This is a genomic window from Streptomyces sp. NPDC017246 (genome assembly GCF_044331325.1).
Taxonomy (GTDB): domain Bacteria; phylum Actinomycetota; class Actinomycetes; order Streptomycetales; family Streptomycetaceae; genus Streptomyces.
In genome coordinates this window covers 279,676-334,173 of record NZ_JBIRMW010000001.1, presented here as the reverse complement: position 1 = coordinate 334,173, position 54,498 = coordinate 279,676, and the positions used below count along the sequence as shown (strand labels likewise).

Genomic DNA, 54,498 nt, shown 5'->3' with positions numbered 1-54,498 from the left:
GGTTCTACCTGCACGTGCCGTACTGCGCGACCCGCTGCGGCTACTGCGACTTCAACACCTACACGGCCAGTGAGCTGCGGGGGACCGGCGGCGTGCTCGCCTCCCGGGACAACTACGCCGAGCAGGTCGTCCAGGAGATCCGGCTCGCCCGGAAGGTGCTCGGGGACGACCCCAGGCCGGTGCGGACCGTCTTCGTCGGCGGCGGCACGCCCACGCTGCTCGCCGCCGGTGATCTCGTACGGATGCTGGCGGCCGTCCGCGAGGAGTTCGGGCTCGCCGACGACGCCGAGGTGACGACCGAGGCCAACCCCGACTCCGTGGACCCGGCCTACCTGGCGGAGCTGCGGGCCGGTGGCTTCAACCGGATCTCCTTCGGCATGCAGAGCGCCAAGCAGCACGTCCTGAAGATCCTCGACCGGACGCACACCCCGGGCCGCCCCGAGGCCTGCGTCGGGGAGGCGCGGGCCGCCGGCTTCGAGCACGTCAACCTCGACCTGATCTACGGCACCCCCGGCGAGACCGACGACGACTGGCGGGCCTCGCTCGACGCGGCCATCGGCGCCGGACCCGACCACGTCAGCGCCTACGCCCTGATCGTCGAGGAGGGGACGCAGCTCGCCCGTCGCATCCGGCGCGGCGAGGTGCCCATGACCGACGACGACGTGCACGCCGACCGGTACCTGATCGCGGAGGAGGCCTTCGAGAAGGCGGGCTTCTCCTGGTACGAGGTCTCCAACTGGGCCACATCGGACGCCGGGCGCTGCCTCCACAACGAGCTGTACTGGCGCGGCGCGGACTGGTGGGGCGCGGGCCCCGGCGCCCACAGCCACGTCGGCGGCGTCCGCTGGTGGAACGTGAAGCACCCGGGGGCGTACGCGGCGGCCCTCGCCGGCGGGAGGTCGCCGGGCGCCGGGCGGGAGATCCTCCCGGAGGAGGACCGCCGGGTGGAGCGGATCCTGCTGGAGCTGCGGCTCCGGGACGGCGTCGAGCTGTCGATCCTCAAGCCGGCGGGACTGGCCGCCGCCGGGCGCGCCCTGTCGGACGGGCTCCTCGACCCCACCGCCCACGCGTCCGGCCGCGCGGTCCTGACCCTGCGCGGCCGCCTGCTCGCGGACGCGGTGGTGCGGGACCTGGTGGACTAGAGCCTGTCGACAGGACCGGGCGTGCGCCCCCGGGTGGGGGCGCGGACCCGGGTGGGTCAGTGGCTCGGCAGGTACTTGTAGCAGTAGTTCGCCGTCACCGGGTTGTACTCCCACAGGGTCTCCAGCATCTTGTCGCCGGTGTTGGGCCCGACGATGCCGTCCGCCTGGAGGTCACCCAGCTTCCAGCGCTGGAAGGCGACCACACCCCACTGCGTCTGCTCGCCCCAGATGCCGTCCTCGGCCAGGTCGACGGGGAAGGCGTTGGCCCAGTTGACGGCGATCTGGACGCACTTCGCGCCCTCGCCCTGGCTGCCGTACGAGAGGTACGGGGCGCCGGGGCGGGCACTGGCGGTGCCCGCCAGACCGGTCACGGCGACGGCGGTGGCGGACACGAGCAGTGCGGCCCTCGTGAACACGGGGTGGGAGAACACGGATTCCTCCAGAGCATGCGACGGTGGCGGCGCCGCGGAAGGGCGGCGCCGGTGAAGGCTCCGTCACGCTCGCACGGGCCTGTCCGCCGCGGTACGGGTCCTGAGTCCCGGGACACCGGGACTCGCCCGTCCCGGGACGCGGGAGGGGCCCTGGACGCGGGTGGAGCCCCGGAGGCAGGAGGAGCCCCGGAGACGAGAGGGCCGGGGAGGGGCTCCCCGGGGACGGCGCACCGCCGGACCCCCTACGGCGCCGTCACGAAGTCGATCAGTTCCTCGACCCTGCCCAGCAGCTCCGGCTCCAGGTCCTTGTAGGACTCCACGCGCCTGAGGATCGCCTGCCACACCGCGCCCGTGTTGTCCGAGGGCCAGCCCAGGGCACGGCACACGCCCGTCTTCCAGTCCTGGCCGCGCGGGACCGCCGGCCAGGCCGGAATGCCGACCGCGGAGGGCTTCACGGCCTCCCAGACGTCGATGTAGGGGTGGCCGACGACGAGGACGTCCGGGGAGGTGACCCGGGCGGCGATCCTGGACTCCTTCGAGCCCGGGACGAGGTGGTCGACGAGGACGCCCAGGCGGGCGTCGGGGCCCGGGGCGAAGTCCGCGACGATCGCCGGGAGGTCGTCGACGCCCTCCAGGTACTCCACGACCACGCCCTCGATACGGAGGTCGTCGCCCCAGACCCGTTCGACGAGCTCCGCGTCGTGACGGCCCTCCACGTAGATCCGGCCCGCTCGCGCCACCCGTGCCCGCGCTCCGGGGACCGCGACCGAACCCGAGGCCGTGCGGGCGGGGCGCGCCGGAGCGGCGGACGGGCGGACCAGGGTCACCACCCGGCCCTCCAGGAGGAAGCCGCGCGGGTCCATCGGGAACACCCGATGCTTGCCGAAGCGGTCCTCCAGGGTCACCGTGCCCGCCTCGCAGCCGATCACCGCCCCGCAGAAGCCCGTCGTGACCTCCTCGACGACGAGGTCGCGGTCGGCCGGGACCTCGGGAACGGGCGCCGAGCGCTTCCAAGGGGGCGTCAGGTCCGGGTTGTAGCTGCGCATTCGGGCGACGTTATGCGACCGGGAAGCGCGTTGCCAGTTCCTCCCGCTGGAGTCGTACGAACGTGGCGTCCACCACCGCCCCGTGGCCCGGCACGTACACCGCCTCCTCGCCGCCGAGCCGCAGCAGCCGGTCCAGCGCGTCCGGCCAGCGGGCGGGGATCGCGTCCGGGCCCGCCTGCGGCTCGCCCGACTCCTCGACCAGATCGCCGCAGAAGACGACCTCGCGGGAGCCGGGGACCAGGAGCACCAGGTCGTGGCCCGTGTGGCCGGGGCCGACGTTCGCCAGGAGGACCTGCCGGTCGCCCAGGTCGAGCGTCCACTCCCCGGAGACCACGTGCCCGGGGGCCACCAGGACGTCCGCCGCCTCCTCGGCCGCCGTCGCGTCCAGACCCTGCTTCACGGCGTCCCAGCGCAGCGCCTCCCGCTCCCGCTCCCGGCCGAGCAGCTCGTCCGACCCCACCGCGCCGAAGACCTCCGCTCCCGCGAACGCCGCCGTGCCGAGCACATGGTCGAAATGCGGATGGCTCAGTGCGATGTGCGTCACTCTCCGGCCGCCCGTGAGTCCCGCGATCTGCGTCCGCAGCTCGGCGCCCTCCGCGAGCGAGGAGCCGGTGTCGTACAGCAGCACGGCCCGTTCCCCCAGTACCAGTCCGACCGTGGCGTCCCATCGGGGCAGCCGCCGCCGGCCCACCCCGTCCGCGAGCCGCTCCCATCCGTACGCTTCCCAATCCACGTCCATGCCGCGACGCTAGCCGATGGGGGCGCCGCCTCCTTGCCAGGAGCGACGCCCGCCGCCGTACACTGGCCGGGGGATCGCTGGCACTCGGGCAGGGTGAGTGCCAAAAGCGGAGCAACCGGAACGACGACGACAGCTGGAGGTGCGCACGATGCTCAGCGAACGCAGACTCGAAGTCCTGCGCGCCATCGTCCAGGACTATGTCGGGACGGAGGAGCCGGTCGGCTCCAAGGCGCTCACCGAGCGCCACAAGCTCGGAGTCTCGCCCGCCACCGTGCGCAACGACATGGCCGTGCTGGAGGAGGAGGGGTTCATCGCCCAGCCCCACACCAGTGCCGGCCGCATCCCGACCGACAAGGGCTACCGCCTCTTCGTCGACCGGCTCGCCGGCGTCAAGCCGCTGTCGACGCCCGAGCGCCGGGCCATCCACAACTTCCTCGACGGCGCCGTGGACCTGGACGACGTCGTCGGCCGTACGGTCCGGCTGCTCGCGCAGCTGACCCGCCAGGTCGCCGTCGTCCAGTACCCCTCGCTGACCCGCTCGACCGTCCGGCACGTGGAGCTGCTCTCGCTGGCCCCCGCGCGTCTGATGCTGGTGCTCATCACGGACACCGGCCGTGTGGAGCAGCGGCTCGTCGACTGCCCCGCGCCCTTCGGCGAGACCTCGCTCGCCGATCTGCGGGCCCGGCTCAACAGCCGGGTCGTCGGCCGCCGGTTCGCCGACGTGCCGCAGCTGGTGCAGGACCTCCCCGAGTCCTTCGAGGAGGTCGAGGACCGCGCCACGGTCTCGACCGTGCTCGCGACCCTTCTCGAGAGCCTCGTCGAGGAGCACGAGGAGCGGCTGATGATCGGCGGCACCGCCAATCTCACCCGCTTCGGACACGACTTCCCCCTGATGATCAGGCCCGTCCTTGAAGCTCTGGAGGAGCAGGTCGTGCTCCTCAAGCTGCTCGGCGAGGCCAAGGAATCGGGCATGACCGTACGGATCGGGCACGAGAACGCCCACGAGGGGCTGAGCTCCACGTCCGTCGTCTCGGTCGGCTACGGTTCGGGCGGCGAAGCAGTCGCCAAACTCGGCGTGGTCGGACCGACCCGCATGGACTACCCCGGAACGATGGGAGCGGTACGCGCAGTGGCACGTTACGTCGGACAGATCCTGGCGGAGTCGTAAGTGGCCACGGACTACTACGCCGTACTCGGCGTGCGCCGCGACGCGTCCCAGGACGAGATCAAGAAGGCCTTCCGGAGGCTCGCGCGCGAGCTGCACCCGGATGTGAATCCCGATCCGAAGACGCAGGAACGCTTCAAGGAGATCAACGCCGCCTACGAGGTCCTCTCGGACCCGCAGAAGAAGCAGGTCTACGACCTGGGTGGCGACCCGCTCTCGGCCTCCGGCGGAGGCGGCGCGGGCGGCTTCGGAGCCGGTGGCTTCGGCAACTTCTCCGACATCATGGACGCCTTCTTCGGCACGGCCTCGCAGCGCGGACCGCGCTCGCGGACCCGCCGAGGCCAGGACGCCATGATCCGTCTGGAGATCGACCTCAACGAGGCGGCCTTCGGCACCACCAAGGACATCCAGGTCGACACGGCGGTCGTCTGTACGACCTGCTCGGGCGAGGGCGCCGCACCCGGCACCTCCGCGCAGACCTGTGACATGTGCCGCGGCCGCGGCGAGGTCTCGCAGGTCACCCGGTCGTTCCTCGGCCAGGTCATGACCTCCCGCCCCTGCCCGCAGTGCCAGGGCTTCGGCACCGTCGTCCCGACCCCGTGCCCCGAGTGCGCGGGCGACGGCCGGGTCCGGTCCCGCCGCACCCTCACCGTCAAGATCCCGGCCGGTGTCGACAACGGCACCCGGATCCAGCTCGCGGGCGAGGGCGAGGTCGGCCCCGGCGGCGGCCCCGCCGGCGACCTGTACGTCGAGATCCACGAGACGCCGCACGACACGTTCCAGCGGCGCGGCGACGACCTGCACTGCACGGTCACCATCCCGATGACGGCGGGCTCGCTCGGCACCAAGGTGCCGCTGCAGACCCTCGACGGCATCGAGGAGATCGACATCCGTCCGGGCACCCAGTCCGGTCAGTCGATCCCGCTGCACGGCCGTGGCGTCACCCATCTGCGGGGCAACGGCCGGGGCGACCTGATCGTGCACGTCGAGGTGCAGACGCCGAGCAAGCTCGACGCGGAGCAGGAGCGGCTGCTGCGCGAACTGGCCAAGCTGCGTGGCGAGGAGCGGCCCACCGGGCAGTTCCAGCCGGGGCAGCAGGGGCTGTTCTCGCGCCTCAAGGACGCGTTCAACGGGCGGTAGGGCCCGGACAGGCCGTACGGAAGGGGCGGCATCCGCGCAGGCGGGTGCCGCCCCTTCCGCCGTCCTCTCGGCAGCCCTGCCATGACCTGACGTACGGATTCGGCCCCGAAGCAGGGGCATGACACGATGCCCATATGTCCACCACCGCGCTGAACGATCTCTCTCGGTTTCCGATCGTGCAGGCCCCCATGGCGGGTGGCGCCTCCTGTCCCGAGCTGGTCGGAGCCGTGTGCGCGGCCGGGGGGCTCGGCTTCCTGGCCGGCGGCTACAAGACGGCCGGAGGCCTGTACCAGGAGATCAAGCAGGTGCGCGGGCTCACCGGGCGCCCCTTCGGCGTCAACCTCTTCCTGCCGGAGACCGGGCGGCCCGCCGACCCCGCCGCCGTCGAGGTCTACCGCCATCAGCTCGCGGGGGAGGCCACCTGGTACGACACCCCGCTCGGCGAGTCCGACGACTGCCGTGACGACGCCTACGACGCCAAGCTGGCGATCCTCCTGGAGGACCCGGTCCGCGTCGTCTCGTTCACCTTCGGCTGCCCCGCGCCCGAGGTCCTCGCCTCCTTCGCCCGCGTCGGTACGTTCACGATCGTGACGGTCACCTCCGTCGACGAGGCCCTGGCCGCCCAGCACGCGGGCGCCGGCGCCGTCTGCGTCCAGGGCGTCGAGGCCGGCGGTCACCAGGGCACCTTCCGTGACGAACCGGCCGACGACGGCGCCCCGGGCACCGGACTGCTCGCCCTGCTCACCCAGGTCCGGGAGAGCGTCGCCCTGCCGGTCGTCGCCGCGGGCGGGATCATGCGCGGCGCGCAGATCGCCGCCGTGCTGGCCGCCGGCGCGGACGCCGCCCAGCTCGGCACGGCGTTCCTCTGCTGCCCCGAGTCGGGCGCCCATCCGCTGCACAAGCGGGCCCTGACCGACCCGCTGTTCACCCGGACCGCCTTCACCCGGGCCTTCTCCGGGCGTCCGGCGCGCGGCCTCGTCAACCGCTTCATGCGGGAGCACGGCCCGTACGCCCCCGCCGCCTATCCCGAGATCCACCACCTCACCGCCCCGATCCGCAAGGCCGCCGCCACGGCGGGCGACGCCCAGGGCATGGCCCTGTGGGCCGGCCAGGGCCACCGGCTCGCCCGCGAACTCCCCGCGGGGCAGCTGGTCGAGGTGCTGGCCGCCGAACTCGACACCGCTCTCTCCGAGCTCGCCCCCAGGAGCGCCTCATGACCGCACCCGTCTTCGTCGTCGACGCCGTCCCGGGTCCCGGGAGTTTCCTCCTGGACGGCCCCGAGGGCCGGCACGCCGTCTCCGTGAAGCGGCTGCGGGAGGGTGAGGAGCTCGTCCTCGCCGACGGCCTGGGCCGCTGGGCGGCGTGCGTGGTGCTCGCCGCCGAGGGCAAGGACCAGCTGACCGTGCGGGTCGACGAGGTCCACGAGGACCCCGCGGAGGAGCCCCGGATCACCGTCGTCCAGGCGCTGCCCAAGGGCGACCGGGGCGAACTCGCCGTGGAGACCATGACCGAGACCGGTGTGGACGCCGTCGTGCCGTGGGCGGCCTGCCGCTGCATCACCCAGTGGAAGGGCGACCGGGGCCTCAAGGCGCTCGCCAAGTGGCGGTCCACCGCGCGCGAGGCCGGCAAGCAGTCGCGCCGCTCGCGGTTCCCCGAGGTCGCGGACCTGATGACGACCAAGCAGGTCGCAGCGCTGCTCGCGGGGGCGGACTTCGCGGCCGTCCTGCACGAGGACCGTGACCACCCGAGCGGGGCGCTGGCCACCGCCGAACTGCCCGGGAAGGGGTCGATCGTGCTGGTCGTCGGCCCCGAGGGCGGGGTCTCGCCGGAGGAGCTCGCGGCGTTCGAGGCGGCCGGGGCGAAGCCGTACCGGCTGGGCCGCAGCGTGCTGCGCACCTCGACGGCGGGCACGGCGGCGACGGCCCTCGTCCTGGGACGTACGGGGCGCTGGAGCTAGGGGCTTCCTGCCGATCCCCGGCCCGACCGCTGTTCCGGTGGGGCGGTGTCCGGACGCGCACGGTTCGCGCCGCGGGGCGTACGGACGGGCACGGCGGACCGAACCCGGTGGACAGCGGTCCCCGGGCGCTCCTTAGGCTGAGCCGCATGGCCGACGAGTCCCCCCTGATCCGCAGTCTGCGCGCCGCCGTCGCCGCCGCGCCCGACGACGTGCCCCTCCGTCTCCACTTCGCGGAACTCCTCCTCGCCGAGGGACGGAACGACGAGGCCGTCGCGGAGGCGGCGGTCGCCCTCCAGCACGCGCCGGGCGACGCGGACGCCCGCGCGCTGATGATGCGGGCGATGGGGATGCCGCCCGCCGGGAGTCCGGCGCCCGAAGCCGCCCCCGCGTCCGTGCCCGCCCCCGTCCCCGCGGAGGGCGCGACCGAGCCGCCGGCGGGCCGTGCCCCCGGCTTCGACTGGGACGCGGCCGAGCAGCAGGTCCAGGACCTCGTCGGGCCCCGATTCCTGGAGGACCCGCAGGCCGCCGACGGCGAGGGCGCCGCCGGGGACACCGCCGCCTGGGACGTCGACGCCCCCGGCTCCGTACGCCTCGCCGACGTCGGCGGCATGGAAGAGGTCAAGGACCGGCTCGAAGCGGCCTTCCTCGCGCCCATGCGCAATCCCGAACTGCGCAGGCTGTACGGCAAGTCGCTGCGCGGCGGCCTGCTCCTCTACGGCCCGCCCGGCTGCGGCAAGACGTTCATCGCACGGGCCGTCGCGGGCGAGCTCGGCGCGAACTTCCTCACCGTCTCGCTCTCCGACGTCCTCGACATGTGGATCGGGGCCTCCGAGAAGAACATCCACGACATCTTCGAGACCGCCCGCCGCCAGGCCCCCTGCGTCGTCTTCCTCGACGAGCTCGACGCCCTCGGCGCCAAGCGTTCCCGCACGCACCACAGCGGTCTGCGCAATGTCGTCAACCAGCTCCTCACCGAGCTCGACGGCATCGCCAGCGGCGCCGGCAACGAGGGCGTCTTCGTGCTCGCGGCCACCAACGTGCCCTGGGACGTGGACATCGCGCTGCGCCGTCCCGGCCGCCTCGACCGCACCCTGCTCGTGCTGCCGCCGGACGCCACCGCCCGGGAGGCGATCCTCCGCTACCACCTGCGCGAGCGCCCCATCGAGGCCGTCGACCTCGGCAAGCTCGTCAAGGCCACCGAGGACTTCTCCGGCGCCGACCTCGCCCATGTCTGCGAGACGGCCGCCGAGGCCGCGCTCCTCGACTCCGCCCGCAGCGGCTCCGTACGCCTGATCAGTACGAAGGACCTGCTCGGCGCGGCCAAGCAGATCAAGCCGTCGACGGAGCCGTGGTTCGCCGCCGCCCGGAACGTCGCCATGTTCGCCAACGAGGGCGGGCTGTACGACGACCTCCTCGCCCACCTCAAGCGGAAGCGCAAGCTGTGACCACACCGACCGCGCTCCTGCGCGCGGAGGCGCTCTACGACACCGGGCGCTACGCGCAGGCCGGCGAGCTCGTCGCCCAGCACCTGGCGACCGAGCCGGAGGACGCCGAGGCGCTCGTCCTGCTCGCCCGCTGCCACCACCGCGCCGAGGACCACCCGGCCGCCCTCGCCGCCGTGGACCGGGCCCTGAGCGCCGAACCCGAACTGCTCATGGCCTGGCTGATGCGTGTCCAGATCCTGCTGGGCCTGCGACGGTTCCAGGAGGCGGAGACCTCCGCCCGGTACGCCGTCCGACTCGCCCCGCAGTACTGGGGCACCCACTACGCCCTCGGCACCGCCCTCGCCCAGTTCGGGGAGCAGACGCGCACGCCCGCGCGCACCGTCGAGGCGTACGAGGCGGCGCGGGCCGCCGTCAGCCTCGCCCCCGAGGAGGACGCGGCCCACTTCCTGGTCGGACTCACCGCCCAGCGCCGGGGCGACCACGTCACCGCGCAGCGGGCCTACGAGGCGACGCTGCGGCTCAACCCGCAGAGCAGCGAGGCCCACAACAACCTGTCGCTGCTGCGGCTGCGCCGCCGCTGGTTCCGGCGCGGGGCCTGGACCCAGGCCGCCGAGGGCTTCGTCGCCTCCGCCGCGCTCGACCTCCAGGACCGCAAGGCCCGCTACAACCTGGAGGCCATGGCCTGGAACACCGTCGCCGGGGCCCGCTGGGTGGCACTGCTCGGCTTCATCGCCTCGACGTTCGGCTCCGCCTCGCTCCGCGGTGGCGCCACCGGCGCCGACGCGGTCGTGCCCTTCGTGATCGGCGCCGCCGTACTCGTCGGCGCCTGGGGCGGCTGGGTGCTGTGGATGGGCCGCCGTGTGCCGCCCCGGCTGCGCCGTCCGATGTTCCTGGTGGCCCGCTCCTGCCGGCCGGTGATCGCGATGGCCACCGCCGTGGGGCTCCTCGGTCTCTACTCGGTGGTGTCGATGGCCCTCTGGTCCTTCGACACGAGCGTCGTCGGCGGGCTGGGGACGCCGCTGTTCTGGGCGGTGATCATCACGTACTGGGTGAGCCGCTCGGCCCTCAACCGGCGCGCGCCCAAGGACTGACCTGCGACACGGCGACGCCCGGTGCGGCGGATAGCATGCGCGTGTACCGACCGACGAGGCGAGGAGGCCCAGGGCCATGGCCGGAGAGCCGCAGAGCGACTGCCTGTTCTGCAAGATCGTGGCGGGGGACGTGCCCGCGACGATCGTGCGTGAGACGGAGACGACGGTCGCGTTCCGCGACATCAACCCGCAGGCGCCCACCCACGTCCTCGTCATCCCGCGCCTCCACTACCCGGACGCCGCCTCCCTCGCCGCCGCCGCGCCGGCCGTCGCCGCCGACATACTGCGCGAGGCCGGCGAGGTCGCCTCGCAGGAGAAGGTCGACGGCAGCGGATTCCGCATCGTCCTCAACACCGGCGCGGGCGCGGGCCAGACCGTTTTCCACGCCCACGCGCACGTGCTGGGCGGCCGCGGCCTCAACTGGCCGCCCGGCTGAGCCGGATCGGACATGTCCGTACGAGAACTCGTCGTGCTCGGGACCGCGAGCCAGGTCCCCACCCGACACCGCAACCACAACGGGTACCTGCTGCGCTGGGACGGGCAGGGCCTCCTCTTCGATCCGGGTGAGGGCACGCAGCGGCAGATGCTGCGGGCCGGCGTCGCCGCGCACGACATCGACCGGATCTGCGTGACGCACTTCCACGGCGACCACTCGCTCGGCCTGGCCGGAGTGATCCAGCGGATCAACCTCGACCAGGTCCCGCACCCGGTCACCGCGCACTACCCGGCGAGCGGACAGCACTTCTTCGAGCGGCTGCGGTACGCCACCGCCTACCGCGAGACCGTGCAGCTGACAGAGGCCCCGGTGGCCGCCGACGGGACGCTCGCCGTCACCGACACGTACACCCTGGACGCGTACAGGCTCTCCCACCCCGTCGAGTCGTACGGCTACCGGCTCACCGAGCCCGACGGGCGCCGCATCCTGCCCGAGCGGCTCGCCGCGCACGGCATCAAGGGCCCCGACGTGGGCCGGATCCAGCGCGAGGGCGCCCTGAACGGCGTGACCCTCGACGAGGTCAGCGAGGTCCGGCGCGGGCAGCGCTTCGCCTTCGTCATGGACACCCGGCTCTGCGAGGGCGTGCACGCCCTCGCCGAGGGCACCGACATGCTCGTCATCGAGTCGACCTTCCTCGACGAGGACGTCCGCCTCGCCACCGACCACGGCCACCTGACGGCAGGACAGGCCGCGGCCGTCGCCCGGGACGCGGGCGTACGGCACCTCGTCCTGACCCACTTCTCGCAGCGCTACTCCGAACCGGCCGAGTTCGAGCGGCAGGCGCGGGCGGCCGGGTTCGACGGCGAACTGAGTATTGCCCAGGACCTCATGAGGGTCCCCGTACCGAAGAGATAGACACCCCGCCATGCCCCTCCCCACCGGCCTTCCCAAGGCCGAACTGCACCTCCACATCGAAGGCACCCTCGAACCCGAGCTGGCCTTCGCCCTCGCCGAGCGCAACGGCGTCACCCTGCCGTACGCGGACACCGCCGCCCTGCGCGAGGCGTACCGCTTCAGCGACCTCCAGTCCTTCCTGGACCTCTACTACGGCCTGATGGCGGTCCTGCGCACCGCGGAGGACTTCACCGAACTCGCCGACGCCTATCTGGAACGGGCCGCCGCCCAGGGCGTCCGGCACGCCGAGATCTTCTTCGACCCGCAGGCGCACACCGCCCGCGGGGTGCCCCTGGGCACCGTCGTCGAGGGGCTCGGCGCCTCCCTCGAACGCTCCGAGGAGCGGTACGGGATCTCCACCCGGCTCATCATGTGCTTCCTGCGCGACGAGTCGGCGGAGTCGGCGCTCGCCACCCTGGACGCCGCGAAGCCCCACCTCGACCGGATCACCGGCGTCGGGCTCGACTCGGCGGAGGTCGGCCACCCGCCGGCCAAGTTCCGTGAGGTGTACGAGGCCGCCGGGGCGCTCGGGCTCCGTCGCGTCGCCCACGCCGGCGAGGAGGGGCCGGCCGCGTACATCCGCGAGGCCCTGGACGTCCTCGGCGTCGAGCGGATCGACCACGGTCTGCGCTGCATGGAGGACCCGGAGCTCGTCGAGCGGCTCGTGCGGGAGCGGGTGCCGCTCACGCTCTGCCCGCTGTCGAACGTGCGGCTGCGGGCGATCGACGTGCTCGGCGACCACCCGCTGCGGGCGATGATGACGGCGGGGCTGCTCGTCACCGTGAACTCCGACGACCCGGCGTACTTCGGGGGGTACGTGGGGGACAATTTCGACGCGGTGCGGGACGCGCTGGGGCTGACGTCGGAGCAGCTCCGCGAGCTGGCGCGGAACTCCTTCGAGGCGTCCTTCCTGGAGGACGACGAACCCCGTCGGGCGCGGTACCTGGCCGAGGTCGCGGCGTACGAGTTCGACGGGGAGTAGCCGGGCGGACTACCCCCGGTCGCTCGGCCTCGCCAGGCGGTACGCCGACTTCACGAGGCGGCGGCGGGCCGCCGGGACCGGGATCGGGGTGACCTCCTGTTCCGGGGCGCCCATCTGGGGGACGGTCGGCGGGGTCGCCGCGGCCGTGCCCGCCAGGACCGCCCCGGCAGCACCGCCCCTGCGCCGCACCGACCCCGGCACCAGCGGCCGGCCGGAGACATGGCGGGCGACCGCCGTCATCGGGATCGCGACCAGCAGCAGCAGGACGCACAGGGTCGTGCCCATGCCCGGGTAGCCGACCCCCTCCGACAGCAGGCTGCCGGTCACCGGGCCGCACGCCACGCCCAGGGAGGACGCCGAGCCGACCAGGACGGCCCAGCGGCCGCGCGGGTCGAGCGAGGCGGCCAGGCCCAGGAGGTAGGAGAGGACCACCGGGTAGAGGGCGTTCCACAGGATCTCGCCGGTCGCGAACGAGGCCAGGTTCCCGGCCGACGAGCTGAGCAGCACACAGCCCGCGATGAGGGCCGTGCCCACGCCGATCGGTACCGCCCGGCCCAGGCGCGATCCCAGCGCCCCGGCCGCCGTGACCCCGGCGAGCCCCGCGCCGAGCGCCGTCGCGAAGACCGCGCCGACGGTGACCTCGGAGAGTCCGGCCTGGGTGAGCCCGATGCGGCCGCTCACGCCCCACAGCGCGTTCTGCGCGAGGGACCAGCAGAGGATCCCGCCCGCGAGCACCGCTCCGGCCCGGCGGTAGGGGAGCGTGCCGGTCGGTACGGCCTCCCTGGTCTCCCGGGCCGCGCCCGGCAGCCGGCTCGTGAGCGGCCACACCAGGGCCGCCGCGCAGGCGATCGCGAGGAGCGGCGGCGCGTGGCCGCCGGCCAGGTGCGGGAGGGTCAGGTAGAGGGCGCCCGCGGTGGCCGAGACGGAGAGCAGGCCGAGGGTGGAGGCCCGGTGCGGGTCCCGCTGTCCGGCGATCCCGGCGGCGGCCACCGCCGTCGCGGTGCCCGAGCCGAGGCCGCCGAGGACGGCGCCCGCGACCACCAGGGGCACGATGCCGGTCGCGGCGGCGGAGCCGTATCCGACGGCCATCGCGAGGAGGCCCGCGCGGGCCGCTGCGCGTGGCCCGATCCGTTCCCCGCGGGCGGCGAGGGTGAAGCCGGCGGTGGAGGAGCCGAGCAGGAGGACGGAGCCGACGAGGCCCGCCTGCGAGGGGGTGAGGCCGAGCCCGGCGGAGAGCCGGCCGACGACGGTCGGCAGCAGATACGGGGCGAGGTAACCGGCCGTGAAGAGGGCGACGAGGGCGACGAGGGCCCCCGGGACGCGCGGGCGCGACGACATGGGCGTTCCAGGAACTGAACAGGGAAATGAGATGGGCGCCCGGTGATCCACGGGTCGCGGCACCATGTGTATCAAGCATCCGAGTGAGCGGAGAAGGTGGTATCCCCCGATTCGGCCTGTGAGACGGGTCACAATCGGTTTGGGCCCGGGTCGAAGGGGAACGCGCGAAGACCGCGTTGCGTCACCCCCGTCTCTCCAGCCCCATCGGGCACACTGTCCAGATCGGCACCGCGGTGCCGATCCGCCGCACCACGACCGGGGAGTCCGCCGTGACCACAGCAAGGGGAGACCAGCCGCAACAGGACGCCGGGGTCGACCCGTTGGTGTGTCTGCGCGAGCCCACCGACCCCGCCTGCGACGTCTTCCTGACCGGCACGGTCTTCCTCGACATCATCTTCACCGGCCTCGACAGCGCCCCCGTCCGCGGCACCGAGTCCTGGGCCCGGGGCATGGGCTCAAGCCCCGGCGGCGTCGCCAACATGGCCACCGCCCTCGCCCGCCTCGGCCTGCGCACCTCCCTCGCCGCCGCCTTCGGCGACGACCACTACGGCGAGTACTGCTGGGACGCCCTGGAGCAGGGCGAGGGCATCGACCTGTCGCTCTCCCGGACCGTGCCCGGCTGGCACTCCCCGGTCACCGTCTCCATGGCCTACGAGGGCGAGCGCACGATGGTCTCCCACGGCCACGCCGCCCCTCCGCTCGACGGCGCCCTGCCCGCCTACCCGCCGCACGCGCGCGCCGCCGTCGCCTCCCTCGTCCCCGGCCGCAGCGAGGACTGGGTCGCCCGGGCCGCCCGCGGCGGAGCCAAGGTCTTCGCCGACGTCGGCTGGGACGACACCGGCCGCTGGGACCTGGCCGGCCTCACCGACCTCGCGCACTGCGAGGCCTTCCTGCCCAACGCCGCCGAGGCGATGCGCTACACCCGCACCGACTGCCCCCGGGCCGCCGCCCGCGCCCTCGCCGACAAGGTCCGCTACGCCGTCGTCACCCTGGGTTCCGAAGGCGCCTACGCCGTCGACGGCGCCACCGGCGAGACCGCCGAGGTCCCCGCCATCCAGGTCTCCGCCCTCGACCCGACCGGCGCCGGGGACGTCTTCGTCGCCGGATTCGTCACCGGCACCCTCGCCGACTGGCCCCTCGCCGACCGGCTCGCCTTCGCCGGGCTCACCGCCGCCCTCTCCGTCCAGGAGTTCGGCGGCTCCCTGTCCGCCCCCACCTGGGGCGAGATCGCCGCCTGGTGGCAGCAGGTCCAGGGCCACGCCATGCAGGACCCGGAGGCGCTGCGCGACCGCTACGCCTTCCTGGAGCGGCTCCTGCCGGCCCCCGCCCGCCCCTGGCCGCTGCGCAGGGCGGTGCCCACGATCGGCTTCCGTGCGGCCGCCTCGTAAATCCCTTCGGCCTGTCACCGCCAGGTCGTAGGCTTGGGATCCGAGAGGCCGTCGAGCGGCGACAGCCCTTCAGCGGGAGGTATGCGCAGGCCTCAGTGCCGGCCCATGACTCAGACACCCACAGCCCAGAACGGATCGCCCCAGGACGGGACGCCCGGCCAGGCCCGCGCCCAGTTCAGCGTCCCCGCCAAGCACCCGATGGTCAGCCTGCTCGGCTCCGGCGACGCCCTGCTCCGCGTGATCGAGCGGTCGTTCCCGCAGGTCGACATCCATGTCCGGGGCAATCAGGTCAGCGCGGTCGGCCACGCGACGGACGTCGCACTGATCCAGCGCCTGTTCGACGAGATGATGCTGGTGCTCCGCACCGGTCAGCCGATGACGGAGGACGCGGTGGAACGTTCGATCGCCATGCTCAGGGCCAGCGAGAACGGTTCGGAGGGCGGCGACGAGACCCCCGCCGAGGTGCTCACGCAGAACATCCTCTCCAACCGCGGTCGCACGATCCGTCCCAAGACGCTCAACCAGAAGCGGTACGTCGACGCGATCGACAAGCACACGATCGTCTTCGGCATCGGTCCCGCGGGCACCGGAAAGACCTATCTGGCCATGGCCAAGGCGGTCCAGGCCCTGCAGTCCAAGCAGGTCACCCGGATCATCCTCACCCGACCGGCCGTCGAGGCCGGCGAGCGCCTCGGCTTCCTGCCCGGCACGCTCTACGAGAAGATCGACCCCTACCTGCGCCCGCTCTACGACGCCCTGCACGACATGCTCGACCCCGACTCGATCCCGAAGCTGATGGCCTCGGGCACGATCGAGGTCGCGCCGCTGGCGTACATGAGGGGTCGCACCCTCAATGACGCGTTCATCATTCTGGACGAGGCGCAGAACACGAACCCCGAGCAGATGAAGATGTTCCTCACCCGCCTCGGCTTCGACTCGAAGATCGTCATCACCGGTGACGTCACCCAGGTCGACCTGCCGAACGGCACGAAGAGCGGTCTGCGACAGGTCCGCGACATCCTGGACGGGGTCCAGGACGTCCACTTCTCGACGCTCACGTCGCAGGATGTCGTCCGGCACAAGCTCGTCGGCCGTATCGTCGACGCGTACGAGCAGTACGAAATCCGCAACGAGGGCCGCGACGACAGTCGCGGTGAGCATCGCCGCGGCCGCAACGGGAAGTAGAACGCAGAACACATGTCGATCGACGTCAACAACGAGTCCGGTACCGAGGTCGACGAGCAGGCGATCCTCGACGTCGCCCGCTACGCGCTCGCGCGCATGCGCATCCACCCGCTCTCCGAGCTCTCGGTGATCGTCGTGGACGCGGAGGCGATGGAGCAGCTCCACATCCAGTGGATGGACCTGCCGGGCCCGACGGACGTCATGTCCTTCCCGATGGACGAGCTGCGCCCGCCGGCGAAGGACGACGCGGAGCCCCCACAGGGGCTCCTCGGCGACATCGTGCTCTGCCCCGAGGTCGCCACCCAGCAGGGCAAGGACGCGCCGACGGAGCACTCCATGGACGAGGAGCTCCAGCTGCTCACCGTCCACGGGGTGCTGCACCTCCTCGGGTACGACCACGAGGAGCCCGACGAGAAGGCCGAGATGTTCGGCCTCCAGGCGGCGATCGTCGACGGCTGGCGCGAGGAGAAGGGCCTGACCGGCCCGTCTCCCGCGCCGACCGTCTCCTGACCCCGATGGACGTTTCACTGATCCTCGGCGCGGTGGCCCTGGTCGTCGTGGCCTGGCTCGCCGCCTGCGCCGAGGCCGGGCTCGCGCGGGTCACCAGCTTCCGCGCCGCCGAGGCCGTACGGTCCGGCCGGCGCGGGGCCGAGAAGCTCGCCCAGATCGCCTCGGACCCGACCCGCTATCTCAACGTGGCGCTGCTGGTGCGCGTCGCCTGCGAGATGGCCGCCGGCGTCCTCGTCACCTACGCCTGCCTGGAGGCCTTCCCGGAGACCTGGGAGGCGCTGCTCGTCGCCATCGCCGTCATGGTCCTCGTCTCGTACGTGGCCGTCGGCGTCTCGCCGCGCACCATCGGCCGCCAGCATCCGCTGAACACGGCGACGGCCGCCGCGTACGTCCTGCTGCCGCTGGCCCGGATCATGGGGCCGATCCCGCAGCTGCTCATCCTCATCGGCAACGCGCTGACGCCCGGCAAGGGCTTCCGCAAGGGCCCCTTCGCCTCCGAGGCCGAGCTGCGGGCGATGGTGGACCTCGCGGAGCAGGAGTCGCTGATCGAGGACGAGGAGCGCCGGATGGTGCACTCCGTCTTCGAGCTGGGCGACACCCTGGTCCGTGAGGTGATGGTGCCGCGGACCGACCTCGTCTCCATCGAGCGGTACAAGACGATCCGCCAGGCCCTCACCCTCGCGCTGCGCTCCGGTTTCTCCCGGATCCCGGTCACCGGGGAGAACGAGGACGACGTCGTCGGCATCGTGTATCTGAAGGACCTGGTCCGCAAGACGCACATCAACCGGGACTCCGAGTCGGACGTGCTGTCCACGGCGATGCGGCCCGCCGCCTTCGTGCCCGACACCAAGAACGCCGGTGACCTGCTGCGGGAGATGCAGCAGGAGCGCAATCACGTCGCCGTCGTCATCGACGAGTACGGCGGCACGGCGGGCATCGTCACCATCGAGGACATCCTGGAGGAGATCGTCGGTGAGATCACCGACGAGTACGACCGGGAGCTGCCGCCGGTCGAGGACCTCGGCGAGGGCCGCCACCGGGTCACCGCGCGCCTCGACATCGGCGACCTCGGCGAGCTGTACGGCTTCGGTCCCGACGAGTACGACGACGAGGACGTGGAGACCGTCGGCGGACTGCTCGCCAAGGCGCTCGGCCGGGTGCCGATCGCGGGCGCGAAGGCGGTCGTGGTGCTGCCGGACGGGCGTTCCCTGCGGCTGACGGCCGAGTCACCGGCCGGCCGGCGGAACAAGATCGTCACCGTTCTCGTGGAACCGCTGGAACCGGAGGAGAACCCGGCATGACCCCCGACGAGCTGCGCGCCCTCTGCCTGGACTTCAACGACGCGACGGAGGAGTTCCCGTTCGGACCGGACGTCTCCGTCTTCAAGGTCGCCGGGAAGCTGTTCGCGCTCTCGTGGCTGGAGGGTGAGCCGCTGCGGGTCAACCTCAAGTGCGATCCGGACGAGGCGGTACGGCTCCGCGAGGAGTATCCGGCGGTCGCGCCCGGCTATCACATGAACAAGCGGCACTGGAACACGGTGACCGTGGGAGAGCTCCCGGACCGGATGGTCCGGGAGCTCGTCGAGGACTCGTACGACCTGGTGGTCGCGGGACTGCCGAAGGCCGTACGGCTCCGCCTCGACCGGCCGTAGCTCTCCCCGGGGGCGCGGTTCAGGACCGGCGCCGCAGGCCGATGCCGACGACGAGCGCGGTGCCGAGCACGATCGCCGCGTCCAGGGCGACGACCGTGCGGACGCCCCCGTACAGGTCCCCGCCCGTGGTGGCGAGCACGCCGAGCAGCGGGATGCCGAGGGTGAGGCCGACCTGCTGGGTCGTGGTGACCAGACCGGTCGCCAGGCCCTGCTCCTCGTCCGGGACGCCGGAGGTGACGGTCAGTCCGTACGAGATGATCGCGCCGAGGTGGAACATGCACGCGAGCGAGGCCGCGACCGTCGCCAGGATCACACCCGAGTCCCGGCCCACACCGAGGACCGCGGCCGTCAGGACGCCCTGTCCCGCGAGCGAGCCGACCAGGACGCGACGGGCGCCGAGCCTGCCGATCACCTTCGGGGCGAGCATGCCGGCCAGGACCGCGCACAGACCCTGCACACCGAAGACGAGACCGGTGGCGAAGGCCGAGAGCTCCAGCGTCTCCTGCAGATACAGGGTGAGCACGAAGATGACGGTCGACATCATCGAGAAGGTGATCAGACCGCCCAGGTTGCCGAAGGCGACCGTGCCGCGCCTCAGCATCGGCAGCGAGACCAGCGGGGCCGGGTGCCGGGACTCGACCCGGACGAAGACCGCCAGCAGCACGATGCCCGCCACCAGGGTGACCCGGACGTCCGTGCCGCCGAAGCCGCGCTCGGCCGCCGTCGACAGGGCGTAGATCAGGGCGAGCAGACCACCGGTGACGGTCACCGCGCCGGGCACGTCGAGCCGGGGCCGCTCGGGGGTGCGGGACTCGGGGAGCAGGCCGGGGGCCAGCGGCAGCACGATCACGCTGAAGAGGGTGAGCAGGCCCATGGTGGAGCGCCAGCCGAGGGTGTCGGTCATGACACCGCCGAGGACCATGCCGACGGTGAAGCCGAGCGAGAGCAGCGTGCCGGAGATGCCGAGCGCCCGGTCGCGCAGCGGGCCTTCGGGGAAGGTGGTGGTCAGCAGGGACATGCCGGTGGGCACGATCGCGGCGGCGCCGATGCCCTGGAGGGCGCGTCCGGTGAGGAAGGCGGCCGGGTTCCAGGCGAAGGTGGCGAGCAGCGAGGCCAGGCCGAAGAGGGCGAGTCCGGCGAGGAAGAGCTTCTTGCGTCCGTAGAGGTCGCCGATGCGGCCGAAGAGCAGCAGGAAGCCGCCGGAGGGCAGGGCGAACGCGGTGACGGCCCACTGGAGGGCGGACTGGCCGAGGCCGAGGTCGGCGCCGAGGACGGGCAGCGCCACGTTCAGCACGGAGAAGTCGAGCGCCACCATGAACTGGGCGGCGCACAGCACGAAGAGGATGAGCCGGGTGCGGCCGGTGAGGGCCGGGGGAGCGGCCGGGGCGGCGGTCTCGGCGGGGGGAGAGGTCAGGGTTGCCATGGCCCCACCCTCGGCGTTCGGGAACAAGGGTGGGGAGCGGGTACTTATCCTGTTGGTCGTACCACCAGGCATCCAGGGGGAGGAAGCACACGTGGCCACCGCTCTCGAGAGCACCACGATGAAGCAGCACCGACTGGGCGAGCTGCGCGAATTCCTGATGAGCCGTCGGGCCCGGGTGAGTCCGGCCGAGGCGGGACTTCCGGACGGCGGCGCGCGGCGCCGTACGCCGGGGCTGCGCCGGGAGGAGGTCGCGGTCCTCGCGGGCGTCGGGGTCTCCTGGTACCAGTGGCTGGAGCAGGGCCGGGACATCACGGTCTCGCCGCAGGTGCTCGACTCGGTGGCGCGGGTGCTGCGGCTGAGTCCGGCGGAGCGGCGTCATCTGTACGTCCTGGCGGCGCTGAACCCGCCGGCCCCGGAGACGGCCCCGGAGGACCGTGACATGTGCGACGGGCTGCGGAGGCTCATCGACGCGTGGATGCCGTTCCCCGCGCACATCATGGACTCCTACTGGAACACGGTCCTCTACAACGACGCGGCGGCGATCGTGCTCGGGATGGGTCCCGACATCCCGCAGAACTGCCTGGTCACCTTCTTCACCGAGCCGCTGTACCGCGATCGGATCGCCCACTGGGAGGAGCTCGCGCCGAGGATCGTCGCGCAGTTCCGTTCGGCGTGCTCGGAGAGCCCGGAGGACGAGGGCTTCCGGGCGGTGATCGAGGAGGCCAAGGAGCTGAGCCCGGAGTTCCTGGAGCTGTGGGAGCGGCGGGACATCCTGCCCGGCGGCCAGAACCGCAAGGAGCTGGCGCATCCGCTGGTCGGCACGCTGGTGGTCGAGGCGACGCAGCTGCGGGTCCCGGCCCGCCCGGACCTGGTGATCGTGCTCCACACGCCGCTGGCGGAGGCCGGTACGGCGGAGAAGCTGGAGTGGCTGGTGTCGCCGGAGGGGCGCCGCGGGGCGATGTACCCGGTCGCGGGCTGATCTCCGGGGCGGACCTATGCTCAGGGGCATGACACTCAGCAGCGAGCACGGCGACCTCGGCGCCGAGGACCTCAAGATCATCACTCTGGCGCGCAGCGCCCGCGCCCGTAACGGTGTGCCCGAGGGGGCCGCGGTGCGGGACGAGACCGGCCGTACGTACGTGGCGGGGACCGTGGAGCTGGAGTCGCTCAGGCTGAGCGCGCTGCGGACCGCGGTCGCGATGGCGGTGGCGAGCGGTGCCCAGTCCCTGGAGGCGGCGGCCGTCGTGTCGAACGCCGACGCGGCCACGGACGAGGACCGCGCGGCGGTACGGGACCTCGGCGGCCCGGAGACCCCGGTCCTGCTCGCGGGTCCGGACGGGCGGCTGCGCGCGGCGGTCACGGCCGGCTGAGGCCGGGCGGGGAGACGCCGGGCGGCGGTGGGCCGTGCGGTGGGAACAGGACATCGAGGGCCCGGCCGTGCGCCGGGCCCTCGCGCGTCGCCGGGTTTGTGTGTTTGTGAAGGATCACCGCATCTTCTCTTGCCTTCCCATGCGGTCTGCGTCTCAATGAACAGCGGTTCGCCCGACGGACCGTCAGATCTCCACCATTCACGCAGTGTCCGCACCCCTGCGTTCGCCATCGGAAGGGGTTCGAACTCGCCATGAGAAGCAGAAGCGCCTTAGGAACCGTCGCAGTACTCGCCGGAGGACTCGCCGCCGCCTCGCTCGCCTTCGCGCCGACGGCCGCCGCCGTCTCGCCGGGGTCGGCCACGGCGACGTACGACTGCGGCACATGGGGCGGCGGCGGTGCCACCCTCGTCGCGACGCAGAGCGGCACGGCCGCGACCGTCACCGTCACCTCCGCCGTCACGACGCCGATCGCGGTGGGCGTCGACCAGATCAACGCCACGCTGACGATGGCCAAGGCCGGCGGCGGTACGCGGGTCTTCAGCGGCAAGAAGAACCCGGCGCTCGGTGCCGGGCAGTCCGTGGTCATCGGCCCCCTGAGCGGGACGGTGGCCTCGGGTGACAGCCTCAACTCGTACTTCGCGGGTGTCGCCCTCAAGATGGTGATCTTCGGGATCACGGTGAACTGTGACGCCGTGACCTCGCAGTCGCCCGGCCCGTTCGTGTTCAGCTGAGCCCCGCACCACCCGGACCGGTGTCGCCCCTGGCGGCACCGGTCTCTGTCGTGACCTGCGGAAACGTCTCCGGGGTGAGGATCTTGACAGTATCTGATGGGTCATCAGTCGATGTCTTTCGCTTGCATTGACTTCTCTCCGCCCGAGGCCGTCAATGGCGCCCACTCATCCCTAGGAGGGGGCACACCCATGGCACTCACCCGATCCCGGGCGGCGGCCCGAAGACGGCGCTGGACCGCCGTCCTCGGCGCCACCGCCCTCGCCGTCACGGGCGGCGCGCTCGCGGCCCCGGCCGGCGCGACCACCACCTCGCAGCCGGTGGAATTCCAGACCCGCTGCGTCCCGCCGCCGATCGCCGGCATCCCGCCCATCACGGGCACCACCACCGCCGAGATCACGGTCGACAAGAGCAGCCCCAAGGTCGGCGACACCGTGACCGTGACCTACACGATCACCAAGCCCGCCGCGTCCAACCCGGTCGACCTCGCACTCCCGGCCGACATCATGACGCCCAGCGGCAAGGTCGTCCTCGGCGGCGCCCAGAGCGGCACGGTCACCGTCACCGGACCCAAGAAGAACCCGCCGGTCCCCGGCAAGGGCTCCTTCCCGGCCTTCTCGATGACCGGCACCTTCACGGTCGGCCAGGCCGGATCGATCACCCTCTCGCCCGGCGACTACAACATCCACACCAGCTACCTCATGGAGCTGGACACCCCCTGTACGGTCCTCAACCCGCCCGCCCCGGTCTCCGAGACGGTCGTCGCGAGCCCCGTGACCAGCCCCAACACCCGCGCGCTCCAGCTCGACACGGCCTCCGGTGCCCCCGGCGTCCGGGTGACCGTCAACGGCTCCAGGTTCACCCCGCTCACCGAGGTCACCGTCGTCGGCCGGGCCGGAGCGGCGGAGACCGCCGACCGGATGACCGTCACCACCGACAGCGACGGCGCCTTCGCGGCCCGCCTCAAGGTCAACGACAAGGCGACCACCGGGATCGTGGCGTACGAGGGTGCCGCCTGGGACGCCGCCAAGGGCGCCGGGCCCGCCGCGTACACCGTCGTCGACGACACCCCGCAGCCGCCCGGCAGCCAGAAGATCACCGCGGCCGTCACCGCGGGCGAACTGTCCATGACCCAGGCCGGGGACGCCGTCCAGCTCTCCTCCGTCGACTTCGGCCAGGGCGGCGCGGCCACCGGCGACCTCAAGACGGTGACGGTCAAGGACTTCCGCGGCGGCCCCGCGGGCTGGTCCCTCACCGGCAAGGTCACCGACTTCACCGGCCCCGGCGGCTCCATCGGCGCCGGGAACCTGAGCTGGACCCCGGCCTGCACCGCCAAGGCCGGCAGCCCCAGCACCTGCGCGGCCGGCTCCTCCGGCCCGGTCGGCAGCGGCGGCGCGACCCTCGCCTCCACGCCGAACGGCGCCCTCACGGGCGGCGAGTTCACCGTCGACGCCGGGCTCTCCCTCGACGTCCCGGCCTTCACGGCGCCGGGCTCGTACGCGGGCGTGCTGACGCTGACCCTGTCCTGACCACCGTGCGGGCCGGGCGCGCACCCGGCCGGCCCGCTCCGCACCCCGGGGGTTTCCGACTCGTGCGCACGCTGTACGTACTCCGCCTGAGCGTCCTGAGCGTCCTGAGCGCCCTTCTCGTCACGCTGGGGCCCGCGCCGGGCGCGGAGGCCGCCGAGAACGGCGAGTGGGCCGTCTATCCGGCCTCCGCGAAGCTGGGCAGCCGTCCCTACTTCTTCCTCACGGCCGACCCGGGCAGCACGGTCACCGACCGGGTCACCGTCGCCAACAGGACCGCCGCCCCGCTCACCTTCCGGCTCTACGGCGCCGACGCCTACAACACCGACCGCGACGGCGGCTTCGCCGTCCGCACCCAGCAGGAGAAGCAGACCGGCGCCGGTGCCTGGATCAGGCCCGAGCGGACCCGGATCACCGTCCCGGCCCGCTCCGCCGTCACCGTCCCTTACACGCTGACCGTCCCCGCCGACGCCGACCCCGGCGACCATCCGGGGGCCCTCGTCGCCCTCGACGAGCGGATCACCCCCGGCACCGGGGGCCCCGTCGCCGTCGGAGTCCGGCGCGCGGTCGCCGCCCGCCTCTATCTCAGGGTGAGCGGGCCGACCGTCCCCGCCCTCGCCGTCGAGGACGTCACCCTCGACCAGGACCGGCCGCTGGTCCCCGGCACCCGGACGAGCAGCGCCGTCGTCTCGTACACCCTGCACAACCGCGGCAACGTCACCCTCAACCCCAAGGTCGCCCTCCGGGCCGAGGGGCTCTTCGGCCGCACCCTCCTCGACCGCGACCTGGCGAAGGTGCCGTCCGAGCTGCTGCCCCGGCAGAAGATCCGGCTCACCGAGCGATGGACCGGATCCCCGCAGCTCGACTGGGGCGACGTCACCCTCACCGCCACCGCCAAGGACGTGCGGGAGAGCGGCCGGGTCTCCTTCCTCGCCCTGCCCTGGATCGCCGCCGCGACCGTGGTCGCGGGGGGTGCGGCGGGCCTCTTCGGCCTGCGGATACGGCGGTACCGGGCGGCCCGTACGGGGCCGGACGCGCACGTGGGTACGTGAGGTGGGCGCTCATCGGGGACAATGGCCCCCATGAGCGCTCGCAACCAAGAAACCGAAGCCGTCCACCGGGCCGGCTTCGCCTGCTTCGTCGGCCGCCCCAACGCGGGCAAGTCCACCCTCACGAACGCTCTGGTCGGTCAGAAGGTGGCCATCACCTCGAACCGGCCGCAGACCACCAGGCACACCGTCCGGGGCATCGTGCACCGCCCGGAGGCGCAGCTGATCCTGGTGGACACCCCCGGCCTCCACAAGCCGCGCACCCTCCTCGGCGAGCGGCTCAACGACGTCGTGCGCACCACCTGGGCCGAGGTCGACGTCATCGGCTTCTGCCTGCCCGCCGACCAGAAGCTCGGCCCCGGCGACAAGTTCATCGCCAAGGAGCTCGCCGGGATCAAGAAGACCCCGAAGGTCGCGATCATCACCAAGACCGACCTGGTCGACTCCAAGACCCTCGCCGAGCAGCTCATCGCGGTCGACCAGCTCGGCAAGGAGCTGGGCTTCGAGTGGGCGCAGATCGTCCCGGTCTCGGCCGTGGGCAACAAGCAGGTCCAGCTCGTCGCCGATCTGCTGATCCCGCTGCTCCCGGAGTCCCCGCCGCTCTACCCGGAGGGCGACCTCACGGACGAGCCGGAGCAGGTCATGGTCGCGGAGCTGATCCGCGAGGCGGCGCTCGAAGGCGTACGGGACGAGCTGCCGCACTCGATCGCGGTGGTCGTCGAGGAGATGATCCCGCGCGAGAACCGCCCGGCGGACCGGCCGCTGCTCGACATCCACGCCAACGTGTACATCGAGCGCCCCAGCCAGAAGGGCATCATCATCGGCCCGAAGGGCAGCCGTCTCAAGGAGGTCGGCATGAAGTCCCGCAAGCACATCGAGGCGCTGCTCGGCACCCCGGTCTTCCTCGACCTGCACGTGAAGGTCGCGAAGGACTGGCAGCGGGACCCCAAGCAGCTCCGGAAGCTCGGCTTCTGATCCGGACGGACACCGGGCCTCCGGGCCCGGCGTCCGTCCGACCTCCGGGCCCGGCGGGTCAGGCGCCTTCCTTGAGGACCCTCGTGATGAGGGTCCTCTGCGCTTCCGTCAGACGGGGGTCGCCGCAGCGGACCGTGCGCTCGTCGACGGTGATCTCGTAGCGGAAGCCGTCCGGCACACCCCGGCTGTCGTCGTCACCGTCCGCGAGGACCGTGACGGCCAGGGTGTGCCATTCGCCGGCGTCCGGCCGGCCGGAGGTGTCCACCTCCGCCGACCGCTCGATGCCCGCGAAACCGCCCGTGCGCCGCACTCGAATCCGCATGGGACCTGTGTACCAGCCGGATCAGTCGGTCGGTACGCCCACCGCCGACCAGGCCTTCAGGACGGCCTGGATCTCCTCCCCGTCGCCGTACCGCGCCCGCGCCGCCGCCACCGTGGCCGCCGCGAACTCGGAGAAGCGGGCCTCGGGGGTGAGCGTCCCGCCGGTCATCACGTCGTACCAGATCTGCCCGGCCCGCTCCCAGGCGTTGCCGCCGAGCTCGGTCGCGGCCAGGTAGAAGGCGTGGTTGGGGATGCCGGAGTTGATGTGCACCCCGCCGTTGTCGCGGCCGGTGCGGACGTAGTCGTCCATGTGGCCGGGCTGCGGGTCCTTGCCGAGGACGTCGTCGTCGTACGCGGTGCCCGGGGCCTTCATGGAGCGCAGCGCCGTCCCCTGGACGTTCGGGTGGAAGAGGCCCTCGCCGATGAGCCAGTCGGCCTGCTCGGCGCTCTGTCCGTGCGCGTACTGCTTGACCAGCGAGCCGAAGACGTCGGAGACGGACTCGTTGAGGGCGCCGGACTGGCTGAAGTACTCCAGGTTCGCCGTGTACTGGGTGAAGCCGTGGGCCAGCTCGTGGCCGATGACGTCCACGGGCAGGGTGAAGTCGAGGAAGATCTCGTCGTCACCGTCGCCGAACACCATCTGCTCGCCGTTCCAGAAGGCGTTGCCGTAGTTCTCGTCGTAGTGGACGGAGGCGAGGAGCGGCAGTCCGGAGCCGTCCATCGAGTCGTGTCCGAAGGCGTTCAGGAAGAGGTCGAAGGTGGCGCCGAGGCCGGCGTACGCCCGGTTGACGGTCGCGTCCCCGGTGGCCTCGTCGCCCTCGCCGCGGACCTTGGTGCCGGGCAGATCGGTGCCGCGCGCGCAGTCGTAGACGGTGCGGTGCGGGTGTCCGGCCTCGGAGGGGGCGAGCGTGGGCGCGGTGCCGGGCAGCGGCAGCACCCGGAACGTACGGGCCGAGGCGTCCGCGATCAGGGTGCGGCGGGCGGCGGCGGCGACGGCCGGGTTGTCGGAGTGCGCCAGGTGCTCCAGGAGGTGCGGGGGGACGATCGAGCAGAAGGCAGGCGGGTGGGGAGTCATGCTCGCAATGTGGCACTGAGTGAGCCCCCTGTCACGGGATGAGACGAGGATTGGCGAAATGGAGTGATGCGTCACTGTTCGGCCTTGACGCGAGCGCCGTCCCGCATACTGATACGGGGCGTCCGTCTCCGGCGCCCCTGGGCTAAGCTGCGGCACATCATGCGTTTCGGGCTGCTTCTCCTTAGCTGCCGCGGCGAGGGCCTGTAGTCGTAGGCCGACCCCCTCCCCGCGGGACCTGGTGTTGCGTTCGACAGTCGGCCGTCCCTCCCGCAGGACCCGAGGAGCTCAACGCAATGACCCAGTCCCCGTTCATCGGCCGCCCCACGCCCGTCACCAACGCGACGCGGCTGCAGAAGCCGTCCGGGATGCCGATCCACAAGTACGGCCGCTACGAGTCGGTGGACATTCCCGATCGCACCTGGCCCGAGCAGCGGGTCACCGAGGCCCCGCGCTGGCTGTCCACCGACCTGCGCGACGGCAACCAGGCACTGATCGACCCGATGTCGCCGGCCCGCAAGCGCGAGATGTTCGACCTGCTGGTCCGCATGGGCTACAAGGAGATCGAGGTCGGCTTCCCGTCCTCCGGCGAGACCGACTTCAACTTCGTGCGCTCCATCATCGAAGAGGGCGCGATCCCGGACGACGTCACCATCTCCGTCCTGACACAGGCCCGTGAGGACCTGATCGAGCGGACCGTGGAGTCCCTGGTCGGCGCGAAGCGCGCCACCGTCCACCTGTACAACGCGACCGCGCCCACCTTCCGCCGGGTCGTCTTCCGCGGCTCGAAGGAGCAGATCAAGCAGATCGCCGTGGACGGCACCCGTCTGGTGATGGAGTACGCGGAGAAGCTGCTCGACGAGCGCACGGTCTTCGGCTACCAGTACAGCCCCGAGATCTTCACCGACACCGAGCTGGACTTCGCCCTGGAGGTCTGCGAGGCGGTCTGTGACGTGTGGCAGCCCGGCCCGGAGCGCGAGATCATCCTGAACCTGCCCGCCACCGTGGAGCGTTCGACGCCGTCCACGCACGCGGACCGGTTCGAGTGGATGTCCCGGAACCTGACCCGCCGCGAGTACGTCTGCCTGTCGGTCCACCCGCACAACGACCGCGGTACGGCCGTGGCGGCGGCCGAGCTGGCGATCATGGCCGGCGCCGACCGCATCGAGGGCTGCCTGTTCGGCCAGGGCGAGCGCACCGGCAACGTCGACCTGGTCACCCTGGGCATGAACCTGTTCTCCCAGGGCGTCGACCCGCAGATCGACTTCTCGCAGATCGACGAGATCCGCCGGACGTCCGAGTACTGCAACCAGATGGAGGTCCACCCGCGCCACCCCTACGCGGGCGACCTGGTCTACACCTCCTTCTCCGGCTCCCACCAGGACGCCATCAAGAAGGGCTTCGACGCGATGGAGGCCGACGCGGCCGCCCAGGGCGTCACCGTCGACGACATCGAGTGGGCCGTCCCGTACCTGCCGATCGACCCGAAGGACGTCGGCCGCTCGTACGAGGCCGTCATCCGGGTCAACTCGCAGTCCGGCAAGGGCGGTATCGCGTACGTCCTGAAGAACGACCACAAGCTGGACCTGCCCCGTCGGATGCAGATCGAGTTCTCGAAGATCATCCAGCAGAAGACGGACTCCGAGGGCGGCGAGGTCACGCCGGCCGCGATCTGGGCCGTCTTCCAGGACGAGTACCTGCCCAACCCGGAGAACGCCTGGGGCCGTATCCAGCTGCGCTCCGGCCAGACGACGTCGGACACCGACGGCACGGACACGCTGACCGTCGAGGCGGTCGTGGACGGCGCCGAGACCGTGCTGTCCGGCTCCGGCAACGGCCCGATCTCGGCCTTCTTCGCCGCGCTGCAGTCGATCGGCGTGGACGCCCGTCTGCTGGACTACCAGGAGCACACGATGAGCGAGGGCGCCTCCGCGCAGGCCGCCTCGTACATCGAGTGCGCCATCGACGGCCAGGTCCTGTGGGGCATCGGCATCGACGCCAACACGACCCGCGCCTCCCTGAAGGCCGTCATCTCGGCGGTCAACCGCTCGGCCCGCTGACCCGGCCCGACCCGTCTCCACCGGACCGCCCCGCCCCTTTCCGAAGGGGCGGGGCGGTCCTGTGTGTGAGCCCGGGGACCCGGAGCTTCGGAGCCCCGCGTGTGAGCTGCGTCACCGCTTCAGGTTCGCTTAAGGAAGATCGTCCCGCCATGTCGGAAAGGGCGTCATATCGGATGAGTTGACGGCACATCGGGGAATGACGGATGGTCGGCGCGTCCCCTCGGACACCACCCCCCACGCGCCCCCTTCGTACCTCCCTGACCTGGAGTTTCGCATGCGCACGACCGCTGCCGTGGCCGCCGTTCTCGCGGTGACCGGTGCCGCCCTCAGCTGGGTTCCCGCCGCCTCCGCCGCCGACTCCGCGACCACCACGGAGTGCGTGACGCATCCGCTCGGCACGGCCGGTCTCTACGCCGAGTTCGTCGAGAAGGACTCCACCCGCCACTCGGACTCCGAGGGCGCGGTCGCGGTCGGCGGCGACGCCACCTTCGGCGACCCGAAGCAGCCCTCCGGCTTCTCCATCGGCCACAAGCTCACCGCCGCCGACCTCGCCGAGCTGCCCGGCGGTCACAGCCTCGTCGTCGGCGGCACGCTGTACGCGAACCAGGTCGTCCTCGACAACGGCGACGGCGTCGCCGGCAAGGTCGTCGACCGCTCCACCCCGGGTCAGGGCTTCGGCGTCGACGGCGACAAGGTCAAGGAGGGCGCCTCCCCGGTCGACTTCGGCAAGGAGTTCACCGAGTTGCGCGCGCTCTCCACCGGCTGGGCGGGCACGAAGCCCAACGGCACGGTGGCCAAGGACTCCCAGGGGCTCTTCCTCACCGGCACGGACGCGAAGCTCAACGTCTTCGCCGTGGACGCCGCCGACCTGGAGAAGGCCCGTGCGATCACCTTCAAGGTCCCGGCCGGCTCCTCCACCCTCGTGAACGTGCTCGGCGAGGCGTACGACATGAACGCCCACGCCACCTACGGCGTCTACTACCAGGGCGCGGACGGCACCGCCCCCGTCATCGACGACTACGCCCTGGCGTCCGAGGACTTCCGGCAGATCCGCTCCAAGCTGCTGTGGAACTTCCCGCAGGCCGAGAGCGTGAAGAAGAACTACACCTCCTGGCCGGGCACCATCCTCGCGCCGAAGGCCACCGTCGAGATGGGCGGAAAGAACGTCGGCCCCGGGCACGTCAACGGCTCCGTGATCGCCGAGTCGCTCGTCACCGTCCCCGGCGCCGAGACCCACCAGATGAACTTCACCGGCTGCCTGCCCAAGGAGACGAAGCCGGGCCCGGTCGTCACCCCGAAGCCCCCGACGCCCACCGAGACGTCCGTCCCCACCCCGCCGCCCACCCCCGAGACCACCCCTCCGGCCACCCCTGGTGAGGGCGGCTCCACCCCGGGTGCCTCCGAGACCCCCTCCGCCTCCCCGTCCACGCCCGCCACTCCGGGCGAGACCGCCACCGTCCCGGCCGGGACGCCGACCCCGGCTCCGTCCACCACCCCGGAGGGTGATCTCGCGACGACCGGTTCGGCCATCGGTCCCGGCACGATCGGTGCCGCCGCGGCCGCCGTCCTCGTCGGCGGAGGCTTCCTGGCCTTCGCAAAGCGCCGCCGTCGCACCTCCTGAACGGTGACGTGTCTCGGCCATCTCCACAGCGAAGTCCTGACGGGGTGCTGACGCCACATCAAGGATGTGGCTAACATCACGCCAACGCCGGCAGTGCAGCCGGGCCGTTGAGGAGGTGCGTGTGCGGTCTGCCCGGAATTCACGTGGTGGGAAAGTGGGCGTCTGCGGAATCCGCACCTCCTGGAACACGGTCGGAGACGGCGAGTTCTTCTGCGAGGAGTGCGGGGGCGACCGCAACTACCGGCGGCGCACCGGCCGCCGCAGGTTCGCCGTCCTGGGCGTCCCGGTCCTGCCCCGGGGCTGTACGGGCCCCGTCGTCGAGTGCGCGGCCTGTCACACGCACTTCGGCACGGAGGTGCTCGACCACCCGACGACGAGCCGGTTCTCCGCGATGCTGCGGGACGCCGTGCACACCGTCGCCCTGGCCGTGCTCGCGGCCGGCGGCACCGATTCCCGCGAGGTCCTGGACCGGGCCGTGAGCGCGGTCCGGTCCGCCGGCTTCGCCGAGTGCACGGCCGTCCAGCTCGTCGACCTCGTCGAGGCCCTGGAGGCGGACACCGGGCGCTTCATGCCCGAGGTGAACCCCGAGGGGGCGCTCCTCGCGATCGAGCTGCACGAGGCCCTGGAGCCGCTCACCCCGCACCTGGCGCCCTCCGGGCGGGAGTCGATCCTGCTCCAGGCCGCCCGGATCGCCCTCGCCGACGGGGTGTACAGCCCGGCCGAGCGGGAGGTCCTCGGAACCGTCGGGAACGCGCTGGCGCTCGCTCCCGACGACACCGTGCGGCTGCTGGCCTCGGCCCGGACCGTCCCGTAGCGGGCCCGTTCGAGGGCGTGGGGCACGGGACGCGGGCGCGGGGCACAGCGCTCAGGGCTCGACGTTCTGGTTGAGCCGGAACACGTTGCCGGGGTCGTACCGGCGCTTGACCGTCCGCAGCCGGTCGTAGTTCTGCCGGTAGTTGACCCGCACCCGGTCCTGGTCGTCGGCGTCCATGAAGTTGACGTACCCGCCCTCCTGGGTGTGCGGGCGCAGCGCCTGGTCGTAGGCGCGGGTCCAGGCGATGTCGCGCTCCGAGTCCGCCGGGTCGGTCCAGGTGCCGCCGAAGGAGTGCGAGAAGACGGCGTCGCGGTAGGCGAACGAGGTCTCCTCCGGGCCCACCCGGTGGCAGGCGCCGTCGATCGGGAAGATCGCCGTGTCCGTCTCCAGCGACGGCATCGTCGCGCCGTACTCCATGTGGACGCCGATCGCGCCGTCCGAGAGCTCGCGGCTGAAGTTGCCCTTCCAGTAGTGGTGGAGCCCCGGCGGCAGCTGCTCGTCGAAGAGGGTGTTGATCACCGGGTACGGCATCCGCTCCATGAACCGGCCGATGACCGGGCCGAGACCGTCCAGGCGGGCGAGCACCTTCTCGTCCTCCGCCCGCGGGCCGCTGAAGCACGTGAAGGCGGCGCAGATCGGGCGCCCGTGCCAGCGTTCGGGGAGGAAGGGCTCCTCGGGGCCGAGGGCCAGGACGAGGATCGAGTTCAGCTCCTCGGGGGAGTCCGCGATCATCTCCTGCCAGGCGCGGGCCACACCCCCGTCGAGCGGGTAGCAGCTCAGCCCGCCGAAGACGTCCGCGACCGGGTGCAGCCGGTACGCGAGCGAGACGGCGACGCCGAAGTTGCCGCCGCCGCCCCGCAGCGCCCAGAACAGGTCGGCGTTCCGCTCGGCGTCACAGGACACGAGCGTGCCCTCGGCGGTCACCACGTCCGCCGCGACCAGGTTGTCGCAGCTCAGACCGTAGCGGCGGGCCAGGTGGCCCATGCCGCCGCCGAGCGTCAGGCCGCCGATGCCGGTGGTGGAGACGACCCCGCCGGTGGTGGCGAGCCCGAAGGCGTGGGTGGCGTGGTTGAAGTCGCCCCAGGTGGCGCCGCCCTCGGCCCGCGCCGTACGGGTCTCGGGGTCGACCCGGACGCCGCGCATCCGGGACAGGTCGACGACGAGACCGTCGTCCACGGTGCCGAAGCCGGCGACGGAGTGGGAGCCGCCGCGCACGGCCAGCGGGAGAGCGTGCTCCCGGGCGTGGAGCACCGCCGCGATCACGTCGGCGGCGTCCACGGCCCGGACGACGGCGGCGGGGCGGCGGTCGTGGAGGGCGTTGTAGACCCGGCGGGACTCGTCGTACGAAGGGTCGCCGGGGGTCACGACGGTGCCGCGCACAGCACCGCGAAGAGTGTCGGCAGTGGTCTGGGGGCCGGTCGTGGTGGTCATGCCTCCGGTCTAGCCCGTCGTGCCCGGCACCCGCATCGCCCGAACCGCCCATGTCCGGCGACCGCTCCGGATGGGCTGTTCGGACCATGCCGGGACGGCCGCCCCGCCCCGGCCCGGGGCGCCGTGGGCCGGGGCGGGCCCGGCCGGGGGCGGGTCAGAGCAGGGAGTGCGCGTACGCGTAGGCCGTGGCGGAGGCACGGGCGCCGACGCCCAGCTTGGCGAAGATGTTGTTCAGATGCCGGGCGACCGTGTGCTCGCTGATCACCAGGGTCCGGGCGATGTCCTTGTTCGTCCCGCCCGAGGCGACGAGCCGCAGCACCTCCGCCTCCCGCGCGGTCAGCCCGCCCGGCAGCCGCCGCCGTGACCCGCCGGAGAGCAGCGCCGCCGCGCGCCGGGCGTCCGGTACGGCCCCGAGCCGCTCGAAGGCCGCCCGCGCCGTGCCCAGCTCCAGCCGGGCCGCCTCCTCGTCGCCCGCGGCCCGGTCGGCCGCCGCGAGCAGCATCCGTACCTGCGCGGCCTCGTACGGCACCCGCAGCTCCAGCCACCCGGCGAGGGCCCGGCGCAGCGGGAGCAGCGCGTCGGGGCCCTTCTCGGCGAGCGCCACCGACCCGAGGGCCGTGTCGGCGAGGGCACGCAGCAGCGGTACGTCCCCGGCGAGCGCGTCGAGCCGCGCCGCCGCGTCCGCCGCCCCGGCCGTGTCACGGACGGCGAGGGCCACCTCCGTACGGGCGGCGAGGAGGCGGGCCCGGCCCAGGACGTCGTGGTCGGGGTCGCTCCGGCAGGCCAGGGCCAGGTCGATGCCCGCCACCGCGGCGGCGGCCCGGCCCTGGGCGAGGCGCAGCAGCGCGAGGCCCGGCTGTGGGATGCGGCCCAGTTCGTGGGCGTGTCCGTACGAGACGGCGGCCGCGTCGAGGCGGCCCTGGCGCCGCTGGACGTCCCCGGCGGCGTAGTACGCGGCCGCGGCCGACTCCAGACAGTCGACCGGCACCTCGCGGCAGGCCTGCCGGGCCTCGGCCTCGGCGAGCGCCCAGGCCCCGAGGAGGTCGAGGACCTCGACGCGATGGGCCCGGCAGACGCCCCGGAAGGGGTTCTCGCCGGAGGGGACGGTCATGGGGAGGGGGGCGGCACCGGCGCGGACGGCCTCCCCGCCCGGCGCCGTCTCCCGGGGCGGGCGGCCCGACCAGGGCGGGGCGCACCATTCCATCGCCGCGTTCGTCCACTCCACCGCCCGGGCGAAGTCGGCGGCCTCCATGCACTGGGTGAGGGCCAGGCAGTACAGCCAGCCCGTGAACATGCCGCTCAGTTCGCCGGCCACCACCGCGCACATCGCGTCGTCGAGGTGGGCGAGGGCCTCGGTCCTGCGGCCGGCCGCGAGCAGGACGTGGGACTCGGCCTGACGGCTGAGGGCGAGGAGGTCGGGGCTGCCGGAGGCGAGGGCGAGGGCCGTCATGCGACGGGCGGCGGCGAGGGCGGCCTCGTGGTCGCCGTGCGCCTCGGCCTCCTCGGCCGTCGTCCAGGCGAGGAAGCACTGTTCCGGGCAGTCGGGCAGGTCCTCCAGGTGGTGCCGGGCCCGGTGGAGCCAGCCGGCCGCCGCGGCGGGCCGCCCGAGGCTCGCGTACTCGTAGGACAGCCACCAGGAGGTGAGTCCGGCGCCGCGGTGGTCGTCGGCCGCGAGATAGGCGGCGTGTGCCCGGAGCCGGGCGGTGACGGACTCGTCGACGTGCCCGGACCACCAGGCGGAGTCGGCGAGGACGGCGAGGTCGTCGGCGGTCAGGCCGCGCTCGGGGTGCCGGTCGTGGTCGTGCAGCAGCTCGTACGCCTCGGCCCAGGACTCGCGGGCCGCGGCGTCCCTGGCACGCTCGACCGCGTCGGCCGTGCCTGCGGGGGCGGCCCCGGTGGCCGTGCGGGTGGGGATCGTGGGTACGGACATGGCTCTCGCCTCTTCCCGGTCCTTTCAGGGTAGGACCGGGAAGAGGCGAGAGCCCGCGAGGACGAGGTCCTGCGAAGGTCCTACTCGATCGCGCCGCTGGCGCGCAGCATGTCGTCGCGCTCGACGATCTTCACGCGCTCGCGGCCCTGCGGCTCGCCGAGCGCCTTCTCGGCGGCGTCCAGGGCGTACCAGCCCTCCCACGTGGTGTACGTGAGGCCCTTGCCCTCCAGGAAGGACACGACCGCGTCCGTCTCCGGGGTGTCGGGGGTGAGCAGGCGCCCGTTCGCGAAGTCGTCCAGGAGGTTCGCCACGGTCTCGTTGGCGTCGCCCTTGGTGTGGCCGATGAGGCCGACGGGGCCACGGCGGATCCAGCCGGTGCAGTACGTGGAGGCCATGTGCTCGCCGGTCTCCTCGACGACCCGGCCGCCCTCGTCCGGGACGGTGCCGGTGGCGGTGTCCCAGGGAAGCTTGGGCAGCTCGTCGGAGAGGTAGCCGACCGCGCGGTAGACGGCCTGGACGTCCCAGTCGGTGGTCTTGCCGGTGCCCGTGACGTTCCCGGTGCCGTCCAGCTCGGTGCGCTCGGTGCGCAGGCCCACGACCTGGCCGTCCTCGCCGAGGATCTCGACGGGCGACTCGAAGAAGTGCAGGAAGAGCTTGTGCGGGCGGTCGCCGATGTCGCGGATCGCCCAGTTCTCCAGGGTCTTGGCGACCATGTCGGTCTGCTTGTTCTTGCGCCGCTCGGCGATCGAGCCGTCGTCGTAGTCGATGTCCTCGGGGTTGACGATGACCTCGATGTTCGGCGAGTGGTCCAGCTCGCGCAGCTCCATGGGGCTGAACTTGGCCTGGGCCGGGCCGCGGCGCCCGAAGACGTGGATCTCGACGGCCTTGTTGACCTTGAGACCGTCGTAGACGTTCGCCGGGATCTCGGTCGGCAGCAGCTCGTCGCCGGTCTTGGCGAGGATGCGGGCGATGTCGAGGGCCACGTTGCCGACGCCGAGGACGGCGACCTTCTCCGCTTCGAGCGGCCAGGTGCGCGGGACGTCCGGGTGGCCGTCGTACCAGGAGGCGAAGTCGGCGGCGCCGTACGAACCCTCGAGCTCGACGCCCGGTATGCGCAGCGCGCGGTCGGCCATGGCGCCGGTCGAGAAGATCACGGCGTCGTAGAAGGCGCGCAGGTCGTCGAGGTGGATGTCGGTGCCGTAGTCGATGTTGCCGAAGAGACGGACCTGCGGCTTGTCGAGGACCTGGTGGAGGGCCTTGATGATGCCCTTGATGCGCGGGTGGTCGGGGGCGACGCCGTAGCGGATGAGGCCGAAGGGGGCGGGCATCCGCTCGAAGAGGTCGATGGACACACCCGGCTCGGCGGCGGCCTCGGACTTCAGCAGCGCATCGGCGGCGTAGATTCCGGCGGGGCCGGCGCCGACGATCGCGACCCGGAGGGGGCGGGGCATGACGGGGTTCCCTTCGCAAGCGACGTGGCGGCGAGGCCGCCGACACTTAGGTCACCCTAAATAATGCAGGGCGTGGAGTGGTACCCGCCCCCGGTCTATGGGCCCATAAGCCGGACTTATGACTTCCATAAGTGAAGCTGTCGACCTCGGAAGCCGCCGGCACCGAGGAGCGCGAGGACCACTGTGGTGATCGCCCCGGCCGCACCGAGCAGCCCGATGACGAGGCCGCTCCCCGTCAGGGCCAGGTCCATCGCCCGCGGGCCCCGGGCGCGGAGGACGACCACGCGCCCCGGGTCCTGTGGATCGTAGGCGACATCGACGGTCCACGTGTGGGCGAACTTCCGCACGGTGCGGTGCAGCCCGTCGGGGTCCGTGTAGACGTAGGTGGACTGCTCGCCCGGGACCCGCTCGGCGGCGACGGTGACGCCGTGCCTGCGCAGATACCGCTCCTCGCGCGACGGCTGCGAGGACGCCCAGCCGAGCACGAGGAAGAACAGCCCCAGGAAGCCGCCGCGAACCGCTGGACGTACGGCGTGGCACCGGCCGGCGCGGTCAGCTCGACGACGACGGTCCGCCCCTCGGCATGGACGCGCGCTATGGCCTTCAGCGGGATGTGCAACTCCTCGCGGGCCCGGCGGAGCAGCAGCGCCTGCCCCTCCGCGCGCAGACCGGTGCCTTCGGGGCCTCGCAGGGCGGGAATGGGGGGCAAGATCGACATGGCGTGATCGTAGGGGCGGGCCGACCGTCGGTGAAGGGCCTGTCCGCGGTGCGTACGCGCATCCGCTGGACGCGGCGCCTGCCGCCCGGTCAGCCGGTGAACGTCTCGGCGACCGGTCGGCCGATCCCGTCCGGGGCCGTCATCTCTTGACGCCGGCGACGAACGCGGTCCAGGCGGCGGCGGGGACGACGAGGGCGGGGCCGGCGGGGTTCTTGCTGTCGCGGACGGGGACGACCCCGGTGACACCGTCGAGGACTTCGAGGCAGTTGCCGCCGTCGCCGTTGCTGTAGGAGCTCTTGCGCCAACGGGTGTTGCTCAGGTCGTACTCACGCATCGTCTGTAGTCCTCCGCTGCCGACTCGATCAGGACCAGGGACGCCTCCGGCGGCAGCGTGGCGACCCTGAGCGGATCGTAGGCGCGCTGTGCCTGCTTCACCACCGTCGGATCGTCGAGGAGAGTCCCCGAAAACCCCGTCTCCGCATAGGCGGTTGGCGGCTGGTCTGCGAACTCCATGAGCCGGAGCGAGCCCTCCATGACGGAGTGCGCGCCGACCGAGCGGGGCAGGACGGTCACCAGTGCGCGCCGCGCGCGGGTCAGTGCGGCGATGTGGTCCAGTGTCGCCGCCATCACGGCGGGGCCGCCCACGGGGGTGAGCACCGCGTTCTCGTGCGGAACGGCCCAATACTCCGGCTTTGTAGGGCCCCCGAGGATCTCTGCTCTGCCGATGCGCGCGGTGACCTTCTCCTCGATGAACTCCTCCGTGGCGAACGGGTGCGTCGCCACGGTCACCGCCCGCGCGTACTCCGCCGTCTGCATCAGGCCGGGCACCACCGCCGGTGCGAACTCGCAGATCCTCGTCGCCACCGTCTCCAGCTCCGCCACCTCGTGGAAATAAGAGGCGTACGGCGACCTGTTGATAAGTTTGCGACACGTCCGTTCGAAAATACCGCCGGTTTGTAGGATCTCGTCGATTCGCATCGCCACATCCAGCTGTGGCTTTCGAATTCCCTGCTCGAACAGGCCGATGTACGCACCCGAGACGAACACCAGTCCGCCCAGTTCCTCCTGGGTAAGGCCCGCAGCCTCCCGGCACTCCTTCAGCAGCTCGCCGAAGAACTCCCACACGTCCTGCTGCTTGCCTCTGGCCATGGCTTAACTCCCCACCCCTACGCCGCAGTTGTACGACCTGCGCGTCTGCCGATTCTACGGATCCGGCCCCACCCTGGTGAGGCGAAGCAGGAAATGGATTCAGAAAGGCATACGTTGGTGAAGGAAGACATCATGAAGACGACCACGGGGGCGATCGAAGTCGCACAAGAGGCAGTGACGGAATTGCGTGAGGCGCTCGCGAGGGCCGGAATCCGGCTTCCCTCGCTCGGGCTCGACGTCGTCACCCTCGCCGCCGATCCTCCGAGGCCGCTCGTCGAATTGGGATGCTGCACGGTGGAAACGGCCCGGCTCCTCGCCGCCGCCCTTCCACCGGGGGAGGAGAGCCGGTCATGACACTGCCCATCGGGTCGTACGTCGTGGAGATCCGCACCGGGCGGGTCGGGAGGGTCATGGGGCACGAAGGGCCCTATGTCCAGATCCGGCCGCTGGGCGGCGGACGCGAATGGGACGTGGAGCCCGACGGGGTACGGGAGGCCACCTCGGCCGAGCGGCTGAGCGCTGCCACGGCGCACGTGAACGCGCGGAGCCGCGGCGAGGTGCCCTGACTCCGCCGGACGCGGTACGCGGAACGCCCGGCCGGGAGGGGATCTCCGGCCGGGCGTTCGTCGTGCGGGGGGTTACGGCAGGGGGTGGAGCGGGACGGCGATGTACGACGGGGCGTCCTGCGAGGAGGTGAGCTCGATGGTCGACGGCGCGCGGTTGCCGTCGGCGAAGAACTGGTCGCGGGTGTCGATGATCAGCTGGAGCCGGCGGCCCTTGTCCAGGACGTAGTGGGCGGGCTGGAGGGGGAAGGTCACGGTGGTGGCCCGGCCGGGCTCCTCGTGGGTGACCGTGCAGGGGGCGTGGGTGATGATCGCCGCCTTGCCGGTCGCCGGATCGCAGTCCATCAGATGGGCCACGATCGTGGCGGACGGCGCCTGCGGCTTCAGTGTCACCCGGAGTTCCAGCTCGCCCTGGACGCGCATCGCCTGCTCCAGCGGCTCCGTGGTCCAGATCGCGGCGAGGCCGCGGTCGATGTCGGCGGTCTCGTAGACGTGGGGGAAGCCCGCGCGCTCGGCCAGGCCGGTCTTGACGAGCTGCGGGGCGACGACGGCTTCGGTGTCGTGGACGGCGACCTTCACGGGGCGCGTCCAGGCCTGCTGCGGAGGCTCCTCGGTCAGTCGCCCGTCGCGCTCGTCGGCGACCGCGTCGGCGAGGTGGAACCGCTTCGGGGCAGGGCGTAGCTCTCCCAGTCGGGGTGGTGGAGGTCGAACAGCAGGTTGTGCATGTACTCCGAGCGGACACCGTACGAGGGCTCGGCTCCGTCGCCGGCCTTGCCACCGAGGTGGTGGTCCAGCCAGCGGTAGGCCATCGCGGTGGGCTTGGAGACGAGGCCGGCCGGGCCGGGCAGCTCGCCGTTGCCGTGGTCGCCGACCTGGACGAGCAGCGACTTGGGCCCGGTGAGCTGGTTGAACAGGTCCACGACGGCCGGCACCGAGAAGATCGTCTCGTGCCAGGCGGTGGTCATCAGGATCGGGACCTGGTGGTCGTTGTACGCCCGGAGCTGGTTCTTGGGCGACCGGACCTCGGCGAACTCCCTGACCTGGTCGTCGATGACGTTGCCACGGATCTTCTGGATGACGTCCCGGAACTCCTCCGAGCACCGGTCCTCCTTGAACAGCTTCACGAGCGCCTCGAAGGCCGCCAGGTGCCGGGTGCCGTTCTCGTACAGGGAGGCGAACAGGTCGCCCCAGGCGCTGGTGCCGGCCATGGCCTTGATCCGGCGGTCGTTCCCGGCGAGCAGCAGGCTCGTCCCGGCGCCGTAGGAGGAGCCGAAGCAGCCGATCCGGTCCGGGTCGACGCCCTCGATTCCGGACAGCGCCGTGACGAGCTCGATGGCGTCCTCCACGTCCTGCGGTCCGGCGACGTGGATCTCGCCCTCGGACCCGGCCAGGCCCCGCTGGCTGTAGGCCAGGACGGCGTAGCCGCCGAGGGCCCAGCGCGGGACATGCCGAGGTAGGCCCGGTGGCCGAAGTCGATCAGCGGGGCGGGCATGAGGATCGCGGGACAGGTCTCTCCGGGCGCGAGGTTGCGCGGGACGCTCAGCGACGCGTCGAGCAACGCCTCGCGGATCGCGTCCAGCCGCGCGGTGTCGTCGGTGCTGAGCGCGGAGGGGTTCACGGAGTCGTCGTAGCCGTCAACGGGCATGCCTGTTGCCGCCTTCCATGGCAGGGGTGTGGTGTCGAAGTGACAGCGTCACGATCTCGGCGCGGCGGTCGGTTCGAGGGAGGACGCGGCCCCGGCCGCTCGTTCGAGTGGCCGCGGCGTTTCAAACGTCGGGGACCCCGTGCCGGGGACTCTGTCCGAAAGCCGTCTCCCGTACGCGAGAATGGGCGCATGAGTCTGTTCCGCGACGACGGCATCGTGCTGCGCACCCAGAAGCTGGGTGAAGCGGACCGCATCATCACGCTCCTCACGCGCGGTCACGGGCGCGTACGCGCCGTCGCGCGCGGCGTCCGGCGGACGAAGTCCAAGTTCGGCGCGCGGCTCGAACCGTTCTCGCACGTGGACGTGCAGTTCTTCGCCCGGGGGAGTGAGCTGGTCGGACGGGGGCTGCCGCTCTGCACCCAGAGCGAGACCATCGCCGCGTACGGCAGCGGGATCGTCACCGACTACGCCCGCTACACCGCCGGCACCGCCATGCTGGAGACGGCGGAACGGTTCACGGACCACGAGGGCGAGCCCGCCGTGCAGCAGTACCTGCTGCTCGTGGGCGGCCTGCGGACCCTCTCCCGGGGCGAACACGCCCCCCATCTGATCCTGGACGCCTTCCTGCTCCGCTCGCTCGCCGTGAACGGCTACGCGCCGAGCTTCGACGACTGTGCCAAATGCGGAATGCCCGGCCCCAACCGGTTCTTCTCGGTCGCGGCCGGCGGTGTCATATGCGGCGACTGCCGGGTGCCCGGAAGCGTCGTACCCTCGGCGGAGGCCGTGGGCCTGCTCAGCGCGCTGCTCACCGGCGACTGGGCCACGGCGGACGCGTGCGAGCCGCGTCACGTCAGGGAGGGCAGCGGACTCGTGTCCGCCTATCTGCACTGGCATCTGGAGCGCGGCCTGCGCTCCCTGCGGTACGTAGAGAAAAGCTAGGTAGGAGAGACCACGTCATGGCCATCGCACGACTGCTCGGTCGCCAGCGCCGGGAGTACAGCACCCCCGAGCCGCACCCCTCCGGTGCCCGCCCGCCGAAGCTCCAGTCCGAGCTGATCCCGGAGCACGTCGCGATCGTCATGGACGGCAACGGGCGCTGGGCCAAGGAGCGCGGCCTGCCCCGCACCGAGGGGCACAAGGTCGGTGCCGAGCAGGTGCTGGACGTGCTCCAGGGCGCGATCGAGATGGGCGTGGGGTCGATCTCGCTGTACGCCTTCTCCACCGAGAACTGGAAGCGCTCGCCCGAGGAGGTGCGCTTCCTCATGAACTTCAACCGCGACTTCATCCGCAAGTCCCGCGACCAGCTCGACTCGCTCGGCGTGCGGGTCCGCTGGGTCGGCCGGATGCCGAAGCTGTGGAAGTCGGTGGCCAAGGAGCTCCAGGTCGCGCAGGAGCAGACCAAGGACAACACCAGGCTCACGCTGTACTTCTGCATGAACTACGGCGGCCGCGCGGAGCTCACGGACGCGGCGCAGGCGATGGGCGAGGACGTGAAGGCGGGCCGGCTCGACCCGGCGAAGATCACCGAGAAGACCATCCAGAAGTACCTCTACTACCCGGACATGCCGGACGTGGACCTGTTCCTGCGGCCCAGCGGCGAGCAGCGCACCTCCAACTACCTGATCTGGCAGAGCGCGTACGCCGAGATGGTCTTCCAGGACGTGCTGTGGCCCGACTTCGACCGCCGCGACCTGTGGCGGGCCTGTGTCGAGTACGCCCAGCGGGACCGTCGCTTCGGCGGCGTCGACCCGGCCGACATGGCCGTCCTCGAAAAGGGCTGAGCACGCCGACGCGCAGGAAGAGGCGCCCGCCGTCCCCCCGGACGGCGGGCGCCTCTTCATGGGGCGAGCGAAAACCGGTACGGGGACCGGCTGTTCGTACGGCTACGCTCTGCGCCGTGAACGAAGCGACCGAGAGCGGCACCCGGGACGGGCTCGAACTCCTCTACCCACCGGTCTTCGCCGATGTGAGCGAGGCCGTACGGGCCGCGCTGAAGGCCACCCGCTGGTGGCGGGCGTTCCGGTGGACGGCCCGGGGCGGCTGCGCGCTCGCCCTCGTCGCCGCGGTCCTGGCGCTGCTGCCCCTGCCGGAGCGGGAGCCGGGGACGGCGGCCCTGATGACCGCCCTCGGCCTCGTGGCCGTGGGCGCCGCGGAGCTGATCCCCTGGGCGACCGCCCGCGGCTTCTTCCCGCTGGTCCGCGGCCAGGGTGAGGCGCGGGCCGTCGTCGACGAGGACGGCGGACGGTGGAGCACCCGGGACTCCGAGACCACGATCCGGTGGGCCATGCTTCCCCGGTACGTCGAGACGCCCCGGCTCTTCGTCCTGCTCACCGGCCGGCGGGCCGGTACCGGCTTCGCCTATCTGCCCAAGAGCGGGCTCGGCGACCCGGCCGACGTCGACCGGCTGCGGGAGGTCCTGGACCGGAACAGCCGCCGGGTCTGAGCGGCCGCGCGAGAAAGGCCCGTACCGGCGCGGTACGGGCCTTCTCGTATGTCAGGTCACTTGCCGGCGCACTCCGCGCACGTGCCGAAGATCTCCACGGTGTGCGCCACGTTCACGAAGCCGTGCTCCGAGGCGATCGTCTCGGCCCACTGCTCCACCATCGGGCCCTCCACCTCCACGGCCTTGCCGCAGAGCCGGCAGACCAGATGGTGATGGTGGTCGCCGGTCGAGCAGCGGCGGTACACCGTCTCGCCCTCGCTCGTGCGCAGCGCGTCGACCTCGCCCGCGTCCGCGAGGGACTGGAGGGTGCGGTAGACGGTGGTGAGGCCGACCGAGTCGCCGCGGTGCTTGAGCATGTCGTGCAGCTCCTGAGCGCTGCGGAACTCGTCCACCTCGTTCAGCGCCGCCGACACGGCGGCGCGCTGCTTGGTCGAGCGGCCTCGTACGGGGGGTCCTGCCGTCACCACGGGGGCCTCCTTGAATCTTGTCTGCCCCCGCCATTCTGCCAGCCCCCCGGGCCGCCGGGCCCGGGCCGGATCAGACCTTCACGTCGTCCGTCGGCCGCCGGGTCGCCGGAACCGGCGCGTCACAGCTCTCCGCGCCCGCCTCGGCCGCCCGCGCCCGGCGTTTGGCGAGCGGCGTGGCGAGCAGGGTGAGCAGGACGAAGACACCGATCGCGTACAGCACGATCGTCGCGCCGGGCGGTACGTCCTGGTAGTACGAGGTGACCGTGCCCGCCAGGGTGACCATGATCCCGGTCACCACCGCGAGGACGAACGTCGCGCGGAAGGACTTCGACAGCTGCTGGGCCGCCGCCACCGGCACCACCATGAGCGCGCTGACCAGCAGCAGGCCCACGACCCGCATGGCGACCGTGACGGTCACCGCGGCCGTGACCGCGATCAGCAGGTTCAGGGCGCGCACCGGGAGGCCGGTGACCCGGGCGAACTCCTCGTCCTGGCTGACCGCGAAGAGCTGGCGGCGCAGGCCGACCGTGACCAGCACCACGAAGGCGGCCAGGATGCCGATCGCGGTGATGTCCTCGGTCGAGACCGTGGAGAGCGAGCCGAAGAGGTACGAGCTCAGATTGGCGTTGGAACCGGTCGGCGAGAGGTTGATCAGCAGGACGCCGCCGGCCATGCCGCCGTAGAAGAGCAGCGCGAGGGCGAGGTCGCCGCGGGTCTTCCCGTACGCCCTGATCAGCTCCATCGCGACCGAGCCGACGACGGCGACCGCGGTCGCCATCCAGACCGGGCTGGAGTTCAGCAGGAAGCCGAGGCCGACACCGGTCATGGCGACATGGCCGATGCCGTCGCCCATCAGCGCCTGACGGCGCTGGACCAGGTAGATGCCGACGGCGGGCGCGGTGATGCCGACGAGCACGGCCGCGAGGAGCGCGCGCTGCATGAAGGCGAGCTGGAGGATTTCCATGATCAGGTCAGCTTCCTCAGGTCAGCAGACCCGTACGGAGCGGCTCCCCGGCCGCGTGCGGATGGACGTGGTCGTGGCCCGGCAGCGCGTGCTGGCCGAGGGCCTCGGGCGGCGGGCCGTCGTGGACGACACAGCCGTCGCGGAGCACGACCGCGCGGTCGATCAGGGGTTCGAGGGGGCCCAGCTCGTGGAGCACGAGCAGGACGGAGGTGCCGCCCGCGACCTGCTCGCGCAGGGTCGAGGCCAGGATCTCCTGGCTCGCGAGGTCGACCCCGGCCATCGGCTCGTCCATGATCAGCAGCTCGGGCTCGGAGGCGAGCGCGCGGGCGATCAGGACCCGCTGGTGCTGGCCGCCGGAGAGGGCGGAGACGGAGTCCTTGGCGCGGTCGGAGAGACCGACGAGGTCGATGGCCCGCTCGACGGCGGCCTTGTCGACCCTGGTCAGCCAGCCGAACCTGCGGTGGGAGAGCCGGCCGGAGGAGACGACCTCGCGGATGGTGGCGGGGACGCCGCTCGCGGCGGTGGTGCGCTGCGGTACGTAACCGACCCGGGCCCAGTCGCGGAACCGCTTCCGCTCCGTGCCGAACAGCCGGATCGCGCCGCCGGTCAGCGGGACCTGGCCGATGACGGCGCGGACCGCGGTGGACTTGCCGGAGCCGTTGGCGCCGAGCAGGGCGACGACCTCACCGCGGTGGACGGTGAGGTCGACGCCGCGGAGGACGGGCCGGGCGCCGAGTGCCGCCGTGGCTCCGCGGACGGAGATGACGGGTTCCTGTTCCGGGGCTGCCATGGCTCGTACCTCCTGCTGTGCTGTGATCACTTGGCGCCGAGGGCCTTCTGCAGCGCGGTGAGGTTGGAACGCATGACCTCGAGGTAGTCATCGCCCTTGGAGGTGTCCGTGATTCCCTCCAGCGGGTCGAGCACGTCGGTCTTCAGACCGGTGTCGCCGGCGAGGGTCTTCGCGGTCTTGTCGCTCGCGAGGGTCTCGAAGAAGACGGTGGTGACCTTGTCCTTCTTCGCGACGTCCTGGAGTTCCTTGATCCTGGCGGGGCTCGGCTCGGACTCGGGGTCGATGCCGGAGATGCCCTCCTGGTCCAGGCCGTAGCGCTCGGCGAGGTACCCGAAGGCGGAGTGGGTGGTGATGAAGGTCTTCGTCGCGGTGTTCTTCAGCCCGGTCGCGAAGTCGGTGTTCAGCACGCCGAGCTTCTTCACCAGGGCGTCGGTGTTCTTCTTGTAGTCGGCGGCGTGGGCCGGGTCCGCCTTCTCCAGGGCGGTGCCGACGCCCTTGGCGACCTCGGCGTACTTCACGGGGTCGAGCCAGATGTGCGGGTCGGCGCCGGCCTCGGAGCCGTGGTCGTGCCCGGCCTCCTCCTCCGCGTGCTCCCCGGCGCCGTGGTCGTGGCCCTCGTGGCCGACCTCGGTGCCGTGCTTCTCCAGCGTCGTGAGGGTGGCGGCGTCGACGGTGTTCTCGACGCCGGCCTGGGCGATCGCGTCGTCGACGGCGGGCTGGACGCCCTTGAGGTAGAGGACGACGTCGGCCTCGCCGAGCCGGCCGATCTGCTTCGGCTTGAGCTCCAGGTCGTGGGGTTCGACGCCGGGCTTGGTGAGCGTGTCGACGGCGACGTGGTCGCCGCCTATCTCCTCGGCCAGGTACTGCATGGGGTAGAACGACGCGACCACGTCCAGCTTGCCGCCGCTTCCCTTGTCGGCCGCGTCGGAGGTTCCGGCGCAGGCGGAGAGGGAGACGACGCCGAGCGCGACGGCTCCGGCGACGGCGGTGGCGGGTATGAGGCGACGTACGTTCATGACACTCATTTTCAACAAAACTGGAAACGATTGTCAATTGTCGTACGTGTGGCACCGCCCACGCGCCCCCTCGGACGATCCGTGTGCCGAACCGATTTGATACGGGGGGTGCGGGCGCCGGTAACCTGAGGCATTCGCACTTCGTCGTCGTAATGAAGAGAGCACCGTGGCCGCCGACAAGATCGACACCATCGTCAGCCTGAGCAAGCGCCGTGGCTTCGTCTACCCGTGCAGTGAGATCTACGGTGGCCAGAAGGCCGCCTGGGACTACGGACCGCTGGGTGTCGAACTCAAGGAGAACCTGAAGCGTCAGTGGTGGCGTTACATGGTCACCTCGCGCGAGGACGTCGTCGGCATCGACTCGTCGGTCATCCTGGCCACCGAGGTCTGGGAGGCCTCCGGCCACGTCGCCACCTTCACCGACCCGCTGACCGAGTGCACCTCCTGCCACAAGCGCTACCGGGCGGACCACCTGGAGGAGGCGTACGAGGAGAAGCACGGCCGTCTCCCCGAGAACGGCTTCGCCGACCTCAACTGCCCCAACTGCGGCAACAAGGGCACCTTCACCGAGCCCAAGCAGTTCTCCGGCCTGCTCTCCACGCACCTCGGCCCGACCCAGGACACCGGCTCCGTCGCCTACCTGCGTCCCGAGACCGCGCAGGGCATCTTCACCAACTTCGGCCAGGTCCTGCAGACCTCGCGCAAGAAGCCGCCGTTCGGCATCGGGCAGATGGGCAAGTCCTTCCGGAACGAGATCACTCCGGGCAACTTCATCTTCCGCACCCGCGAGTTCGAGCAGATGGAGATGGAGTTCTTCGTCAAGCCGGGCGAGGACGAGCAGTGGCAGGAGTACTGGATGGAGCAGCGCTGGAACTGGTACACGGGTCTGGGTCTCCGTGAGGAGAACATGCGCTGGTTCGAGCACCCGAAGGAGAAGCTCTCCCACTACTCGAAGCGCACCGCCGACATCGAGTACCGCTTCTCGTTCGGCGGCAGCGAGTGGGGCGAGCTGGAAGGCGTCGCCAACCGCACCGACTACGACCTGAACGCGCACTCCAAGGCCTCCGGCGCCAACCTCACCTTCCTCGACCAGGAGTCCGGCGAGCGGTACACGCCGTACGTCATCGAGCCCGCCGCCGGTGTCGGCCGCGCGATGCTGGCCTTCCTCCTCGACGCGTACAACGAGGACGAGGCCCCGAACGCCAAGGGCGTCATGGAGAAGCGCACCGTCCTGCGCCTCGACCCGCGCCTGGCCCCGGTCAAGGTCGCCGTCCTCCCGCTGTCCCGCAACCCGCAGCTCTCCCCGAAGGCCAAGGGCCTCGCGGCGGACCTGCGGCAGAACTGGAACATCGAGTTCGACGACGCCGGCGCCATCGGCCGCCGCTACCGTCGCCAGGACGAGATCGGCACCCCGTTCTGCGTGACCGTCGACTTCGACACCCTCGACGACAACGCGGTGACCGTGCGCGAGCGCGACACCATGAAGCAGGAGCGCGTCTCCCTCGACCAGATCCAGGGCTACCTGGGCAGCCGCCTCCTCGGCTGCTGAGTCTGTTCGCAGATACGGGAAAGCCCCCGGTTCCGTCTCGGAACCGGGGGCTTTCCCATGCCGTCGGGCGCAGTGCCGTCAGGCGGACGCCACGGCCGCGGAAGCGGCCGCGTCCGCCTCGGCCTGGCGCCGCGCGCCCTCGGCCGAGCGGCGCTTCGCGAACCAGGCCGTCCATACGCCCAGGGCGCCGAGGACGGTGTAGATCATGACCGGGCTCAGCGTGACCATGGTCTTCGTCGGCAGCGCGTACACGAGGGCGATACGGACCAGCGCCTCGGCGATGTACGCCACGCCCCACACCAGCGTCATCGTGCGCATGGTGGAGCGGAAGCCGTCGTACTGCCACATGCCGTTCCACCAGGCCGTGCTCGCCGGAGTGCCGTCGGTGGCGAACTTCCGGCCGAAGTAGAACATCAGCGGGCGGGGCGCCAGCAGGGTGGCCAGACAGAGCAGCCCGAACAGGCCCGTCACGCCCGAGTCCTTGACCAGGAGCGCGCGGGCGGTGTGCGCGCCGATCAGCGAGACGAGCGCCGTGATCACCATGAAGACCAGCGTGACGACGGCGAACTCGTCGATCTTCCGCCGCCAGGCGACCATGATCGCGGTGTCCAGGACGGGCCAGACGCTGCCGGCGAGCAGGGCGGCGAACTCGGACCAGCCGTGGTCCTCGGTCAGGGTGTTGTACGTGAGGATCGGCGCGACCACGTTGAGGCCGATGGTGAGGACCCAGCCGATGGCGGAGGCGGCGCCCGATCGGGCTGATGGCTTGGCGGATTCGGACATGGTTCCCCCTGAGAGCGCTTACGGTCGCGGTGCGCGAGAACGCTAGTCAGGGTCTGGACACGGAACGGGAAAGTCCGTTCCAAATGATCTTCAAAACGCGTGCGGGTCAGGCCCGCAACGCACGCTGCGTCAGAGAGACGACCGCCGCGAACGCGTCCTCGATGTCCGTGGCCGCCCAGTCCGCGGCGTGCGCCGGGTCGTGGAAGCGGCCGGTGGCGTCGAAGACCGCGCGGGCCGTCGTCGCGTAGTCCCGCTCCGGAGCGGCGAACACCCCCTCGTGATGGCCGTCCTCCACGATGTGGGAGATCTGCTCCACCAGGTGTTCCTCGTGCCGCTGGACCACCGAACTGTTCTCCCCGATCAGCACCTGGAAGGTGGCCATCAGCTCCGGATCGCCGCCCGCCTTGCGGCGCTTGAGGGCGAAGAGGGCGGTCAGCCACCCGGTCAGCCGCTCGTCGGCGGCGCCCGGTCCCTCGGTGTACGGCCGGAGCGCGACGATCGTCCGCTCCAGCCACCGCTCGGTCACCGCCTCACGGAGCGCGGCCTTCGTCCGGAAGTGGCGGTAGACGCTGCCGTGACTGACACCGAGCACCCGGGCCACGTCCACCACGGTCGCCTTCGCCGGCCCGTACCGACGCAGCACCTCCTCGGTCGCTTCGAGGATGCGCTCTGCGGTCAGGGTCTCGGTGGCGGCCATGGAATGACACTACCTGTCAGCTCGGAGGGCCCGGCGGCGCCGGTCAGTGCTCGCTGTCCAGGTGTGCCATCTGTGCCGCCGGGTAGCGCTCGCCGGCCGCGGCGCCCGCCGGGACGGCCTCCTCGATCGCGGCCAGGTCGGCGGCGTCGAGCGTGACGTCCAGGGCGCCGAGTGCCTCCGTGAGCCGGTCCCGGCGCCGGGCGCCGACCAGCGGGACGATGTCCACGCCCTGTCGCTCGGCCTGCGCGAGGACCCAGGCGATCGCGGTCTGCGCGACCGTCACGCCCTTGGCCTCGGCGAGCGCCCGCAGCCGGTCCACCAGGTCCAGGTTCCGCTGGAGGTTCTCGCCCTGGAAGCGCGGGCTCATACCGCGGAAGTCGTTCGCCGCCAGCTCCCGGTCCCGGGTGAAGTGGCCGCTGATCAGGCCGCGCGACAGCACTCCGTAGGCCGTGACGCCGATGCCGAGCTCACGGGCGGCCGGCAGGATCTTCTCCTCGATGGAGCGGGAGATCAGCGAGTACTCGATCTGGAGGTCCGCGATCGGGGCCACGGTCGCCGCCCGGCGCAGGGTGTCCGCACCGACCTCGGAGAGGCCGATGTGCCGGACGTGCCCGGCCTCGACCAGCTCGGCGATGGCGCCGACGGTCTCCTCGATCGGCACGTCCGGGTCGACGCGGGCGATCCGGTAGATGTCGATGTGGTCGGTGCCCAGGCGCTGGAGTGAGTACGCCGCGAAGTTCTTCACGGCGGCCGGGCGCCCGTCGTACCCGGTGAAGCCGCCCTCCACGGTGCGGAGCGCGCCGAACTTCACGCTGGTCAGGGCCTGCTCGCGGGCGGCGGCGGGGGCGGTCCGCAGCGCCTCGGCGATCAGCAGTTCGTTGTGCCCCATCCCGTAGAAGTCGCCGGTGTCGAGCAGGGTCACCCCCGCGTCCAGGGCGGCGTGGACCGTCGCGATCGACTCGGCGCGGTCGGCGTCGCCGTACAGCGCGGACATGCCCATGCAGCCGAGGCCGAGCGAGGAGACCAGGGGGCCGGTGGTGCCGAGCGGGCGGGTGGGGACGGGGTTCCGTGTCGTCGTCATGGAAGAAGCATGGCATGACCGATGACAGATTTCAATATCTGTCATTCGTACGGCCGAAGAGCGCGAAAAGCGGATGCCGGGGGAGGAGGCCCCCGGGTAGCGTCACCGGCATGTCTTCTTCGTTCTTCCAGATCTACGAGTGAGCGCGCCGCGCAGGCGACCGACCACCGCACACCTCACTGACGGGAGAACCCCATGGCCAGGCGCAACAACCTCCTCGGCGTCGGAGGGCAGCGCAAGAAGCTGTCCCGCGCCGACCAGCACGGCGCGGTCCAGGGCGGTGCCGCCCGCGGCACGGCCGACGACCGCAAGCAGGAGCTCCTGAAGAAGATGCGCGAGCGCGCCCAGGGAGCCGTGACCGGCGAGAGCGACCGGAGCGCCGAGACCGACCGGAGCGCGGAGAGCACCGGCACCACCGGCACCACCGGCACCGGCCGGGAGTAGTCGCGGTCACCCGCATGACGAAGGGCCCGGGGTGTTCGCCACCCCGGGCCCTTCGCCCGTCCCGGCCTCGGCGGCCCCGCCGCCCGCCGTCTACGCCACCGTCCGCGGCAGCCGCAGCGCCAGCAGGGCCGTGACCAGGGCCATCGCCACCTGCAGGAGGACCGTCACCGTCAACGGCGTCCCCGAGTCCGCGGGGGCGGACGCGGTGAGACCCAGATAGAGCGTGCCGAGGGTCGCGACCCCCAGGGTCAGGGCCGTCTGCTGCGTGGTCACCATCACGCCGCTGCCCACGCCCGCCCGCTCCGCCGGAACCTCCGAGAGCACCACCCGGAAGAGCACCGGGAGCTGCAGGCCCTGCCCGACACCCGCGATCGCCATGCCGGGGATCAGGCTCAGCACCGACAGGTCCGGCCAGGAGCGCCACGCGGTCAGGGCGATCAGCCCGAGGCCGAGGGCCTGGAGCAGGGCGCCCACCGCCACCACGCGCGTGCCCCAGCGCCGCACCAGCCGGGGGCCCGCGAGCGAGGTCCCGAAGAAGGCCACCGCCATCGGGACGAGCGCCAGGCCCGAGGCCACCGCGCCCAGGCCCAGGCCCTGCTGGAGCGCGACCGCGATCACGAACATGAAGCCGCCGAAGCCGCCGGAGAGCGGCAGGACGAGGATCAGACCGCGCCGCAGCGACACCAGGTCGAGCAGGCTCGGCGGGACCAGCGGGGTGCGGCCCCGGCGGTCCGCCCGCCGCTCCACCCACCAGAAGGCCGTCGCGGCGAACGGGAACACGGCCAGCGAGACCCATGTCCACAGCGGCCAGCCCGCCGCCCGGCCCTCCGTCAGCGGGGCGAGCAGGGTGAGCAGCGAGACCGCGAGCAGCAGCGTGCCCGCCACGTCCACCGGCGCCGGGCGGTCCGAACGGGTCTCCGGGACCGCACGGAGGGCCAGGACGAGGCCCGCCACCGCCACCGGCACGTTCACCAGGAACACCGCACGCCAGCCGGAGCCCGCGAGGTCGGCGGCCACGAGCACCCCGCCGAGGATCTGCCCCGTCACCATGGAGAGCCCGGCGGTCGCCCCGTACAGGCTCAGCGCCTTGGCCCGCCGGGCGCCCTCCGTGGAGGAGTGGATGGTCGCGAGGACCTGCGGCAGCATCAGCGCCGCCGCGGCGCCCTGCGCCACCCGCGCCCCGACCAGGGTCCAGGCGTCCGGGGCGAGCCCGCAGGCGAGCGAGGTGAGACCGAAGGCGGCCATGCCCGCGAGGAAGAGCCGGCGCCGCCCGAAGAGGTCGCCGAGGCGCCCGCCGAGGACGAGCAGCACGGCGTACGACAGGCCGTACCCGGCGACGATCAGTTCGAGGAGCGCCGGGCCGGCCGCCAGGTCGTGGTCGATGGACGGCAGGGCGACATTGACGATGAAGAAGTCGATCAGCGGCAGCGCGGCACCGAGGAGGACGGTGAACAGGCCGAGCGGCCCGAGGGCCGGGCGGTCGTGGGCGGCGGCGGGTGCGCCGGTCCGGGGGGTTACGGAGGTCGAAGTCACCTCGTCGACGATCCGCGCTCCTTCAGCCTGGTACCAGAGTCTCTTCATCCTGGTACAAGCACTACCTGGCAATGGGCTCGCCGCCGTAGCACCCTGGGAGCGTGACGACCGCGACGACCGCCGAACCTGAGACCCGGCGACACGAACTCGCCGCCTTCCTGCGCAGCCGACGGGAGCGCATCACTCCCGAACAGGTGGGCCTGCCCCGGGGGCGCCGCCGCCGCACCCCCGGCCTGCGGCGCGAGGAGGTCGCCCATCTCTCCGCCGTCGGCGTCACCTGGTACACCTGGCTCGAACAGGCCCGTGACATCACCGTCTCCTCGCAGGTCCTCGACGCCCTCGCCGACGCCCTGCTCCTCGACCCCACCGAGCGGAGCCATCTTTTCGCCCTCGCCGGACAGGCCGACCCGCACCCCGGCGCGCCCTGCCCGGCCGTGACCCCCGCGCTGCGCACGCTCCTGGAGCAGCTGGAGCCCGTCCCCGCCGTCGTCCAGAACAGCCGGTACGACTTCCTCGCCCACAACCGCACCTTCGGACGGCTCTACTGCGACCTCGACGCGCTGCCCCGCGAGGACCGCAACACCCTCTGGCTCGCCTTCACGAACGACGACTTCCGGGCCGCCCTCGCCGACATCCCCGACGTCCTGCGCGCGATGGTCGGCAAGCTCCGCGCCTCCATGGCCGAGCACCTGGCCGAACCCGCCTGGAAGGAGCTGGTCCAGCGGCTCCAGGAGGCCTCCCCGGAGTTCCGGGAGCTGTGGGCCCGGCACGACGTCGCCGATCTCGGCAGCCGCGCCAAGGTCATCCGCAACGCCCACGTCGGCGTGCTGCACCTGGAACACACCAACCTCTGGCTCGGGCCGGCGGCCGGGCCGCGCCTCGTCACCTACGTACCCCTCGACAAGGAGTCCCGGGCGGGGCTCGAACGGCTCCTCGACCTTGCCGTCCGCGAGGAGGAGACCCTTCGGGAGGCGGCCCTGCGGGACGGGCTCAGGAGCCCCGCCGTCCTCGGTGGGGCTCTCACCGCCGCCTGAGGCCCGGCCGCACCCCGGCCCGGGGTTCGTCCTCGGCCGCCAGGCGCCGAGCCGTCCGCCCGGCCGTGCGTCGGGCCCACTTCCCGCTGGTCAGCGCCCCGACCGCGAGGACCGCGAGCCCGCACGCCGTCACGACCCAGTAGGCCGGCCGGGCCGCCGCCGCGAAGTCGTCCGGGGACATCCCCGGGCCCACCCCGGCCGCCAGCACCGCGCCGACGACCGCCACTCCGAGCGTCTGCCCGACCTGGCGGCTCGTCGAGGCCACCGCCGCCGCGACCCCGGCCTGCGCGCGGGGCATCCCGGAGACGGCGGTGTTGGTGATGGGCGCGTTCACCAGGCCGAAGCCGATGCCGAAGAGCACGTACCCGGCGAAGAGCAGCGGATCGCCGCTCCCGGCCCCGAAGGCCGCGAAGAGCAGCGCCCCCGTCGTCATCGCCGTCCCCGCGAGGAGCAGCGGGAGACGGGGCCCGCGCGCGCCCGTGAGCCGTCCGGACAGCGGGGCGAAGACGAAGGTCATGCCCGCCATCGGCAGGACGTAGAGGCCGGCGTCCAGCGGGGAGAGACCGCGCACCTCCTGGAGGTACAGGGTGTTCAGGAACAGGAAGCCGGCGAAGCCCGAGAAGGCGCAGACCGCGACGACGGTGGCCCCGCTGAACGGCGCGCTGCGGAAGAACCGCAGGTCGATCAGGGGTTCGCGGCGCCTCGGCTCGTACACGAGGACTCCGGCGAGTGCCGCGACCGCGATCCCGGCGAAGAGCGGGTCGGACTCGATGATCGCGTACGTCAGCGAGCCGAGGAGCGCCGCCACCAGGAGCTGTCCGACCGGGTCGGCGCGCCGGGGGCGGGGCGCGCGGGACTCGGGGACGTACCGCAGGGTGAGCACGAGGGCGACCAGGGCGACCGGCAGATTGACCCAGAAGATCGCCCGCCAGCCGACCGACTCGACGAGCAGACCGCCCACCAGCGGCCCCAGGGCCAGGGAGATGCCGACGACCGCACCCCAGGCGCCGATGGCACGCGCGCGTGCGGCGGGTTCGGTGAAGGTGTTGGTGATGATCGACATGGCGACCGGGTTGAGCATCGAGCCGCCCACGGCCTGCACCGCGCGGAAGGCGATCAGCGCCTCCAGGTTCGGCGCGAGGGAGCAGAGCAGTGAGCCGAGCGCGAAGACGACCAGGCCGGTCATGAAGACCTTGCGGCGGCCGACGCGGTCGGCGGTGGAGCCCGCGAGCATGAGCAGGGAGGCGAGG

The 54,498-nt window shown here is 72.1% G+C and carries 55 protein-coding genes and 1 pseudogene (2 of these 56 cut by a window edge); 32 read left to right on the top strand and 24 right to left on the bottom strand.

Annotation, left to right across the window (positions count from 1 at the left end; genetic code table 11):
* Window positions 1-1,142, top strand: partial view of a radical SAM family heme chaperone HemW gene (gene hemW, locus ACH4MY_RS01590; RefSeq protein ID WP_397995968.1) — the 3' portion only. 91 nt of this gene lie to the left of the window's left edge; 1,142 of the gene's 1,233 nt are visible here — the last part of the coding sequence; its start codon lies off the left edge, out of view; the stop codon is at window positions 1,140-1,142.
* Between the two features lie 56 nt (window positions 1,143-1,198).
* On the opposite strand, the gene ACH4MY_RS01585 is transcribed toward hemW, so the two are convergent.
* The 3 genes from ACH4MY_RS01585 to ACH4MY_RS01575 form a co-directional block, all read right to left on the bottom strand.
* Entirely contained in the window at window positions 1,199-1,573 is a 375-nt protein-coding gene (locus tag ACH4MY_RS01585) for a peptidoglycan-binding protein (RefSeq protein ID WP_397995966.1), read from the bottom strand.
* Between the two features lie 242 nt (window positions 1,574-1,815).
* A complete protein-coding gene (locus ACH4MY_RS01580; RefSeq protein ID WP_397995963.1) occupies window positions 1,816-2,619 on the bottom strand; it encodes a DUF3097 domain-containing protein in 804 nt (267 codons plus the stop codon).
* A 10-nt stretch (window positions 2,620-2,629) separates the two neighbouring features.
* Window positions 2,630-3,358: an MBL fold metallo-hydrolase gene (locus ACH4MY_RS01575; protein ID WP_397995960.1), complete on the bottom strand. Its 729-nt coding sequence runs from the start codon at window positions 3,356-3,358 to the stop codon at window positions 2,630-2,632.
* 148 nt (window positions 3,359-3,506) lie between these two features.
* On the opposite strand from ACH4MY_RS01575, the gene hrcA reads away from it, so the two are divergent.
* The 9 genes from hrcA (at window position 3,507) to ACH4MY_RS01530 (ending at window position 12,528) form a co-directional block, all read left to right on the top strand.
* The gene (gene hrcA / locus ACH4MY_RS01570; RefSeq protein ID WP_189829570.1) at window positions 3,507-4,526 is read left to right on the top strand and encodes a heat-inducible transcriptional repressor HrcA; all 1,020 of its coding nucleotides are present in this window, start codon (window positions 3,507-3,509) and stop codon (window positions 4,524-4,526) included.
* Complete coding sequence (dnaJ, locus tag ACH4MY_RS01565; protein ID WP_397995956.1) at window positions 4,527-5,663, top strand: molecular chaperone DnaJ; 1,137 nt, start codon at window positions 4,527-4,529, stop codon at window positions 5,661-5,663.
* A 134-nt stretch (window positions 5,664-5,797) separates the two neighbouring features.
* Entirely contained in the window at window positions 5,798-6,880 is a 1,083-nt protein-coding gene (locus ACH4MY_RS01560) for a nitronate monooxygenase (RefSeq protein ID WP_397995953.1), read from the top strand.
* Window positions 6,877-7,620 carry a 16S rRNA (uracil(1498)-N(3))-methyltransferase gene (locus tag ACH4MY_RS01555; RefSeq protein WP_397995950.1) on the top strand — a complete coding sequence of 248 codons (744 nt, stop codon included), beginning with the start codon at window positions 6,877-6,879 and terminating at the stop codon, window positions 7,618-7,620. The genes ACH4MY_RS01560 and ACH4MY_RS01555 overlap by 4 nt, the downstream gene beginning before the upstream one ends.
* A gap of 146 nt (window positions 7,621-7,766) precedes the next feature.
* On the top strand, window positions 7,767-9,065 hold the full coding sequence (locus ACH4MY_RS01550; RefSeq protein ID WP_397995947.1) for an ATP-binding protein: 1,299 nt from the start codon (window positions 7,767-7,769) through the stop codon (window positions 9,063-9,065).
* On the top strand, window positions 9,062-10,156 hold the full coding sequence (locus tag ACH4MY_RS01545; protein ID WP_397995945.1) for a tetratricopeptide repeat protein: 1,095 nt from the start codon (window positions 9,062-9,064) through the stop codon (window positions 10,154-10,156). The genes ACH4MY_RS01550 and ACH4MY_RS01545 overlap by 4 nt, the downstream gene beginning before the upstream one ends.
* 76 nt (window positions 10,157-10,232) lie before the next feature.
* Window positions 10,233-10,592: a histidine triad nucleotide-binding protein gene (locus tag ACH4MY_RS01540; RefSeq protein ID WP_397995942.1), complete on the top strand. Its 360-nt coding sequence runs from the start codon at window positions 10,233-10,235 to the stop codon at window positions 10,590-10,592.
* A 12-nt stretch (window positions 10,593-10,604) separates the two neighbouring features.
* Window positions 10,605-11,507: a ribonuclease Z gene (locus ACH4MY_RS01535; protein WP_397995939.1), complete on the top strand. Its 903-nt coding sequence runs from the start codon at window positions 10,605-10,607 to the stop codon at window positions 11,505-11,507.
* Window positions 11,508-11,517: 10 nt separating this feature from the next.
* A complete protein-coding gene (locus ACH4MY_RS01530) occupies window positions 11,518-12,528 on the top strand; it encodes an adenosine deaminase (protein ID WP_397995937.1) in 1,011 nt (336 codons plus the stop codon).
* Here ACH4MY_RS01530 and ACH4MY_RS01525 read toward each other — a convergent pair.
* Window positions 12,489-13,866: pseudogene (locus ACH4MY_RS01525) on the bottom strand (MFS transporter); the annotation flags it as partial. The gene ACH4MY_RS01530 and the pseudogene ACH4MY_RS01525 sit on opposite strands and share 40 nt — an antisense overlap.
* Window positions 13,867-14,135: 269 nt before the next feature.
* On the opposite strand from ACH4MY_RS01525, the gene ACH4MY_RS01520 reads away from it, so the two are divergent.
* The 5 genes from ACH4MY_RS01520 to ACH4MY_RS01500 all read left to right on the top strand — a co-directional run bounded on the left by ACH4MY_RS01520 (window position 14,136) and on the right by ACH4MY_RS01500 (window position 18,600).
* Window positions 14,136-15,254 carry a carbohydrate kinase family protein gene (locus ACH4MY_RS01520; protein ID WP_397995934.1) on the top strand — a complete coding sequence of 373 codons (1,119 nt, stop codon included), beginning with the start codon at window positions 14,136-14,138 and terminating at the stop codon, window positions 15,252-15,254.
* A 105-nt stretch (window positions 15,255-15,359) separates the two neighbouring features.
* A complete protein-coding gene (locus tag ACH4MY_RS01515; RefSeq protein ID WP_397995932.1) occupies window positions 15,360-16,439 on the top strand; it encodes a PhoH family protein in 1,080 nt (359 codons plus the stop codon).
* A 12-nt stretch (window positions 16,440-16,451) separates the two neighbouring features.
* The gene (gene ybeY / locus ACH4MY_RS01510) at window positions 16,452-16,949 is read left to right on the top strand and encodes an rRNA maturation RNase YbeY (RefSeq protein WP_397995929.1); all 498 of its coding nucleotides are present in this window, start codon (window positions 16,452-16,454) and stop codon (window positions 16,947-16,949) included.
* Between the two features lie 5 nt (window positions 16,950-16,954).
* Entirely contained in the window at window positions 16,955-18,250 is a 1,296-nt protein-coding gene (locus tag ACH4MY_RS01505) for a hemolysin family protein (protein ID WP_397995926.1), read from the top strand.
* Complete coding sequence (locus ACH4MY_RS01500; protein WP_397995924.1) at window positions 18,247-18,600, top strand: MmcQ/YjbR family DNA-binding protein; 354 nt, start codon at window positions 18,247-18,249, stop codon at window positions 18,598-18,600. Before ACH4MY_RS01505 ends, ACH4MY_RS01500 begins: the two co-directional genes overlap by 4 nt.
* 19 nt (window positions 18,601-18,619) lie before the next feature.
* On the opposite strand, the gene ACH4MY_RS01495 is transcribed toward ACH4MY_RS01500, so the two are convergent.
* A complete protein-coding gene (locus tag ACH4MY_RS01495) occupies window positions 18,620-20,023 on the bottom strand; it encodes an MFS transporter (protein ID WP_397995921.1) in 1,404 nt (467 codons plus the stop codon).
* 118 nt (window positions 20,024-20,141) lie between these two features.
* On the opposite strand from ACH4MY_RS01495, the gene ACH4MY_RS01490 reads away from it, so the two are divergent.
* The 6 genes from ACH4MY_RS01490 (at window position 20,142) to era (ending at window position 25,672) form a co-directional block, all read left to right on the top strand.
* The gene (locus tag ACH4MY_RS01490) at window positions 20,142-21,002 is read left to right on the top strand and encodes a helix-turn-helix transcriptional regulator (RefSeq protein ID WP_397997343.1); all 861 of its coding nucleotides are present in this window, start codon (window positions 20,142-20,144) and stop codon (window positions 21,000-21,002) included.
* 28 nt (window positions 21,003-21,030) lie between these two features.
* The gene (locus tag ACH4MY_RS01485; RefSeq protein WP_397995918.1) at window positions 21,031-21,393 is read left to right on the top strand and encodes a cytidine deaminase; all 363 of its coding nucleotides are present in this window, start codon (window positions 21,031-21,033) and stop codon (window positions 21,391-21,393) included.
* 251 nt (window positions 21,394-21,644) lie between these two features.
* Complete coding sequence (locus tag ACH4MY_RS01480) at window positions 21,645-22,124, top strand: hypothetical protein (protein WP_397995915.1); 480 nt, start codon at window positions 21,645-21,647, stop codon at window positions 22,122-22,124.
* Between the two features lie 189 nt (window positions 22,125-22,313).
* Window positions 22,314-23,651, top strand: a complete 1,338-nt coding sequence (locus ACH4MY_RS01475) for a beta-xylosidase (protein WP_397995912.1) — start codon at window positions 22,314-22,316, stop codon at window positions 23,649-23,651.
* A 62-nt stretch (window positions 23,652-23,713) separates the two neighbouring features.
* Window positions 23,714-24,700 carry a WxL protein peptidoglycan domain-containing protein gene (locus ACH4MY_RS01470; RefSeq protein WP_397995909.1) on the top strand — a complete coding sequence of 329 codons (987 nt, stop codon included), beginning with the start codon at window positions 23,714-23,716 and terminating at the stop codon, window positions 24,698-24,700.
* A gap of 21 nt (window positions 24,701-24,721) precedes the next feature.
* Complete coding sequence (gene era / locus ACH4MY_RS01465; protein ID WP_374115426.1) at window positions 24,722-25,672, top strand: GTPase Era; 951 nt, start codon at window positions 24,722-24,724, stop codon at window positions 25,670-25,672.
* A 58-nt stretch (window positions 25,673-25,730) separates the two neighbouring features.
* Here the strand turns inward: era and ACH4MY_RS01460 are convergent, their stop codons facing one another.
* Complete coding sequence (locus tag ACH4MY_RS01460) at window positions 25,731-25,994, bottom strand: protealysin inhibitor emfourin (RefSeq protein ID WP_397995906.1); 264 nt, start codon at window positions 25,992-25,994, stop codon at window positions 25,731-25,733.
* A gap of 21 nt (window positions 25,995-26,015) precedes the next feature.
* Entirely contained in the window at window positions 26,016-27,068 is a 1,053-nt protein-coding gene (locus ACH4MY_RS01455) for a M4 family metallopeptidase (protein WP_397995903.1), read from the bottom strand.
* Window positions 27,069-27,361: 293 nt separating this feature from the next.
* On the opposite strand from ACH4MY_RS01455, the gene leuA reads away from it, so the two are divergent.
* The 3 genes from leuA (at window position 27,362) to ACH4MY_RS01440 (ending at window position 31,560) form a co-directional block, all read left to right on the top strand.
* Window positions 27,362-29,125 carry a 2-isopropylmalate synthase gene (gene leuA / locus ACH4MY_RS01450; RefSeq protein ID WP_397995900.1) on the top strand — a complete coding sequence of 588 codons (1,764 nt, stop codon included), beginning with the start codon at window positions 27,362-27,364 and terminating at the stop codon, window positions 29,123-29,125.
* A 274-nt stretch (window positions 29,126-29,399) separates the two neighbouring features.
* Window positions 29,400-30,746, top strand: a complete 1,347-nt coding sequence (locus ACH4MY_RS01445; RefSeq protein WP_397995897.1) for a choice-of-anchor A family protein — start codon at window positions 29,400-29,402, stop codon at window positions 30,744-30,746.
* A 121-nt stretch (window positions 30,747-30,867) separates the two neighbouring features.
* The gene (locus ACH4MY_RS01440) at window positions 30,868-31,560 is read left to right on the top strand and encodes a TerB family tellurite resistance protein (protein WP_189829547.1); all 693 of its coding nucleotides are present in this window, start codon (window positions 30,868-30,870) and stop codon (window positions 31,558-31,560) included.
* A 51-nt stretch (window positions 31,561-31,611) separates the two neighbouring features.
* Here the strand turns inward: ACH4MY_RS01440 and ACH4MY_RS01435 are convergent, their stop codons facing one another.
* The 6 genes from ACH4MY_RS01435 to ACH4MY_RS01410 all read right to left on the bottom strand — a co-directional run bounded on the left by ACH4MY_RS01435 (window position 31,612) and on the right by ACH4MY_RS01410 (window position 38,239).
* Window positions 31,612-32,991 (bottom strand): FAD-binding oxidoreductase, encoded by a 1,380-nt coding sequence (locus ACH4MY_RS01435; protein ID WP_397995894.1) that lies wholly within the window; start codon window positions 32,989-32,991, stop codon window positions 31,612-31,614.
* A gap of 154 nt (window positions 32,992-33,145) precedes the next feature.
* Window positions 33,146-34,921, bottom strand: coding sequence for a LuxR C-terminal-related transcriptional regulator (locus tag ACH4MY_RS01430; RefSeq protein ID WP_397995891.1), 1,776 nt, complete (start codon window positions 34,919-34,921; stop codon window positions 33,146-33,148).
* Between the two features lie 80 nt (window positions 34,922-35,001).
* Window positions 35,002-36,372: an FAD-dependent oxidoreductase gene (locus tag ACH4MY_RS01425; RefSeq protein WP_397995888.1), complete on the bottom strand. Its 1,371-nt coding sequence runs from the start codon at window positions 36,370-36,372 to the stop codon at window positions 35,002-35,004.
* 116 nt (window positions 36,373-36,488) lie between these two features.
* A complete protein-coding gene (locus ACH4MY_RS01420; RefSeq protein ID WP_397995885.1) occupies window positions 36,489-36,857 on the bottom strand; it encodes a Mu transposase C-terminal domain-containing protein in 369 nt (122 codons plus the stop codon).
* Between the two features lie 372 nt (window positions 36,858-37,229).
* Window positions 37,230-37,424 carry a DUF397 domain-containing protein gene (locus ACH4MY_RS01415; RefSeq protein ID WP_397995882.1) on the bottom strand — a complete coding sequence of 65 codons (195 nt, stop codon included), beginning with the start codon at window positions 37,422-37,424 and terminating at the stop codon, window positions 37,230-37,232.
* Window positions 37,406-38,239 carry a Scr1 family TA system antitoxin-like transcriptional regulator gene (locus ACH4MY_RS01410; RefSeq protein ID WP_397995879.1) on the bottom strand — a complete coding sequence of 278 codons (834 nt, stop codon included), beginning with the start codon at window positions 38,237-38,239 and terminating at the stop codon, window positions 37,406-37,408. The genes ACH4MY_RS01415 and ACH4MY_RS01410 overlap by 19 nt, the downstream gene beginning before the upstream one ends.
* Window positions 38,240-38,371: 132 nt before the next feature.
* Between ACH4MY_RS01410 and ACH4MY_RS01405 the strand changes: the two genes are divergently transcribed.
* Window positions 38,372-38,593 carry a hypothetical protein gene (locus ACH4MY_RS01405; protein ID WP_397995876.1) on the top strand — a complete coding sequence of 74 codons (222 nt, stop codon included), beginning with the start codon at window positions 38,372-38,374 and terminating at the stop codon, window positions 38,591-38,593.
* The gene (locus ACH4MY_RS01400) at window positions 38,590-38,805 is read left to right on the top strand and encodes a hypothetical protein (protein WP_015033506.1); all 216 of its coding nucleotides are present in this window, start codon (window positions 38,590-38,592) and stop codon (window positions 38,803-38,805) included. Before ACH4MY_RS01405 ends, ACH4MY_RS01400 begins: the two co-directional genes overlap by 4 nt.
* Window positions 38,806-38,877: 72 nt before the next feature.
* Here ACH4MY_RS01400 and ACH4MY_RS01395 read toward each other — a convergent pair whose 3' ends face one another.
* Together ACH4MY_RS01395 and ACH4MY_RS01390 are read right to left on the bottom strand one after the other, a co-directional pair.
* Window positions 38,878-39,420: a CocE/NonD family hydrolase C-terminal non-catalytic domain-containing protein gene (locus ACH4MY_RS01395; RefSeq protein ID WP_397997341.1), complete on the bottom strand. Its 543-nt coding sequence runs from the start codon at window positions 39,418-39,420 to the stop codon at window positions 38,878-38,880.
* A complete protein-coding gene (locus ACH4MY_RS01390) occupies window positions 39,417-40,310 on the bottom strand; it encodes a CocE/NonD family hydrolase (RefSeq protein WP_397997339.1) in 894 nt (297 codons plus the stop codon). Before ACH4MY_RS01390 ends, ACH4MY_RS01395 begins: the two co-directional genes overlap by 4 nt.
* A 326-nt stretch (window positions 40,311-40,636) precedes the next feature.
* Here ACH4MY_RS01390 and recO point away from each other — a divergent pair, with 326 nt between their 5' ends.
* The 3 genes from recO (at window position 40,637) to ACH4MY_RS01375 (ending at window position 42,890) form a co-directional block, all read left to right on the top strand.
* The gene (gene recO / locus ACH4MY_RS01385) at window positions 40,637-41,386 is read left to right on the top strand and encodes a DNA repair protein RecO (protein ID WP_397995872.1); all 750 of its coding nucleotides are present in this window, start codon (window positions 40,637-40,639) and stop codon (window positions 41,384-41,386) included.
* A gap of 17 nt (window positions 41,387-41,403) precedes the next feature.
* Entirely contained in the window at window positions 41,404-42,228 is an 825-nt protein-coding gene (locus tag ACH4MY_RS01380; protein ID WP_397995869.1) for an isoprenyl transferase, read from the top strand.
* Between the two features lie 116 nt (window positions 42,229-42,344).
* Window positions 42,345-42,890 (top strand): YcxB family protein, encoded by a 546-nt coding sequence (locus ACH4MY_RS01375; protein ID WP_397995867.1) that lies wholly within the window; start codon window positions 42,345-42,347, stop codon window positions 42,888-42,890.
* A 56-nt stretch (window positions 42,891-42,946) separates the two neighbouring features.
* On the opposite strand, the gene ACH4MY_RS01370 is transcribed toward ACH4MY_RS01375, so the two are convergent.
* The 4 genes from ACH4MY_RS01370 to ACH4MY_RS01355 all read right to left on the bottom strand — a co-directional run bounded on the left by ACH4MY_RS01370 (window position 42,947) and on the right by ACH4MY_RS01355 (window position 46,127).
* Window positions 42,947-43,357: a transcriptional repressor gene (locus tag ACH4MY_RS01370; RefSeq protein WP_351901428.1), complete on the bottom strand. Its 411-nt coding sequence runs from the start codon at window positions 43,355-43,357 to the stop codon at window positions 42,947-42,949.
* A gap of 70 nt (window positions 43,358-43,427) precedes the next feature.
* On the bottom strand, window positions 43,428-44,321 hold the full coding sequence (locus ACH4MY_RS01365; RefSeq protein ID WP_397995863.1) for a metal ABC transporter permease: 894 nt from the start codon (window positions 44,319-44,321) through the stop codon (window positions 43,428-43,430).
* Window positions 44,322-44,337: 16 nt separating this feature from the next.
* The gene (locus ACH4MY_RS01360; RefSeq protein WP_397995860.1) at window positions 44,338-45,111 is read right to left on the bottom strand and encodes a metal ABC transporter ATP-binding protein; all 774 of its coding nucleotides are present in this window, start codon (window positions 45,109-45,111) and stop codon (window positions 44,338-44,340) included.
* Between the two features lie 26 nt (window positions 45,112-45,137).
* Entirely contained in the window at window positions 45,138-46,127 is a 990-nt protein-coding gene (locus tag ACH4MY_RS01355; protein WP_397995857.1) for a metal ABC transporter substrate-binding protein, read from the bottom strand.
* A gap of 166 nt (window positions 46,128-46,293) precedes the next feature.
* On the opposite strand from ACH4MY_RS01355, the gene ACH4MY_RS01350 reads away from it, so the two are divergent.
* Window positions 46,294-47,676, top strand: coding sequence for a glycine--tRNA ligase (locus ACH4MY_RS01350; RefSeq protein WP_397995854.1), 1,383 nt, complete (start codon window positions 46,294-46,296; stop codon window positions 47,674-47,676).
* A 78-nt stretch (window positions 47,677-47,754) separates the two neighbouring features.
* Here the strand turns inward: ACH4MY_RS01350 and ACH4MY_RS01345 are convergent, their stop codons facing one another.
* The 3 genes from ACH4MY_RS01345 to ACH4MY_RS01335 form a co-directional block, all read right to left on the bottom strand.
* Window positions 47,755-48,459 (bottom strand): VC0807 family protein, encoded by a 705-nt coding sequence (locus tag ACH4MY_RS01345; RefSeq protein WP_397995851.1) that lies wholly within the window; start codon window positions 48,457-48,459, stop codon window positions 47,755-47,757.
* A 106-nt stretch (window positions 48,460-48,565) separates the two neighbouring features.
* The gene (locus tag ACH4MY_RS01340; RefSeq protein WP_397995848.1) at window positions 48,566-49,156 is read right to left on the bottom strand and encodes a TetR family transcriptional regulator; all 591 of its coding nucleotides are present in this window, start codon (window positions 49,154-49,156) and stop codon (window positions 48,566-48,568) included.
* 43 nt (window positions 49,157-49,199) lie between these two features.
* Window positions 49,200-50,237: an aldo/keto reductase gene (locus ACH4MY_RS01335; protein WP_397995846.1), complete on the bottom strand. Its 1,038-nt coding sequence runs from the start codon at window positions 50,235-50,237 to the stop codon at window positions 49,200-49,202.
* A gap of 195 nt (window positions 50,238-50,432) precedes the next feature.
* On the opposite strand from ACH4MY_RS01335, the gene ACH4MY_RS01330 reads away from it, so the two are divergent.
* Window positions 50,433-50,681 carry a DUF6243 family protein gene (locus tag ACH4MY_RS01330; protein ID WP_397995843.1) on the top strand — a complete coding sequence of 83 codons (249 nt, stop codon included), beginning with the start codon at window positions 50,433-50,435 and terminating at the stop codon, window positions 50,679-50,681.
* 90 nt (window positions 50,682-50,771) lie between these two features.
* Here the strand turns inward: ACH4MY_RS01330 and ACH4MY_RS01325 are convergent, their stop codons facing one another.
* Window positions 50,772-52,262 carry an MFS transporter gene (locus ACH4MY_RS01325; RefSeq protein ID WP_397995841.1) on the bottom strand — a complete coding sequence of 497 codons (1,491 nt, stop codon included), beginning with the start codon at window positions 52,260-52,262 and terminating at the stop codon, window positions 50,772-50,774.
* A 53-nt stretch (window positions 52,263-52,315) separates the two neighbouring features.
* Here ACH4MY_RS01325 and ACH4MY_RS01320 point away from each other — a divergent pair, with 53 nt between their 5' ends.
* On the top strand, window positions 52,316-53,248 hold the full coding sequence (locus ACH4MY_RS01320) for a helix-turn-helix domain-containing protein (RefSeq protein WP_397995839.1): 933 nt from the start codon (window positions 52,316-52,318) through the stop codon (window positions 53,246-53,248).
* On the opposite strand, the gene ACH4MY_RS01315 is transcribed toward ACH4MY_RS01320, so the two are convergent.
* Window positions 53,235-54,498, bottom strand: partial view of an MFS transporter gene (locus tag ACH4MY_RS01315; protein WP_397995836.1) — the 3' portion only. Its footprint extends 188 nt past the window's final position; only the last 1,264 of its 1,452 coding nucleotides appear in the window; its start codon lies beyond the right edge, outside the window; it ends in the stop codon at window positions 53,235-53,237. The genes ACH4MY_RS01320 and ACH4MY_RS01315 overlap by 14 nt on opposite strands.

Excerpts from the sequence above, each read along its gene's own strand:
- hrcA (WP_189829570.1), top strand. The coding sequence starts at position 3,507 with ATGCTCAGCGAACGCAGACTCGAAGTCCTGCGCGCCATCGTCCAGGAC.
- ACH4MY_RS01430 (WP_397995891.1), bottom strand. The coding sequence starts at position 34,921 with ATGTCCGTACCCACGATCCCCACCCGCACGGCCACCGGGGCCGCCCCC.
- recO (WP_397995872.1), top strand. The coding sequence starts at position 40,637 with ATGAGTCTGTTCCGCGACGACGGCATCGTGCTGCGCACCCAGAAGCTG.
- ACH4MY_RS01515 (WP_397995932.1), top strand. The coding sequence starts at position 15,360 with ATGACTCAGACACCCACAGCCCAGAACGGATCGCCCCAGGACGGGACG.
- ACH4MY_RS01425 (WP_397995888.1), bottom strand. The coding sequence starts at position 36,372 with ATGCCCCGCCCCCTCCGGGTCGCGATCGTCGGCGCCGGCCCCGCCGGA.
- leuA (WP_397995900.1), top strand. The coding sequence starts at position 27,362 with ATGACCCAGTCCCCGTTCATCGGCCGCCCCACGCCCGTCACCAACGCG.
- ACH4MY_RS01580 (WP_397995963.1), bottom strand. The coding sequence starts at position 2,619 with ATGCGCAGCTACAACCCGGACCTGACGCCCCCTTGGAAGCGCTCGGCG.
- ACH4MY_RS01345 (WP_397995851.1), bottom strand. The coding sequence starts at position 48,459 with ATGTCCGAATCCGCCAAGCCATCAGCCCGATCGGGCGCCGCCTCCGCC.
- ACH4MY_RS01330 (WP_397995843.1), top strand. The coding sequence starts at position 50,433 with ATGGCCAGGCGCAACAACCTCCTCGGCGTCGGAGGGCAGCGCAAGAAG.
- ACH4MY_RS01415 (WP_397995882.1), bottom strand. The coding sequence starts at position 37,424 with ATGCGTGAGTACGACCTGAGCAACACCCGTTGGCGCAAGAGCTCCTAC.
- ACH4MY_RS01540 (WP_397995942.1), top strand. The coding sequence starts at position 10,233 with ATGGCCGGAGAGCCGCAGAGCGACTGCCTGTTCTGCAAGATCGTGGCG.
- ACH4MY_RS01505 (WP_397995926.1), top strand. The coding sequence starts at position 16,955 with ATGGACGTTTCACTGATCCTCGGCGCGGTGGCCCTGGTCGTCGTGGCC.
- ACH4MY_RS01335 (WP_397995846.1), bottom strand. The coding sequence starts at position 50,237 with ATGACGACGACACGGAACCCCGTCCCCACCCGCCCGCTCGGCACCACC.
- ACH4MY_RS01435 (WP_397995894.1), bottom strand. The coding sequence starts at position 32,991 with ATGACCACCACGACCGGCCCCCAGACCACTGCCGACACTCTTCGCGGT.
- ACH4MY_RS01495 (WP_397995921.1), bottom strand. The coding sequence starts at position 20,023 with ATGGCAACCCTGACCTCTCCCCCCGCCGAGACCGCCGCCCCGGCCGCT.
- ACH4MY_RS01575 (WP_397995960.1), bottom strand. The coding sequence starts at position 3,358 with ATGGACGTGGATTGGGAAGCGTACGGATGGGAGCGGCTCGCGGACGGG.
- era (WP_374115426.1), top strand. The coding sequence starts at position 24,722 with ATGGCCCCCATGAGCGCTCGCAACCAAGAAACCGAAGCCGTCCACCGG.
- ACH4MY_RS01555 (WP_397995950.1), top strand. The coding sequence starts at position 6,877 with ATGACCGCACCCGTCTTCGTCGTCGACGCCGTCCCGGGTCCCGGGAGT.
- ACH4MY_RS01360 (WP_397995860.1), bottom strand. The coding sequence starts at position 45,111 with ATGGCAGCCCCGGAACAGGAACCCGTCATCTCCGTCCGCGGAGCCACG.
- ACH4MY_RS01535 (WP_397995939.1), top strand. The coding sequence starts at position 10,605 with ATGTCCGTACGAGAACTCGTCGTGCTCGGGACCGCGAGCCAGGTCCCC.
- ACH4MY_RS01455 (WP_397995903.1), bottom strand. The coding sequence starts at position 27,068 with ATGACTCCCCACCCGCCTGCCTTCTGCTCGATCGTCCCCCCGCACCTC.
- ACH4MY_RS01445 (WP_397995897.1), top strand. The coding sequence starts at position 29,400 with ATGCGCACGACCGCTGCCGTGGCCGCCGTTCTCGCGGTGACCGGTGCC.
- ACH4MY_RS01400 (WP_015033506.1), top strand. The coding sequence starts at position 38,590 with ATGACACTGCCCATCGGGTCGTACGTCGTGGAGATCCGCACCGGGCGG.
- ACH4MY_RS01480 (WP_397995915.1), top strand. The coding sequence starts at position 21,645 with ATGAGAAGCAGAAGCGCCTTAGGAACCGTCGCAGTACTCGCCGGAGGA.
- ACH4MY_RS01460 (WP_397995906.1), bottom strand. The coding sequence starts at position 25,994 with ATGCGGATTCGAGTGCGGCGCACGGGCGGTTTCGCGGGCATCGAGCGG.
- ACH4MY_RS01355 (WP_397995857.1), bottom strand. The coding sequence starts at position 46,127 with ATGAACGTACGTCGCCTCATACCCGCCACCGCCGTCGCCGGAGCCGTC.
- ACH4MY_RS01490 (WP_397997343.1), top strand. The coding sequence starts at position 20,142 with ATGAAGCAGCACCGACTGGGCGAGCTGCGCGAATTCCTGATGAGCCGT.
- ACH4MY_RS01560 (WP_397995953.1), top strand. The coding sequence starts at position 5,798 with ATGTCCACCACCGCGCTGAACGATCTCTCTCGGTTTCCGATCGTGCAG.
- ACH4MY_RS01405 (WP_397995876.1), top strand. The coding sequence starts at position 38,372 with ATGAAGACGACCACGGGGGCGATCGAAGTCGCACAAGAGGCAGTGACG.
- ACH4MY_RS01530 (WP_397995937.1), top strand. The coding sequence starts at position 11,518 with ATGCCCCTCCCCACCGGCCTTCCCAAGGCCGAACTGCACCTCCACATC.
- ACH4MY_RS01380 (WP_397995869.1), top strand. The coding sequence starts at position 41,404 with ATGGCCATCGCACGACTGCTCGGTCGCCAGCGCCGGGAGTACAGCACC.
- ACH4MY_RS01410 (WP_397995879.1), bottom strand. The coding sequence starts at position 38,239 with ATGGCCAGAGGCAAGCAGCAGGACGTGTGGGAGTTCTTCGGCGAGCTG.
- ybeY (WP_397995929.1), top strand. The coding sequence starts at position 16,452 with ATGTCGATCGACGTCAACAACGAGTCCGGTACCGAGGTCGACGAGCAG.
- ACH4MY_RS01325 (WP_397995841.1), bottom strand. The coding sequence starts at position 52,262 with ATGAAGAGACTCTGGTACCAGGCTGAAGGAGCGCGGATCGTCGACGAG.
- ACH4MY_RS01365 (WP_397995863.1), bottom strand. The coding sequence starts at position 44,321 with ATGGAAATCCTCCAGCTCGCCTTCATGCAGCGCGCGCTCCTCGCGGCC.
- ACH4MY_RS01500 (WP_397995924.1), top strand. The coding sequence starts at position 18,247 with ATGACCCCCGACGAGCTGCGCGCCCTCTGCCTGGACTTCAACGACGCG.
- ACH4MY_RS01475 (WP_397995912.1), top strand. The coding sequence starts at position 22,314 with ATGGCACTCACCCGATCCCGGGCGGCGGCCCGAAGACGGCGCTGGACC.
- ACH4MY_RS01340 (WP_397995848.1), bottom strand. The coding sequence starts at position 49,156 with ATGGCCGCCACCGAGACCCTGACCGCAGAGCGCATCCTCGAAGCGACC.
- ACH4MY_RS01485 (WP_397995918.1), top strand. The coding sequence starts at position 21,031 with ATGACACTCAGCAGCGAGCACGGCGACCTCGGCGCCGAGGACCTCAAG.
- ACH4MY_RS01550 (WP_397995947.1), top strand. The coding sequence starts at position 7,767 with ATGGCCGACGAGTCCCCCCTGATCCGCAGTCTGCGCGCCGCCGTCGCC.